This window comes from Levilinea saccharolytica (genome assembly GCF_001306035.1).
GTDB classification, from domain to species: Bacteria; Chloroflexota; Anaerolineae; order Anaerolineales; family Anaerolineaceae; genus Levilinea; species Levilinea saccharolytica.
In genome coordinates, this window is the sequence record NZ_LGCM01000046.1 from 1 (window position 1) to 56,735 (window position 56,735).

Sequence of the window (56,735 nt, forward strand, 5' to 3'; positions counted from 1 at the left end):
ACCGCCCCCCACAGCGCCCCCGCCCCCAGCCCGGCCAAAATTAGAAAAGCCGCGTTGGCGGGGATGAAATAGCGGTTGAAGAAGGTCGCGCGGGCCAGCACCAGCCGCAGCACCTCCAGCACGGCGAAAGCCGTTAAAATACCCACAGCCCGCCAGCGGCCGGTGCGCAGCGCCCCCCAGCCCGCCAAAACAAACAGCCCAGCCGAAAGCGCCAGGCTGATATAGAGCAAAGGGTGGGTGGTGCGAAACAGGAAAAACGCATCCAAAGCCGGCTTCCAGCCGGTATGAATGGGCACCGCACCGCTGTGCGCGTACGCCGCCCATTTGGCCGTCACCGTATGGGGAATGGGCGAGCCAAACACCGCGCTGGCGTACACCACCCAGGGCAGGTAGATCCCCGCAGCCGCCCCAGCAAAGCGCAGCCCCCCTGCCGCGCGCCGCTGCCAGATGGCCGCGGCCCCCAACAGCGCCAGCCACAACCCCGTATCCAGGCGCGTCCACAGCAGCAGTCCCCCCCACACCCCGGCCCAACCCCAACGCCCGCGCAGCCCTGCCCAGGCCGAAGCCGCCATAAACGCCAGCACCAGCGGCTGCTCCATGCCCGCCAGGTCCAAGGCCGCCAAACGCGGCGCGCAGGCCAACAGCCCCACCGCGCACACGCGCCCCACCCGCGGCACGCCCAAACGAACCAGCGCCGCCCAGGTCAGGCTCAGATAAGCCGCCGCCCCCGCCAGACCCAACAGGCGCGCGCCCAACACCGGCTCACCCCCCAGTGCCATCCACCCCGCCAGCAGCAGCGTCAGTAAGGGCGTGGTTGAGCCGTAAATGGCCTCCCCAGGGTTATACACAAAGCCCTGTCCCGCGGCCAGATTGCGCGCAAACTGAAAGGTGATGTAGGCATCCTCCTCCACATAACCGCTGTAGAGCGCAAAGAACACGCGCAGCGCCAACCCAAAAGCCGTCAGGCTGATGAGTTCAACGCGCTGCGCCTTTGAAAGCGAATTGGAAGCAAAATTCAACGCGGCCGACCTTTCAACATTTCCAGAGGGGGATCCAGGCATAAAAATTGTACCATGAGGAGAGAAACTCAACCCTATGCGATGGTATTCGGCAATATTCGTATTATGATATAGTATGATGAGCGCGGCGCGCACCCGCTGTTTAGATTGACCTGCGGCCCTAAACGGAGCGTCATGACCACCCCCATGTCTCAAGCCACAATCATTTTGCTGGTTGAAGACAATCTGATTGACTTTCACCTGATTTACGAAATGCTGACCCAATTGGGCGACAGCCGTGTTGAGATTCTGCACGCCGACACCCTGGCGGACGGAACACAGCAGGTCAATACGCACCGCGTGGATCTGGTGCTGCTGGATCTGAATCTGCCGGACAGCGACGGGCTGGACACCTTTATCAAAATGCGCCAGGCGGCTCCCCACGCACCGGTGGTTGTGCTCAGCGGGGTAGACAGCAGTGAACTGGCCCTCCAGGCGGTTCAAAACGGCGCACAGGATTACCTGATCAAAGGTAAGCTCAACGCCGATTTGCTCATGCGCTCCCTGCGCCACGCCATCGAGCGCCAGCGCTGGGAAAAGCGCGTGCGCGAAACCGAAGCACGCTACCAGAACATCTTCAACGGCATCCGCGATGCCATTTTAGTAGAAGATCTGAACGGCCACGTGCTGGACGCTAACGAAAGCGCCTGCCGCATGTACGGCTACACTCGCGAACAAATCCTGCAAATGACCGCGGGTCAATTGGCCCCGCCGGAAGCCTTTCAGGAGTTTGACCGGTTGATGCAGGAAATCGAAGCCACCGACCACACGATGGTCGAGGCCCCCAATCTGCGCGCGTCCGGTGAAATTTTCTATGCCGAAATCACCATCCAAAAAGATAGCCTGGGCGAACAGCCCGTGCTGCTGATTATGGTGCGGGATGTCAGTGAACGGCGGCGCACGGAACAGGCCTACCGCAATCTGGTGGAAAATTCGCTGCAAGAGCTGTACATTTTCCAGAACCGGCGGGTGGTGTATGCCAACCCGGCGGCGGTGCAAAACAGCGGCTACACGCTGGAAGAGCTGCGCGCCCTCTCCCCCGATGAGGTACGCGCCAACGTCCACCCCGAAGACCGCGCGCGGGTGGCCCACAACGCTGAAGCACGTATGGGCGGGCAAAATGTTCCCAAGTTAGATGAAATCCGCCTGCTAACCAAAGATGGGCGTACCCGCTGGGTGGCCTCCCTGGCGGTCTTGGGCGAATATGACGGCCAGCCCGCCATTCAAACCGCCCAGTTTGACATCACCGAGCGCAAACAGGTAGAAGAAAGCCTGCGCCACCGTCTGGCGGTTGAATCCCTCATCAGCCAGCTCTCCACCCAATTTATCAACGCCAGTCACGACCAGATGGACGCCCAAATTGATACCGCTCTCCAGGCTCTGGGCGAGTTTGCCGGCGTGGACCGCTGCTATCTGGATATCTTTAACGAAGACCGTACCGAAATCGTAAAGGTGTATGAGTGGTGCGCCCCGGGCATCCAACCCATGCAGGATACCTTTGTGGGTCAATCGTTGAAAGACCTGAAATGGAGCATGGACACCCTGCACCGCTTCGAGCCGGTCTATGTCCCCAATCTCAGCGATCTGCCGCCCGAAGCGGATGGGGAACGCCAGTACTGGGATACCGACCAATTGACCTCCATCCTGCTGCTGCCGGTGGCCTTCAAAAACACCCTCAGCGGTTATGTGGGTTTCTCCAACGTCAGCAAACCCAAGGAATGGGACGACGCCGATATCAGCATGCTGCGCATGTTAGGCGACATGCTCATGAATGCCCTCCAACGCCAGCGGGCCGATACGGACCTGCGGCGCGCCCAGGAACACAACCGCCTGCTGCTGGAAAGTATCCAGACTCCCGTTCTGGCCGTAGACGACCATTTCCACGTGCAGTACTGCAACGAAGCCTTCACCCGCCTTTTCGGCCTTAACCCGGCTGAGCTGACCGATAGGAGCCTGCTCGTTTACGCGCAGGAAATCCAACATTCGATCTTCTTCAAAGCCATTGATGAAGCCATCCACACCGGCGCCGCCCAAACCACCGAAGGCTGGCTCAACCAACGTTATTACCAGGTGTGGGTGTATCCCAACCCCACCGGCGCCCTTTCCATCGCCGAAGACCTGACAGAACGGAAGCAGGCCCAGGAAGAATTGGAGCAGGCGCGCTATGACCTGCATCAGATGATGGCCTCGGTGAATGACGCCCTTTGGTCGGGCACGGTGGATAAAGACGGGCGGCTGATCTACCGCTACCTATCTCCGGTGATTGAAACCATCACAGGGGTAGCGTATGAAGCCCTGCGCGCCGATTCGCGCATCATCCGCCCGCGCATCCATCCGGATGACCGCGATTGGGTTTTCCAACGCTTTGCCGAATTAAACGCCGGCCAGCGCAAAAAATCTACAATGGAATTCCGTCTGCTGAACGATGACGGCAGCATCACCTGGGTGCGCGACAGTCAGACCGCTCAGGTGATGCCTGACGGCCGTCTGCGCCTGGATGCGGTGGTCAGCGATATCACCGAACAGGTGGAAGCCCGCCAACAGCTGCAAAAACGGCTGGAACTGGAAGCCCTCATCAGCCACATCACCACCCGCTTCATCAACGTCACCACACACAGCCTCAAAGACCAGGCCCAGTTTGCCCTGGAAGCCACCGGCCGCTTTGCAGATGTGGAGCGCTGTTATTGGGTCACCTTTAACCCCGGCGGCGACACGATTCAAGATGTTCAAGAATGGCTGGCGGCCGGAATCCAGCCCCGCCGCGACAGGCTGATAGGCTTGAGTTTAGACACCTTCTCCTGGGCGATGAAAGAACTTCGCAGCGAAGGGATCTTATCGGTGGATCGTCTGGAGAATCTGCCCCCCGGAAGCCAGCACCGAAAAAGCCCTGTGGCAGGCGCAGGGCGTGCAGTCCATTTTGGCCATTGCCCTGGGATCCTCCGATCAAATGGTGGGGTTCTTGGGCCTCAATCTAGAACAAACCTCCCGCCCCTGGGATGATCAGACCATGCACATGCTGCGCCTGATCGCCAGCATCTTCACCAACCTGCACATTCGCATGCAGGCTGAAGAATCCCTGCGGCGCTCTGAGGCGCAGTACCGCGCCCTGGTGCAGACCCTGCCCGATTCCATCAGCACGATGGATATGAACGGCTGCTACAATTATGTGTCCGAACAGACCCTGCGCCTGTATGGATACGACTCTCCCGAAGAGATGCTGGGCACCTTTGCCGCCCTGGGCGTGGCCGAAACAGACCGGGAGCGCATGCAGCAAGATCTGCAAAACCTACGGGAAGAGCACCCCGTGGTCACCTTCACCGGCACAATGCAGCGCAAGGACGGCAGCCTGTTCTCAGGTCAGGCGCATATTGCCCGGCTGACCGATTCGGAAGGCAAGCCCACCGGTTACATCGTCTCCGTGCGCGATATCTCCGAAAGTTACCGCGCGCAAATGGAGCTGAGCGGTTTAAACGAAGAGCTGCGCCGCACCGTGTTGGAACTGGAAAGCCGCAACAACGACGCTAATTTGCTGAACGAGCTGGGCGACCTGCTGCAAGGCTGTCTGAATGTATCTGAGGTCTACGACGTGGTCAGCTCCACCGTGCCGCGCATTTTCCCCGGAATGGCGGGTGGTCTGTATATGTCCAACGCCTCGCGCCGCTATGTTGAATCCACCTTACAATGGAACACCCCCCTGCACAGCGAACTGGTCTTTGAACCCGACCGCTGCTGGGCGCTGCGCCGCGGACGTGCCCACCTGAGCGAGCCGGAACACAACAGCCTTTCCTGCCGCCATATCGTCGAAGACAGCCGCATCATCGCTCTGTGCACCCCACTGGTAGCCCAGGGCGAGACTCAGGGTCTGTTTTACCTGGAGGGCAGCCCCGACATGGAAGGCTTGCAGCGCACCCAGCAGCTGGCCACCATGGTTTCCGAACGCGTGGCCCTGGCCCTGGCCAACCTGCGCCTGAGTGAATCCCTGCAGGCTCAATCCATCCGCGACCCGCTCACCGGTCTCTATAACCGCTACTATATCGAAGCCACCCTCCAGCGCGACCTGCACCGCGCCGTCCGCAAAAAATCGCCCATCGGGTTGGTCATGCTGCATTTGGATTTGCAGGCCCTGCCCGCCGCCAAGAAAGACCATTGGATACAGACTTTGGCGGGGTATCTGCAAAGCAATGTGCGCACCAGCGACATCATCTGCCGGTACTCCGCGGATGAATTTCTCATCATCCTGCCGGACGCCCCGCTGACCGACTGCGTCCGCCGCGCCGAATCGCTGCATAAGGGCTTCAGCAGTCTGCGCAGGCATTACAAAGACATGGATTTCAACAGCATCCAGGTGGGTTTTGGCCTGGCGGCTTACCCCGAACACGGCGACCGCATCAATGACCTCATCGAGAAAGTGCGCATCGCCGCCAATCAGGCGGTTCAGGAGCCTGAGGATCCCTATCATATCGCGCCGCAAACAGCCGCCAGCTAGCAGCCTGTCGCACCGCCAGGGGCAGCGGGCTTTGGCGGTATAATTGCGCCCATGAAACGACCGATCCTCTGGGTTCTAGTCGCAGGCATCCTTCTGGGATTCGCCGCCGCGGCGTATGCATATTACAACCACCGCGAAAACCGCGGCCGCACCGCCCAGGTCATCGCCTGGATCCGCAGCCCCCAGGATCACCCCGACTGGCGCACGCCCGCCGGCGAAACCTGCCCAGGGGCGCCCTTTCAAATGCCCACCGAAGGGTTCATCGGCTTTTTATGGGATGATTCCTTCCGCCCCGGCCACCGCCATTCCGGCATTGATATCTTCGGCGGCGGAGACCCCGGGGATACACCCGTGTACGCCGCGTACGCGGGCTACCTCACCCGCCTGCCCGAATGGAAATCGAGCCTGATTCTGCGCATCCCCTCCGACCCCTTGCAGCCTGGGCGGCAGATCTGGCTGTATTACACCCACCTGGCCGACCCTGCCGGTCTCTCGCTGATTGACCCGGCCTTCCCCCCCGGCACGCGTGAGACCTATGTGCAAGCCGGCGCGCTCCTCGGCCGCCAGGGCAATTATTCCGGCACGCCCAATGCCCCCACCGGCGTTCACCTGCATTTTTCCATCGTGCGCGACGACGGACAGGGACAGTTCCTCAACGAGCTGGACATCCACAACACCCTGGACCCCTCGCCCTATTTCGGCCGCCCGCTCAACGGCCCCCAAAACGATGGCGACATTCCCCACTGCACCCCAACCCAGGGCGGCGGCGCTTGAACCCCCTGCCCCCGCGCAGCGAGCAGATGGTGCTGGTCAACGGCACGGTCAGCCGGGTACGTTCGGCAGCCTCGGAGTTTTTGACGTATAATAATCCTGTGCATGCCGTCTGTCCGGGGGAGAGCGATTCTTCGGGCAGCCCAACCCTAGAGATGCGTGCGGCGCTGGATCAGGCTTTGGTTTGAGCCAGCCCTGCCGCCCAACCCTCACCGGTCTGGTATGCCCGCCGCTATCCATCCACGCCTCCTGCAAGGAACGAGATGATCACCTTTCGCGATATCTTCTCCACCCTCAAATCGCTGCCCATCCCCGCCCAACGGCCCGTATTGGTACATGCAGATCTTTCCGCCCTCGGTGAGATTCGCGGCGGCGCAGAAACGGTGCTCGGCGCGCTGACCGGAGCTTTTTCGGGGGTCATGACCCCCGCCTTCACCCTGCGCACCCAGGTCATCCCCGAAGACGGCCCGGCTCATAACGGTCTGATCTACGGCAGCGGCCGCGAACAAAACGCCGCCGCCGAATATTTCAATGCGGATATGCCCGCGGATGAGAACCTGGGGGCGCTGGCCGAAACTCTGCGCCGCCACCCCGTCAGCCGCCGCTCCGATCACCCCCTGCTGTCCTTCGCCGGTCTGCAGGTGGATTCAGCCCTCAACGCCCAAACCCTGCGCGACCCATTAGCTCCCGTGCAGGTGCTGGCCGATCAAGAGGGCTGGGTGCTGCTGCTGGGTGTGGATCACACCGCCAATTTCAGCATCCACCTGGCCGAGCGCATGGCTGGGCGGCGGCACTTTGTGCGCTGGGCGCTCACCCGTTTCGGCGTGCGCGAATGTGCGGATGTGCCCGTGTGTTCCGCCGGATTTGAGGCCGCCGCCGAACCCTTGCAAGACCTGGTGCGCGGCCTGCCCCTGGGCAGCGCGCAGATCCTGGCCGTGCCCATGCAGCCCATGCTCACCCGCCTGGCGGAATGGATGCGCCAGGAGCCGAACGCGCTGCTGTGCGGCCGGGCGGAATGCTTGGCCTGCGCAGATGCGCCCCCCGAATCATAAGGTCCCCGTGGAGAGACCCATGAACGACCCCTCACGCTCTTCTCTGGAACTGCTCTATCATGTGAGCCGCGAACTATCCAGCATGTTGGATCTGCCCACCTTGCTGCAGCGCGTCTTAACCCTGAGCGTTGACAGCGTGGGGGCCGAACGCGCCACCCTGATCATCCTCGATGCACAGCTCAACCCCCTGGATGCGGCCATTATCTACAACCAGCAGTACATCCCCGATACCACCCGCCAACTGCAGGCCACCCTCGACCAGGGCCTGGCGGGCTGGGTGCTGCGCCACCGCCAACCCGCGCTGATCACCAACACCGCCCAGGACGAACGCTGGCTGCGCCGCCCCGATGACACCCAGCCGCGAGGCGGCGAAAAATCCGCCGTCTGCGTGCTGCTGCCGGTGCGCGACCAGCCCGTGGGCGTGCTTACCATGGTCCATTCCGTTCCCGGCTTCTTCAACGAAGAGCATTTAGCCCTGCTCCAATCCATCGCCGATCTGGCCGGCGTGGCCGTGCATAACGCCCGCCTGTACACCTCGGTGGAAATTGCCACTCGCCGCTACCATGAATTGTTTGAAGATTCCATTGACTCCATTCTCATCAGCGACCTGAGCGGCGTGATCATGGAAGCCAACCGTCAGGCCCTGCACACCCTGGGCTACCCCTCGGTGGGCCTGCTGGGGCGCAACATCGGCGAGGTGCATCCCGTGCAGTGGGATCTCTTCGGCAGCCATTTGGAGCTGCTGGATGCCGCCCGCACCATTTCCTATGAATCCGCCCTGCGCTGCTGGAGCGGCGAAACCCTGCCGGTGCAGGTGTACGTGCGCAAGGTCACCCTGGAAGAGGAGACCATGCTGCAGTGGACCCTGCGAGATATTTCTGAGCGCAAGCGCATGGCCGCCATGCAGGAAGATCTGACCTCGATGGTGTATCACGACCTGCGCTCGCCGCTGGCCAACATCATCAGCTCCATTGACATGCTGGAAACTTTGCTGCCCAGCGCGGGCGAAGCCGCCCCAACTCGCTCGGTGTTTGCCATCCTCAAGCGCTCCACCGAACGCATGCAGCGCCTGGTCAATTCGCTCCTGGATATCCACCGCCTGGAAGACGGCCAGCCCATCTCAAACCAGCAAACGGTGCCCCTGGCCGACCTGCTGCGCGACTGCGTGGAGATTGTGACTCCGGGGTCCGAGAGCAAAAGTCAAGAAATTCAAACTGTCGTTCCGCCCGATTTCCCCCATTTGTGGATTGATCCGGATATGATCCGGCGCGTTTTGATCAATCTGCTCGAAAACGCGGTAAAATTCACCCCGCTGCACGGCAAGATTCAGGTTGGCGGCAAATTGGAAGGCGATTGGGCGGTGCTGTGGGTGCAGGATTCTGGCCCCGGCATCCCTGCGGAAGCTCGCGAACGGATTTTTGAAAAATTCGTCCGGCTGCAATCCGGCCCCGGCATCCCCAAAGGGGTGGGGTTGGGGCTTTCTTTTTGCCGTTTGGCGGTGGAAGCCCACGGCGGGAATATTTGGGTCGAAAATAAACCCAGCGGGGGCAGCTCCTTTCAATTCCGGCTGCCGCTGGCTCACAACCTGGATGAATTATCGCTGTAGACGATCTTATTGTTTTGAGGAGCAGGAATGCAAGAAATTGCGTCTCGTGTGTACATAGAAAACTCATATCCCGGCGTCACCCTGGGCGCAATCAATTGGCCGCACGGTCTGATTCTTATTGACGCACCCTTCCGCGCAGAGGATGCGCGTTCCTGGCGTTCGGCGCTGCTCAACCTGGGCGGCGGGGTGGAACGCCTGTTGATCAACCTCGATTCCCACCTGGACCGCACCCTGGGCGCGCGCGCCATGGACTGCACCGTGGTGGGTCACGAAAAAACCGCCAGCATCTTTTCTGAACGCCCCCTGACCTTTAAGGCGCAGCCGGGCGAAGGCGGGGCCGAATGGGAACTGGTCAACGGCCTGGGCAGCGTGCGCTGGGCGCCCCCGGAAATCACCTTCTCGCACCACCTGCGAATTGAATGGGACAGCAGCCCCATCCTGCTGCAGCACCGCCCCGGCCCCACCGCGGGTTCCATTTGGGTGGAGCTGCGCGAACAGCAGGTGATCTTCCTGGGCGACGCGGTCATGCCCAACCAGCCGCCTTTCCTGGCCAGCGCCGACCTACCCGCCTGGATCGAAACCCTGCGCGTGCTGGAACAGCCCTCATACGCCAACGCCACGCTGATCAGCGGGCGGGGTGGGGTGGTGTTGATGGAAGAGGTTCGCAATCAAATCGAATTTCTCAGCCGCGTGCAAAACGCGCTGGAAGGGCTGCACCGCGCAGATGCCGCGCCGGAGCAAACCCTCAGCCTGGTGGATGAATTGCTCTCAGGCTTCCGCTTCCCCGGCGAGTACCGCAACCTGTACCGCCAGCGTCTGGTGGGCGGGCTGATCCAATATTACCGCGCAAAATTCTGCCCGACCCCCGAAACACACGCGTCCCCGTAGGGACGCGTTTTTTTTGGGTCGCCGGTCTTCCCCAAAATCCAATCCACGTTGGGGCACGCCGGTCTTCTACCAGGCTCCAATCCCTGTTGGGGCACGCCGGTCTTCTACCCGGCCCCGATGGTCATCTAGGTAGGCGTGCCCATGTGCCGGTCTTCTACCAAATCCAATCCACGTTGGGGCACCCCGGTCTTCCACCAAAGTCCGATCCCTGTTGGGGCACGCCGGTCTTCTACCCGGCTCTAAGGGTCATCTACGTAGGCGTGCCCTTGTGCCGGTCTTCCCCAGAATCCAATCCACGTTGGAGCACGCCGGTCTTCTACCCGGCTCTGATTCACGTTGGGGCACGCCGGTCTTCTACCCGGCTCCGATGGTCATCTACGTAGGCGTACCCGAATTTCGGCGTGCCCGCATTTCGGCGCGCCCAAATTTCTCCTCACCCAGATTTCCTCGCGCCTAACCCGCCTTTTGCCCGCACTCCGCGCAGAACTTAGCCCCCGGCACCAGCTTGGCCCCGCAGCCCGTACAGAATTCCGATGATTTCAGCTTCGCCCCGCACTCCGGGCAGAATTTGGCATTGGTCGCCTGGGGCGCGCCGCACTGCGGGCAGCTGGCGCGGATGGTTTCCCGCCAGTTTTCCTCGCCCAGCTTCTTATCCTCTTCGGCCATGGCCGCGTGCGCCCACACCTCTTCCACCGAGCGCGAAGACTGCGCAGCCGACATCTCTACGCCTAAATCCGGCGCACAGCCCTTGCACAGCCCCTTTTTGGTGTTCCAACATTTCTCCCGGCACACCCAGGCCGAACAGCGCGGGCACTGCATGAACTGCGGGCGCAGCTCTTTGGCCGCTTCCACAAAGGCCTCGTCATGCGCGCGTTCCCAGTTGGCCGAGCGCACCGATTCGCTGGCGTTGGCCGCCGTGCTGAACACGCCCCCAAACAGGCTGCTGGCCGTGCCCAGCGCGCTGCTGATCTTGCCGATGGCATACGGGCGAAAGCTGGTGCGAAAGCCGTTGCTGCACCGGTCGCAGAAGAATTCAAACTGGAAGCCTTGTTCGGTGCTCTTATCGCTGTAGTTCCGGCTGAATTGGATCGAATCACTCATCGCAAAGACTCCTGTTATCTGATGATGGCGGTTGAACGCCCCGGGCCGCGGTCCGAGACGGGTTAAGTATAGCCCCAAACCCCGCCCTTGCAAACTGAAACAGCCCCCGCCAAAACCTGCGGGATTTTCCTTTGGGCGCAGCGCGCATTTGGAATAAAATAATGGAGGGTCTCAACAGCCCAACCCTAAACAATCAGTCCTGGAGGACAGCATGAAACGGCCTTTGCTCATGATCCCCGGTCCGGTGGAATTTGAAAGCGATGTCCTGGCGGCCATGGCCACCCCCGCCCACAGCCACGTGAGCGCAGAGTTTATCGAGGTCTTCGGTCAGGCCCTGGAAGACCTGCGCACCGTTTTTGCCGCGCCGGACGGCACGCCCTTCGTCATCCCCGGCAGCGGCACCTGCGCCATGGAGCTGGCGGTTGCCAACCTGGTGGAACCCGGCGACCGCGCCGTGCTGACCGAGACCGGCTACTTCTCCTGGCGCATGCGCGACCTGCTGGAACGCCACGGGGCGGTGGTGGACATGGTCCACGCCCCAGCGGGCAGCGCCCCCAGCGTGGAGGCGGTGGAAGCCGCCCTGCGCAAAGGCGCCAAGCTGCTGGCCGTCACCCATGTGGATACCTCCACCGGTGTGTTGGCCCCCCTGGCCGAGTACGCCGCCGCCGCCCACCGCCACGGTGCCCTGGTGCTGGCGGATGGGGTCTGCTCGGTGGGCGGGCAGGAATTGCGCATGCAGGATTGGGGCGTGGATGTGGTGCTGACCGGCTCGCAAAAGGCCCTGGCTGTGCCCGCGGGGCTGGCCCTGGTGATGGCTCGCCCGGCCGCCCTGCAGGCCTTCCATGCGCGGCGCGCCCCCGTGGGCAGTTATTACGCCGATTGGGGTCTGTGGCTGCCGGTCATGGAAGCCTATTTGGAGCGCAAGGCCGCTTATTTCGGCACCCCCGCGGTGAACAACGTCTTCGCCCTGGGAACCAGCCTGCGCCAGATTCTGGCCGAGGGCATGGAAGCCCGTTGGCAGCGCCATGCGCGCCTGTCGCGCGCCTTTAAAGCCGGGGCCGCCGCCCTGGGGCTGGAACAGATCCCCGCCGAAGCCTATCAGGCCGTCACCCTCACCACCCTCTATTACCCGCAGGGCAAAGACGCCTCTGGCCTGAAAGCCGTCACCGAAGCCGGCGTCACCCTGGCGGGCGGCCTGTACCCCGACCTGAAAGCCCGCTACTTCCGCGTGGGTCACATGGGCACTGCCCGCATCGGCGACCTGCTCACCACCCTGGCCGCCATCGAAGCCGCCTACGACCTGCCGCGCGGGGCGGGTGTGGCCGCCGCCCAGCAGGCCTGGTAAGGCAGAGCCCCCCTCATGGATCTTTCCGGCATCTACCCCCCCATCGCCATCCCCTTCACCCAGGAGGAGGCGATTGACTTCGAAAGCCTGCATTTTAACTTGCAGCGCTGGCTGAGCGAACCCATTGACGGCCTGGTCGTGCCTGGCTCCAACAGCGAGGCCGCTTACATGAGCCTGGAAGAACGCCTGGCGGTGATGCGTGTGTGCGCCCAGGCCGCGCGCGCCGCGGGCAAACGCCTCATCGCCGGAACGGGCATGGAGACCACCGCCGACACCATCCGCCTGACCCAGGCCGCCGCCGAGCTGGGGGCGGATGCGGCCCTGCTGCTGCCGCCCTATTTTTACAAGCCTGCCATGAACCGCGCTGTGCTCACCGCCCACTACCGGGCCGTGGCCGACGCTTCGCCCATCCCTCTGCTGGTCTACAACGTGCCCCAGTTCACCGGCGTGGCCTTCGATAACCCCACCCTGGTGGAGCTGGCCCAGCATGAAAAGATTGCGGGCATCAAAGACAGCTCCAGCAACATCGTGCAGATGGCTTCGCTGAAAGCCCTGTGCCCCTCCTTCCAGATCTTCGCCGGAACGGGCAGCGCCCTGCTGCCCTTCCTCAGCATCGGCGGGGCTGGCTGCATCGCCGCCCTGGCCAACTTTGCCGCCGCCGCGCTGCGCGAGGTGTGGCAGGCTTACGCCGCCGGGCGCAACGCCGAAGCCGCCGCCTTGCAGGTACGCCTGGCGCAGATCAACGCCGCCGTCACCAGCACCTACGGCGTTCCCGGCCTCAAATACGCCATGCAGCGCTGCGGCTACCGCGGCGGTTGGCCGCGGCGGCCTTTGCTGCCGCTGGATGCCTCCGGGCAGGCCGCTGTGGACGCTCTGCTGGACGCGCTGGGCCTGGCCGCCCCCAATTCCTAAAATCCTCGCCCCTCGCCGCGCCCTGCGGTGGGGGGCTTTCCGGCGGTGATATAATCCAAACGAAAGGACCCCCTATCCATGACCCACCAACCCTACCAACCTGTGCTCGAAGTCACCCGCGGTTCAACGGTTGAATCCGTTCACTACGGCGCCGTCGCCATCGTCGATTCCCACGGCAAGCTGCTGGCCAGTTACGGCGACCCGGATGCCGTCACCTTCCTGCGTTCCACCGCCAAGCCCTTTCAGGCCCTGCATTTCATGGAACTGGGCGGCGCGGATCGGTACGGCTTCACCGATGAAGAAGTGGCGCTGATGTGCGCTTCTCATTCGGGGACGGATGAGCACGTGCGCGTGGTGAAATCCATGCAGAGCAAGATCGGGGTCACCGAAGATCACCTCATGTGCGGGGTGCATTACCCCCTGTATGATAAGCTTAAATACGAGATGATCGCCCGCGGCGAAACCCCCACCCCCTACCGCCACAACTGCTCCGGCAAGCACACCGGCATGTTGGCCCAGGCCCAGCTGCGCGGCGTGCCCCTGGAAGATTACTTGAATTTTGATCACCCAGTGCAAAAGATGAACCTGCAAACCTTTGCGGAGATGTGCGGCATCCCGGAAAAGGATGTGGAACTGGGCATTGACGGCTGCTCGGCCCCCGTGTTTGCCGTGCCGCTGCGCAAAGCCGCCTACGGCTACGCGCGCCTGTGCGACCCGTTTGAACTGGAAGAAAAACGCGCCGCCGCCTGCCGCCGCCTCACCCGCGCCATGAGCAGCTTCCCCTTCATGGTGGCCGGGCCGGAGCGCTTTGACACCCTGTTCATGGAACAGGGCGGCGGACGGATGATCTCGAAGGCCGGCGCCGAGGGCTATCAGGGCATCGGCCTGCTGCCGGGGGTGCTTTCGCCCGACAGCCCCGGCGTGGGCATCATGTTCAAGATCGCCGACGGCGATCAGGGCGGCCGCGCCCGTCCCGCCCTGGCCGCAGCCCTGGTGCGCATGTTGGGCTTGCTCAACGACGAACAGATGCAGGCCCTGGCCGAATTTGACCACCCCGTGGTGCGCAACTGGCGCAAACTGGCCGTGGGCGAAATCCGCACCTGCTTCCAACTGACCTGGCACTAGCCAACCCCCACAGCGCATGAGCGACCTGCCCGCCAAAGCCGAAACCATCTACCAACGCCTGTTGGATCACCTGGGGCTGCCCGCCTGGAGCGAACCCCAGCCCCCGCTGGATGAACTGGTCTCCACCATCCTGTCGCAGAACACCAACGACCGCAACCGCGACCAGGCCTTCCACAGTCTGCGCGCACGCTTTCCCACCTGGGAGGCCGTGCGCGACGCTGACCCCGCGGCGGTGATCGAAGCCGTGCGCATCGCCGGTCTGGCCAACCAGAAAGGCCCGCGCATTCAGGCCGTGCTGCGCCAGATCACCGCGGAGCGCGGAGAGCTGGATCTGGCCTTCCTGAAAGACTGGCCGCCCGAAGAAGCCCACGCCTGGCTGACGCGCTTTAAGGGCGTGGGCCCCAAAACCGCCGCCATCGTGCTGGTCTTTTCGCTGGGCATGCCCGCTTTTCCGGTGGACACGCACGTGCACCGCGTCAGCGGCCGGTTGGGTCTGCGCCCGCCCGCCATGAACGCCGAGCAAAGCCACCCCCATCTGGCCGGACTGTTCCGCCCTGAAACCTACGGACCCGCCCACCTCAACCTCATCCGCCTGGGGCGGGAAATTTGCCACGCGCGCAAGCCGGACTGCCCCCACTGCCCGCTGACCGACCTGTGCGACGATTACCAGCAGCGCCAGCAAGGCTAGCCCCGGCGCACAGCCCTTAAATCATACGGAGCGGCCAAAAACTGGCCGCTCCGTTTGTGTATTTGTGCTGCCCAGGAATTACAGGCCGGCCGCCGCGCGCAGCGCCGCCGCCTTGTTGGTGCGTTCCCAGCTCAAATCCAGGTCGTCGCGCCCAAAGTGGCCGTAGGCCGCCGTCTGGCGGTAAATGGGCTTGCGCAGATCCAGATCGTGGATGATGGCGCCGGGGCGCAGGTCAAAGTGCTGACCGACCAGCTCGGCGATCTTCTCATCCGGGATCAGGCCCGTGCCGAAAGTTTCCACGTTGATGCTCAGGGGGCGCGCCACACCGATGGCGTAAGCCACCTGGATCTCGCAGCGTTCCGCCAGGCCCGCCGCCACGATGTTCTTGGCCGCCCACCGCGCCGCATACGCGCCGGAGCGGTCCACCTTCGTCGGGTCCTTGCCCGAGAAAGCCCCGCCGCCGTGACGGCCCATGCCGCCGTAGGTGTCCACGATGATCTTGCGGCCGGTCACGCCCGCATCGCCCATCGGGCCGCCAATCACAAAGCGGCCGGTGGGGTTGACGAAGATCTTCATGCCGCCGTCCACCATCTCAGCGGGGATCACGGGGTTAATCACATGCTCAATCACGCCCGCGCGGATCTCTTCCTGGCTGACTTCCGGAGCGTGCTGAGTGCTGATCAGCACCGTATCCACGCGCACGGGTTTGCCGTACTGGTATTCCACCGTCACCTGCGATTTGCCGTCCGGGCGCAGCCACGGCAGGGTGCCGTTCTTGCGCACTTCGGTCAGGCGGCGGGTGAGGTTGTGGGCCAGATAAATGGGCATGGGCATCAGGGTGGGGGTTTCGTTGCAGGCATAGCCAAACATCATGCCCTGATCCCCCGCGCCGACCGCTTCGATCTCGGCTTCGGTCATCTGCCCGGCTTTGGCTTCCATGGCCTTATCCACGCCCATGGCGATGTCGCCGGACTGGTTGGCAATGGCCACCTGCACGGCGCAGGTGTTGGCGTCAAAGCCCTTGATGGAGTTGTCGTAACCGATCTCGCGCACCACATCGCGCACCAGGCGGTCAAAATCCACAAAGCCGCGGGTGGTGATCTCGCCCAAAACCATCACAAAGCCGGTCTTAGTGGCGGTTTCGCAGGCCACGCGCGAATAGGGGTCCTGCGCCAGGCAGGCGTCCAGCACCGCATCCGAAACCTGGTCGCAGAGCTTGTCCGGGTGCCCTTCGGTGACCGATTCAGAAGTGAACAGGTACTTGGGGGAGTTCATAAAGGTGTTGTTCATTCAAATGTCTCCTTTTAAAAAATGTGTCGCCCCGCCGGTTTCCGTGAGGGGGCGATACACAACTGGCCGCCCTCCTATCTCCCAGATTGTTCCTGTCGGAATTGGCACCTTGGCGATTGCCAGGTTGCCGAGGCTTCATAGGGCCGGTCCCTCCGCCTCTCTGGATAAGAGTGCCATATGGGGCATTTGAACTTCAGCGCGATCTTATCATAGATTACAAGGGATGTCAAACCAAGCAGCGGATTATTCGTTGGGCGCAGATCTATTGAAAGAATACGCTTCGCGTCCTTCGCGGTTCATACACAAGTTTTCTCACCGCCAAGGCGCAAAGAACGCCAAGAAAGCGAATCAACGAACCCACCCATCTTTGCGCCCTTCGCGCCTCCGCGGTTCATACACACATTTTTTACTGCCAAGACGCGAAGAACGCCAAGAAAACAAATAAACGAACCCCGTCCATCTTCGCATCCCGCGCCTTCGCGGTTCACACACAAGTTTTTACCGCCAAGAAACAAAGAACGCCAAGAAAGCGAATCAACAAACCCCGCCCATCTTCGCGTCCTTCGCGTCTTCGCGGTTCAAAATCATAATATTGGCGGTAGGGCGCGTTCCTAACACACCAATACCATCGGGCGTTTTGGTGCGTTCGATAAAGCTGAGCGCACACTACCTACTGAGGCATTTGAATTGCTTGGTGCAATCATGCGCAGGCGGCTGCTGAGCCAAGCAGCGCATACCAAAAAATCGAAGTGATGTTGGCTGTGCTTTTCGTCTATTCCCAAACAGGCGGATTATTTACCGCCATCATGATTTTCCTGATGACCATAACAAAGATGATATGTTTGCCCGCCTGGGTTTTGATATGGATGCAATTGGCTTGAGATACACCCAATCGCTGCTGTCTATTCTGATCCAGGCCAAGACCGAAAGGGTCACGCCAGCGAGGCGTGTCCCGCTGGCGCTGACGATGATGTTCTTTGATATGTTCAACGACTGGAACCTGATTTAGGGAAAGGAGTGGCTAACCCTGCACACTGAAATAATGATGAAAGCCGGTATGCTGCGCTTGAGGGAATCCAATGGTGAAGTTGGCAATTTCATCGCAGACTTCAAGCAAGTTACCTGCGTTGCCATTACGTTGTTACAGATTGGTGCAAAGCCACCCGGATCATCACTGTCGTCTGCGCGCCCGCTTCCACTTCTTCAGGGCGGGGGGTTTTATTTTCGTCTAGGGTCACGCCATAAAATGGGGCGTCGTAGGGCGAGCGCTTCAAATGGGCCAAGAGACCAGCAGTCACAGCTTTTTTGTCATCGGCAATTGCTTCGGGTAGACCCAGCACATCCTTGCCGCGCAATCGCAGGGTGATTGGGACCTCGGGACAGAGGTTCTTCCACCATGTGGCGTGCGTAAAAATGTACAAGGTGCCGCCCTCTTGCGAGTAGCTGACCGGAGTGGTAAACGACTTGCCACTTTTACGCCCAGTGAAGGTTATCAACAGGAAGTTTTTGCTCAAGATGGCGTGCAAGGGCGAGCGCAAGATGAACTTGAGAATGTGATTGACCGCGGGAGGTATACCACCGCTCGATTTTTGCTTTTTCATTTAGGGTTACTCCTTCTTTTTGGGGTTTAAAACCAGCCAAACCAAGCCCCATAGTGCGCCAGACAGAGAAACATACCAGGCCAGTAACAGCAATTCAGGGATACCCTGTGGCATGAAGATAAAAAGCACATTACCGGTCAAGCTCAGGTGCATCAGGATGGCGACGAACAGACTGTGGGTATGGTCGTAGGCCCAGGTCATCAAAACACGGTAGGCTGGAAGCACTGCCGCGTAGAAGAAAAACTGCGGCAGGAACAGGAGAACGGAAAAATCTCCTGAAGGTGTGCCGCTGCCCCACACGGCAACAATCAAGTGCCAAATTCCCCACATCAGGCCAAGTATCAAACCAGCGGCAAAGACCCCATGACGCTGCCGCAGCCTAGGGGTGACAAAGCCTGTCCAGCCAGGTTCTTCAAACAGACCAGCTACCAAACCCGCTGCCAGCGCCGGGATAATCAGCCCGGTTTTGTCTTTTGTAACCAAGATGCCCGGCGTAAACACCGAAGAGAACAGCGATAACCCCAACAGCGTCAGCGCAGCCAGCAAAGGGGTAAGGAATAGTGAGAGGGCATACCAGCGCAATCTCACCCGCCAGCGTAGCAGGCGCGCAGCGAAATCGGCCAACCCGGTGCGACCATCCAACAGGCCGGTAAGTAAAATACCCGAAAATACAGGGCCAACTGCCAACAGTGGGGCTACAATCGGAAGCAGGGTTTTTATTTCTTGGGCATTGGCTGGGAATCCATCCACCCCGCCAGCGGCAAGGAACACGCCCCCCCAAGAGATGCCAATAGTCATAACAAAATAGGTTAAGACCGGGTGACGCTTAATCGAGGCAAAGACATTTTGATACATCACAAACTCACTTCCCGCCCAGCAGGCGTAACAACGCTTCACGAATGACATCGTCGGGAATATCGCGCCATTCGTGCGGGTACATCAACATCAGCCCGTTAATGAAAGAGAAGTAAAAGGTGGTCAGCAGATTAGGTTCCAGATCGGAGCGGAAACTGCCGTCTGCCTGACCCTGGGCGAAGATAGCATTCATTGTTTGGTGATACCCGGCGCCAATCTGCTCACTGGAGATGCCAAACTCAGCGAATTTCGCCACCCCGCCCTGCGCAAGGAAGGTAATCATAATGCTGATGAATTCATCCGCGCCCTTCTCACGGGAAAGTGCCAAGAAATCCCCGAGGAACCGGTTGAATTTTTCCAACCCGTTGCCAGCGCTTTTGACTGCCTCGCTCATCGTTCCGCCAATTGCCTGGAAGCCCTCCATCAGCACCGCCTGAAAAATTGCTTCTTTCGATGGAAAGTGCCAATAGATGTTGCCCTGGCTCATCCCGGCTTGTTTGGCAATCTCTGAAACAGTGCAGCCATCGTAACCGCGCTCGGCAAACAGGCGTCGGGCGGTGGCGATGATCTTGGCCTGGCTTTCAGCGCGGATTTGTTCTGTTTGGGTTTTGGTACGAGGCATATGTTTTTCCTTTTTACTGACTATATACTCAGTCATAGATAAGCACATTCTACTATCGACTGACTTTTTAGTCAATAGTAATTGACCAGTCTTGTTATCCCAAAGTTAAAATGTCCCCTAAGGAAGAGGGCAAATCAATGAACCCCATCCATCTTTGCGTCCTTGGCGCCTTCGCGGTTCAAACACAAGTTTTTTTCACCGCCAAGGAACAAAGCACGCCAAGAAAACAAATACACGAACCCCTGGCCTTCCGGTGCGTTCGATGAAACGGGGCATTACTTCGGCTCTGCTTTGCGTCCTTGGCGTCTTTGCGGTTAAATCCCACGATCTGGCTATTTCGGCGTGTAGATCGCTTCACCGCTGCGCGGTTCGCGATGACATCCAATTTACATGTCACTGCGAGCCCTCGGTTTTTGAGGGCGAAGCAGTCTACACCTCGAAAGGCCAAATCGCTTTGCGCCTCCGCGGTTCAAACACATAGGCTCATCCGCACATCCATCGCAGGATGGAGCCAGAATCCATCTACAGGCGCAGGCGAAATTCCTCCAATTGGAGTATATTGAATAGGATGGAAAAGTGCTGTAAATAAAGGTCAGGGAGGACCATTTTATGAAGAAGATCAACGCCCACCCCCTTGGAAGACAGCTTTGGGCCGTCCTTTTGGCCGCGGCCCTGCTGCTCAGCCCTACCGCGCCGGTGACCGCCGCCGAACCCACCAACGGCCCCACACCCGCCCTGGCTGCGGATGTGAACGAAGGCGCGCCCAGCTCCGCCCCCAATCAGCTCGCTGCAATTGGCTCCACCTTGTTTTTCACCGCCGATGACGATGAATACGGCCAGGAACTGTGGCGCATCAGCCCGCCCTACACCCAGGCCTTCCGCGTCAGCGACATCAACCCCGCGGAAGGCAGCGCCCGGCCGGAATACATCACAGCGGTGGGGGATACCCTCTTCTTCCGCGCCGATGACGGCACCCACGGGTACGAGCTGTGGCGCAGCCAGCCGCCCTACACCAGCGCCGAGATGGTCACCGACCTGAACCCCGGCGCCGAAGGCTCCCTCCCCCATGAACTGACCCCCGTGGGCAGCGCCCTGTTCTTCGCGGCCAACGACGGCAGCAGCGGCACCGAGCTGTGGAAAACCGAATCGCCCTTCACCAGCGCCGTGCGCGTGGCCGATATCGCCGTCGGCCCTCCGGGGTCCAACCCCGATGAACTCACCCGCAACGGCTGGATCCTGCTCTTCAGCGCGGATGACACCCAGGGGCGCGAGCTGTGGAAATGCACCCCGCCCTACATCAACACCTGCGAAATGGTCTCGGATGTGAACGCAGCGGGCAACGCCAACGTCAAAGAACTGACCTTCGTCAAAGACATCCTCTTCTTCACCGCCAACGACGGGGAATACGGTCAGGAATTGTGGATGAGCGAATCGCCCTACAACGTGCTGACCACGCGGGCGGTCAACGATTTCAGCACACGCTCCTACAACACCTATCCTTCTGACCTGCATGCCATCGGCGACACCCTCTTCTATACTGCCTCTATCGGTTTCATCGGCATGGAGCCCTGGAAAGTCGTCCCTCCCTACGGCAAAACCCAGATGACGCGCGTGGCCGATATCAACAGCACCATGTTTTTCATGGGCTCCTTCCCCTACGGCAAAATTTCCATCGGCGAGACCCTCTTCTTCATCGCCAATGACGCCAAGTACGGCTTTGAGTTGTGGAAAAGCGTGCCCCCCTATGACGACGACAGCACCAAGCGCATCAGCGGCATCCGCGCCGGCATGGGCACGGGCGACATTCAGGAATTAACCGCAGCAGGCTCGGTGCTGTTCTTCACCGCCGATGACGGCAAGCATGGGCGCGAGCTGTGGAGAAGCGTCCCGCCCTATACCGATGTCGAATTGGTGAAAGACTTGAACGGCGGTGCGGCCTCTTCCAACCCCGAAGCGCTCACCGCCCTGGGCGACAGCCTGTTCTTTGCCGCCAACGACGGCAGGAAAGGCATCGAGCTGTGGAAAGTGAGCAACAGCTTCAGCCTGCCGGCCAGCGGCTTTGCCCCCGCGCGCTTCACCCCCCGCGCCGGCCAGCCCGCCGCCTTGCAGCAGGTGGACGACTTGGTGCTGGAAATCCCCAAACTCGGCCAGACTCTCCCCATCGTGGGTGTGCCCTACGCTCAGGATCAATGGGACCTCACCTGGTTGGGCAGCCAGGCCGGGTATCTGGAAGGCAGCGCCTACCCCACCTGGAACGGCAACACCGTCCTCACCGCCCACGCGGCCCTTTCCAATGGGCAGGATGGGCCGTTTGCGCGCCTGAGTGAGCTGCGCTGGGGCGATTCCATCGTCATCCACGCCAACGGCCAGCGCTTCCTCTACGAAGTGCGCACCGTTGAGCAGGTGGATCCTCAGGACGCTTCCGTTTTCGAGCACGAAGAGCTGGACTGGCTGACCCTGCTGACCTGCGCCCAATATGACCCGGCCTCCGACCGTTATCTCACCCGGCTGGCGGTGCGCGCCGTGCGCGTGGGTTTGCAGTAACCCCCCTCCCCCCTGAGCCGCTTTTCTCTGCGCGGGCCGGTCTTTTGCTAAGATCGCCCGCGCAGTTCATTGTATAATCAAATCAACCCACCCCTCCCGGAGAAACCCGCATGCCCAAAAATTATCTGATCGACATGGACGGCGTTCTGGTCAGCGGCAGCCGCCCCATCCCAGGCGCAGACGGCTTCATCCACAGGCTTCAGGAAGCCCAGGCGCAGTATCTGGTGCTCACCAACAATTCGCGCTACACCCCGCGCGACCTGGCCCACAAGCTGCAATCCGCGGGGTTAGATATCCCCGCCGAGCGCATTTTCACCTCAGCCATGGCCACCGCCCGCTTTCTCAGCCTGCAGCGCCCCAACGGAACCGCCTTTGTCATCGGTGAAAGCGGCATGACCCTGGCTGTGCATGAGGTGGGGTACATCATCACCGAACGAAACCCCGATTACGTGGTCATCGGCGAAACCGACACTTACAACATGGATCAGCTCACCCGCGCCGCCCGCCTGGTGCATGAGGGCGCGCGCTTCATCGCCACCAACCCCGACGCCAACGGCCCCTCAGAGCATGGCCTGGTGCCCGGCTGCGGGGCTTTGGCGGCCCTGGTGGAACGCGCCAGCGGCAAGGCGGCCTTTTACGTGGGCAAACCCAACCCGCTGATGATGCGCATGGCGTTGAAATATCTGGGGGTGCATTCCGACAACACGGTCATGGTCGGCGACCGCATGGATACCGACGTGGTGGCGGGGGTGCAAACCGGCCTGGATACCATCCTGGTGCTCAGCGGCATCACCCGCGCCGAAGAGGTGGAGCGTTATCCCTACCGCCCCACCCAGGTGCTTGATTCAGTGGCTTCCATTCAAGTTTAGGGGGTCAGTCCTCGGAGGAACCTTCTTCGCGTTTGACGGTGTACACGTCAAAATCGCGCGCTACCAGCGTGTCGGCAAACACACTCTGGGCCTCCTGGAGCACGTCTTTTTCACGGTAGCGGCGCGAGATGTGCGTCAAAAACAACTGGCGCACCCCCGCCCGCTGGGCCAGCTCCGCCGAACGGCGCGCGGTCATGTGTGAAAACTGGCGGGCCATCTCGGCTTCTTCGTCCAGATAGGTGGCTTCCATCACCAGCGCATCGGCCCCACGGCACACCGGCAGCAGGCTGTCAATTTCACCCGTGTCACCCACCACCACCAGGCGCGTGCCGGGGCGGAAAGGCCCCAAAACGTCCTCAGGCCCCACCGTGCGCCCATCCGGCAGCTGCACTTTCTGCCCCGCCACCAGATTGCGCCGCCAGGGGCCGGGGGGAATGCCCAGGGCCTCGGCTTTTTCGGGCAGGAAGGGACGGTGCCCTTTTTGCTCAAAGGCGTAGCCCAGCGAATCGGAGCCGCGGTGATACACCGGGAAGGCCGAAACCGTCAGCCCGCCCTCATCAAAAAACACCCCCGGCGTCAGCGTGCGCAGGTGAATGGGGACGGGCGGCGAGTTCTTGCGCAGCACCACGCCGTAGAGCAGGTCGTGAATGCGTTCCAGCGCCCCAGCGCTGCCGAAAATTTCCAATTCTTCCATGCTCTCCCAACGCATCAGCGTGGAAAGCAGCCCGGCCAGCCCCAAAATGTGATCCAGGTGTGCATGGGTGATCAAAATGCGGTTGAGGCGCTTAAAACCCACCCCCGACTGCAAAATCTGGCGCTGCGTGCCTTCGCCGCAGTCCACCAGAAAACGAAATTCATCGTGCTTCACCAACAAAGCCGGCAGGTTGCGCCGCGCCGATGGCGCCGATGCGGAAGTTCCCAAAAAGATCAATTCAAACAAGCGTAGTGCGCATCCTTTCCAGCAGAATGGCTCTATTGTACCAAATCCCGCGGGCGGATGCCAAAAAACGTCCCAGGCCGTGCTGCCGGGCCTGGGACGTGAGGCTGCCTTGATTTGTCAGCGTTTATTTGATGATGCGCGGGTTAATCCAAACCGCCCAATCCTGCCCAGAGCTGCCGTTGGCCGACACCTGGAAAAGGAACTTGACGTTCTTGCCCGCCAGCGAAGACAGGTCAATATCCAGGGTGCGCACGCTGTTGTCATAGGTCTCCAGCCAGCCGTCCGCAGGCCCCAGATCGGTCCAGGCGCCGCCGTCCGCGCTGTACTTGAGCAGGAACTTAACGTTGCAGGCGCTCCCGCCTTCCTTATGCAAACAGCCCACCCGCGCGCGGAAGCGGAAACCGTTCTCAATGGCGATCGCAGGATATTCGCCCTGAATGTAGCCGTCGTCCACCCATTCGGGATGGGTCTCAATGGCCATCGCCCCGGCTTCCAGGCCGGTTTCCAGCTTGGGGTTATCCAGCTTGCGCACAAACCCATCCGCATCACCGTCGCTGCCCGGGCAGTCCAAATCACCCGCTCCGCTGCGCCAATCGGCGTCACAGTATTTTTCCACAAAGCTGTACTTCACGCTGGTACCGCTGGGGGTGCCTTCCTGCACCTTCACTTCCACCCAAAAGGCGGCGTTGGCCCCATCGCCCAGGCCAAAGGTAGCGCCGGAAGCGTTGCGCAGCTTCCAGTTACCGCGGTAGGTTCCCGCGCTGCCGGGGGTCTTCAGGTTGACCGAAAGGTCAATCGTCTGGCCAGGTGAAACGCTGCCGGGCAGGTTCTGGCTGGCCGGCCCGCTCATGGCATTCCCGCTGTCAAACACCAGGGCGTACGAGGTAGTCCAGGTGCAGGAACCCACGTTCTTCAAACGCCAGGTCTTGGTGAACGACTGGTTCAGGTTCAGGATGGTGCCGTCTGGAATCGAGACGTCGCTGACGAACTGCGCCTTATCACAAGGCACCGCAGTGGGCGGCACAGGTGTGGCCGGCGGGCGGGTGGGCTGGGGGGTGTTGGTGGGCGGGGCCGTGGGGGCCACCGCCGTCGAGGTGGGCGGCAGGGTCGGGTTGCCCGCGGTAATGGCCGTCTGCGTCAGCCCAGCTTCAATGGTCTGCGCCAGGGCGGTGATGGTGGCCTGGGGGCCTTCGGAGGTGGGCGTCACCTGCCCAGTGTTCGCCCCCGGAAAGTTGCAGGCAAGGGCGGTGAATACCAGCAAGGCCAATAAACGAAAAAACGGATGAATCGTACGCATGTCGTCTGCTCCTTGAGCGGATACAAAAATGGATCCTGTCTGGCGCGCTTTCATTGACCGGATGGGTCAATGTATTTTTACCATCTTCTGTTGGCCTTTACAAGGATTGAAAAGCGTCAGGGCATCTCCAACCCGTGGGCTTCCAGAAGGGCAGCGTCACGCAGAATCTGGGCGGTGGGGCCGTCGGCCACAACCCGCCCCTGATCCATGACGACCGTGCGCGTAAAAAGTTCCCGAACCATGGGTAAATCGTGAGTCGCCACCAGCATGGTCTGGGGCATTTCGGACAGCAAGTGAATCAGCGTGCGGCGCGCGCGCGGATCCAGCCCGGCCGAAGGTTCGTCCAGGGCCAAAACCTCCGGCTGCATAGCCAGCACCGTGGCCAGGGCGATGCGCTTCTTTTCCCCCACGCTCAGGTGGTGCGACACGCGCCGGGCATACTCTTCCATGTGCACCTGCGACAGGGCGGCATGAACGCGCTCGTCCACCTGGGCGGGCTTCAGCCCCTGGTAAATCGGTCCAAAGGCCACGTCGTCAAACACCGTGGGCGAAAACAACTGGTCATCCGGGGATTGGAACACCAGCCCCACCAGCGCCCGCACCCGCCCCAAATTCTTGGCGTTCACATCCAGGCCGCAAATGCGCAGCTCACCCGTCTGGTGGCTGAGGATGCCGTTGAGATGCAGCAGCAAGGTGGACTTGCCCGCCCCGTTGGGCCCCACCAGGGCCACTTTTTCACCAGGGTGCAGGTGCAGATGCACTGCACTGAGGGCGGAATGGCCGTCCGGGTAGGCGTAATGTAAATCCACAATTTCAACCGAGGGTTGGCTCATGTCCGACCTTCCTTAGGATGCTCGCAGTAATAAAGACAGCGCCAAGAGGGCGCCCAAGAGGAATAAGAACAGCGTCAAAATCAGCCATTCGCGGCCCGGAACGCGCGGGGTGCTGCTGCTGCGCACCTCGCCGTCATAGCCGCGGGCCAGCATGGCCATATAAATGCGGTCGCTGCGTTCGATGGAGCGCAGGAACAGGCTGCCCGCCATGCCGCCGGCAACGCGCGCCCGCCACAAAACCGAGCCGCCCGGCCGCAGACCCGCCTGGGCGCTTTCACCGCTGCGCGCCGTGCGCGCCCGCATCAGACGCAGAGCTTCGTCGACCATCACGAACAGATAGCGCCACATGAGTCCGATGATGGCCACCAGCAGGCGCGGCAGACGCAGCGCACGCAGAGCCATCAGCAGGTCAGGGAAGGCGGTGGTGCTCACCAGCACCACCGCTGCCTGCAGCGAGATCCACGACTTGAAAGCGATGCTGAGCAAACGCACCACCCCCTCCTGGCTGGCCGTCAGGCTCCACGCGCCCAGCGAAACCGTCCACAGCGGGGTTCCGCTGACGGTGAAGGGCAGCGGCAAGGCCGCCAGGATGAAAGGCAGGGCCAGCAGCGCCCGCTTTTGATAGTAGCCCAGAGGGATATCCGAGAGCAGTTCCGCCGCCACAACCCCTGCCAGGAGCAGCAGGTACACCGCCCAGATCCCCGGCGGGGTCAGGGAGGTGGTCAAGATGAAGGCCAAGGCCGCCAGCAGCTTCACGCGCGCGTCCAGGCGGTGCAGCAGGCTGGGACGATCCTGGTAGGGGTCTAAGAAGTGAACGTGCATGGGTTCCTTAGGCTTTCGCTTGTTTACGGCGGCTTGCGGTCAAAGCCACAGCCGCGCCCAGAACAATCAACGCTCCGACGATGCCCGCCAGGATGGTGGCCGCGGCTTCGTTGGAAATGCCGGGAAAGACGTAATCCGGGATCACGTTATACAGCGAGCCTTGTGCAGTATCAATGAAGCCCTTCTGCTCCGCCACCCATTCCAACCCATCGGGGTGTGCCGAAGCCAGCGGGGAAAGGATCACCAGAGCCAGCGCCAGCAACCCGCCGCCCACCCATACCGGGGTGTTCGAGCGCGTGCTGGGGGCTGCATCCCGCTGCAGCAGGTCGCGCCGCGCGGCAAAGATCAGCGCCAGGGCGCCAGTGGTGATCAGTCCCTCGCCAATGCCGATCAGGGCGTGGATGCCGGCCATCGCGGGCACAGCCACATTGGCCGGTGAAGTGCCCGAAGCCGCCAACTGCAAAGCCGTGGCCAGCGAAGCCACAAACACCGAGGCCCAGGCCGCCGCAAAACCGCCCACGAACAGCGTCCAGCTGCGCCCATTAGCCACCCGCTGGATCAGGCGGTACACCGCGTAGGCCACAAAGGGAGCGATAATCGCCATGTTAAACAGATTCGCACCCAGGGCCAACAGCCCGCCGTCCTGAAAGATGAGCGCCTGCACCGCCACCACGCAGGTCATCACCAGCACCGCCGCCCAGGGGCCCAGCACAATGGTGGCCAAAGCCCCGCCGATGAGGTGGCCGGAGGTCCCGCCAGTCACGGTGAAGTTCAGCATCTGGCCCGCGAAGATGGCCGCTGCCAGAACGCCCATCACGGGCACTTCGCGCTCGCCCAAATCGCGGTTCACCCGCCGCAGCGACACGGCGATCACTGGCACGGCCAACACCCACAAAATGACCGCCACCAGGGTGGACAAAAAACCATCCGGAATATGCATGGGGGTAGGGGCAAATAACATCACGGCTCTCCTTTTAGCTTGATTCTGGGTCCTGCCCTTTTTGGCGGCAGGTGGGACAAAGACCAAATAAGACCAGGTGGTTGGTGATAATCTCAAAGTGGTGGGTCTGTTCTAACTCCGCGAACAGAGCGCGAACGGGCCCATCGGACAACTCAATTTCATGACCGCAGCCTTCGCAGATCAGATGATGGTGCGGGGCGGCGTGCAGAGCTTCGTACACCGGGGTGCCCAGGCCCATATCCGACACCGAAATGCTGCCCTGTTCCACCAAAAAACGCAGATTGCGGTACACCGTGGACGGGTTCAGCGAAGGCAGCTGCGGCTGCACGCGTTCATAGACCTCCTGAACGGTGAGATGGCAGCCGCAAGTCTGCAAGAGTTCCAAAATGGCCCGGCGGGCAGAGGTGTTCCGGCTTTGCAAGGCGGCTCCTTTTTGCAAATATTTGCAATAAGGATTATAAGCTGTATTCCAGCAAAAATCTATGGGGTTAGAAAGTTTGTATAAGGTTAAATCCCCCGTAAATCTGGTTAAAAAGTGCTCGCCGCCTGGGTGAGGGGGGCACCCAGCCAGCGAGCAATTTCTATTATAGGCCGTACCGTGGTTCCGTCAAGGACGACGCCCAGCAAAATGCAGTTTTGGAATGAAATTGCAACAATTCCCCTGGATCAATCAGCTCTGCGCTCCACCCCCGGCATCTGCTCCAGGGTGGCCTCGGCCCAGCGCCGCACTTCGGCACAGTAACTTTCGGCGCTGCCGGCCTGCGCAGCCACATCCGCCAGGGTCACGCGCCACTTCACGCGCGGCACGGGCGGGTCATCCGCCGAGCGCAGCACCGCGGCCGTGCGCGCACAGGGGCGGTGTTCGGCGGCGGCCTGCGTGCGCAGCTGGTCAATCTTCAGCCCCTCCTGTAAAACCGCGCGCAGCTTCTGCTGCACCCAGGCCTGCGCCTGGGGTGAATAACGCCCGTGCTGGATCATGAAACAGGCCACGGTGAAAAAATGCACCTGGCCGTAAGCTGGGTCCGCAAATTCCAACGCCAGCAGGGCCTCAAACTGGCTCTGGCAATCCTGCCCGTCCTCCCAGCGCGCCCCGCACGCCGGGCAGGCAGGCTCGCCGCTCATGCGCTCTCCGGTTGGGCCGCTTTCTGGCGGCGCACAGCTTCCATCGCCTGGCTTTCGTCCTGTTGGGCCGTGCAGCGCCCGTCCAAAAATTTCAGCGAGCGCACCTGGGTATATTTCCAGGCGGGGGCAAAGCCCATGTGCACGTACAGCTCAGGAATGAAACCGCGCGCAATCCACAAGCTGCCGCTGAAGGGCACGGGCAGCCCCAGGTTCTCGTACACGGTGCTGAACAGGCGCGGTACGGCGCGGTCGAATGGCTCAGGCACGATCCCGCCGATCGGCGGCCGGGCCGCATCTTCGGGCAGGTTGAGGGACAATTTTTCCAGCACCAGCCGCTCCTCCCGCAAACCGTATTGACACACATAACCGCGCCAACAGGCGGTGATGCGCGGCATAGGGAACAGGCCGTACTCCGCCGGAGAAAACAGCGGCGCACCGTGAATGGTCACCAGGTCAAACCCCTGGCCGTCCAGGCAGAAAGTATCCGGAAATTGAGCAGTCATGGGGACAAGGCTCCAGGAAGATCGGGCGAAAACCCGCGCCGAAATTCACTATGGGGATGAAGGCGTTGTGTTAAAATCAGAACGTTTCCATTTTATACCGTAGATTGTACAAAAATAAAAGCCCCTCCGCTGCGGATGCAGTGAAAAAGCACGCCGCCAGCGTTGGATTTTCCCATCACTCTTTCTGTTCATTTTAAGTTGAAGGATCAACTTATGTCAGCCACGACAGGCGTATCCGAAAAAATCCGTTGCCCTAAGTGCGGCGCGATTCAATCCAAAAAGCTGCACGACTGCGAAAACTGCGGCATCCACCTGAAGTTTGTGGAAGATGCGGCCCACCCCACCCAGGGCCATCCGGCCAAGCTGGCGGTGGCGGACGCCTTGCTGCGAACGGTGCCCTTCGAAACCAAAGGGAAAATCTCCGGTCTGGTGTACCTCACCCCGCCCGGGGTCTTTTTCTTCCCGTCCCTGGGGAATTCTCGCACCATCACCTATGAGCACGTTTTGTCCTACAACCAGGTCGCCGGGCAAAAGTTCCTGTATTCCTTTTATTGGGATCGGGGATCGAGCCGCCAGGGGCAGATCCGTTCGATTTTTTATTTTCCCATCCTGCCTCTGGACAAGTGCTGCGCGTGCCAGGCGCCTGCCGCCCGATACGCCGTTGCCCAATGCAGTGTCGTCAAAGGGGCGCCGCCTTTTTCCATGACCGGCGTCAGCCAGGATGTCGTTGACCGCATTTCCACAGCCTGGGGGGCAGACCGCTACTGGATTCCGGTTCCGTTCTGCGCCAAACACAGCATGGAAAAAGACGCCCAGGTGGAAGTCGTTTTGGATGAAAACCGCTGCCTGATTCGAACCACGTCGCCCACCTACAGCCAGTTCATCGCCAGCCGGTGTCAGGCCCCCGCCGTCGCCAAGACCCCCTTGCAGCGCGCCCGCCCCTGGGGAACGGCGCTTTTGGGGTTCAGCGCGGCCATGTTTCTGATCATCAACGCAGGCATCCTGTATGAAACCCTGCGCGATTCCGCCTCGAACCTGGGCAGCCTCCGCTTTTCGAACCTCTTGGGATTGGCTGTGGGCATAATTCTGGCGGTGCTGGCCGTTCGCTGGCTGCGCATGAAACCGGCAATTCCAGCCGCGCCCCCCGCCGCACTCGCCCCTCAGGCCGCACCCCAGCCCCGGCCGGTGGAAGCCCTTGCCCCGCCTAAGCCAGCCCCCGACCCCATCGAAACCGCCGTGCAGGGCCTGAAGAATTTCTCCACCCCCCAGGCCGAGCACCTGCAAATGATTCAAGTACTGAAAGACAGCGGCGACCCCCGCACGGTTGAGGTACTCACCCAGGCCCTGCGCCGCGCGAACGCCGAAGCTGCGTCGGTGTATGGAGACAGCAACCCCCACGCTCGCCGGGTGGAACTGGCCGCCTTCAGAGCCTTGATGCAGCGGGAGGACGTGAACCTGCAGGAGACGTTTAAACCCATATTCTCAAACCAAAAAACCGATCTGCAGGATGCTGAGCTGATCTGTGCGGCGGCCGAGGGGCAAAATGCCCGTTCGCTCCAGTGCATTTTTGAATTTTTCAGTTCTCGCACCTTGCGCGAGGGTTCAGTGATCACCCTGGCGTTTTATCATACCCTGGCGCAAATTGCCCAGAAAGAACCGGGGCTGTTTCAACCTTACCAACGCCACGAACACAAAGGCATCCAAAGGCTCGCCAATGAAGTCGCGGAAGTGGCGGAGGTGGACCAGGCCTTCCAGCCCGTCTATGCGGCTCTGGGCGCCGTTCAGCCGGCGGAGCTGCGCCAGGCGCTGAACCTGCCGGAGTTTCTGCCCCTCACGCCCAGCCTGGTGCTGACCTTAATCGCCAGGAACAGCGCTGGGGTCAACCAGGACTGTATCGAAGCACTGAAGTCCCCCGAAACAGCCGCCCTGCTGTACGCGCGGCTGCATTCAGACCGTCCGAAAATTCAGGCGCTGGCTAGAAATGTTCTGGCGGCGTGCGCGGATGAGGCGCTGACGGCGCAGATGTTGACACGGTTTAAGGATCAGCCCACCCCACAGGCGGCCAACCTGCTGGCGGTGATGACGGAAAAACTGCCCGCCCCGCAGGCAGTGAAAATCCTGGCAGCGGTGGTCACCCTTTTGCCCAACGCTGCCACCGCGAATGCCCTGGCCCAAAGAGCCGCCGACCCTCAGGCGCTTGAAGGGGTTCGCACCCAACTGGAAACGGTCTTTCAGGAATCGCCCGGGCTGGACACCGCCCTGCTGTTGGTCCGCATGCGCAGCCCCTTGCCAGCGGCTTATCTGATCTCAGAAATTCGTCAGGAAACGCGGGAGAAGCATTTTTACAAACCTGAGGAACAAAAACGCGCCCAGGCCGATTTTGAGACCCGCCTGAAGGCCATGACAGATGGGTTGGTGCGTTTGCTTCAGGAAAATGGGGCTGCGCTGCCTATGTCGCAGGTGAAAGAACTCGCGCAAATCGAAGATGCGGTCTTTACCACGCATTCCCTCACTATGATCGATTCTGAAGAGGCGGATTTCGTGGAGAAAAAGACCTTTGCGCTCACCGCCCTGCGCGAGGCCGCGGTTCGGGAATTGGTGCTGCGGGTGTAGCCCGCCCCCGCCCGGCAGGATGCGTTCGGTTTCATCGAACGCACCGGAATGCCAGGGGTTCGTATAATTGTTTTCTTGGCGGTAAAAAAACATGTCTTAGAACCGCGAAGGCGCAAAGGGCGCAAAGTAGTTTTTGTCTTTCGGGGTGTAGACTGCTTCGCCCTCAAAAACCGAGGGCTCGCGGTGACATGTCTATATGATGTCATTGCGAGACGCGCAGCGGCGAAGCAATCTCTATGCCGAAATAGCCCGGACATAGGGTTTGAACCGCCAAGGCGCCAGGGACGCGAAGATGGGTGGGGTTCCTTGATCCGCTTTCTTGGCGTCCTTTGTTTCTTGGCGGTAAAGAAAACATGTATTTGAACCGCGGAGACGCCAAGGACGCGAAGGGGTCAAGCAATATACACGCCATCCGGTAGGGGCACGTCCTCTTACTACGAGGGCCCCCAACCTAAGGTTCTTTTATCCGAGAGGGAATTTGTGCCCCAGGAGGGAATTGAACCCCCAACCTAGGCGTTAGGAGTGCCTTGCTCTGTCCTTTTGAGCTACTGGGGCCTAAGCGCATTATAGCATAATTTCCCCTCGATCCGCGGCTTAAGCCGCGGCGCTCAGCTCTCCCAACCAGGCCAGCACGCGCGCCTCAATCTCATCCCGCACCCGCCGAAAACGCTGCAATTGGGCCTGCGCATCCCCCACATCCACAGCGGGATCGTCAAACGGCCAATGCAGGCGCGTGCCCACACCCGGGAAGATCGGGCATTGTTCCTCAGCGCGGCTGCACACCGTGATCAGGTATCCAAAATGCATCTGGCCCAAATAGGTTTGCAGCGTTTTGGACGTATGGCCGCTCATGTCCAAACCGGCCTCCTCCATCACCTGCACCGTCAACGGGTGCAGCCCCTTGGGTTCCAGGCCCGCCGAATGCACCTCAAACCGGTCGCCCGCGTAATGGCGCAGCCAGGCCTCAGCCATTTGACTGCGGGCCGAATTGCCCGTACACAAAAACAGCACCCGAATTTTCGTCATATCCCTCTCGCTCCCGTAGACCTAAAAGTGCCGCCAAACCGGCAGCCCGTACCTTGTTAATATACCCCGCCGCTGTTAACAGCTCGCAGCAAATAAGTTATCGTTGGGTTAACAAAGCACATCCCACCCCAGTGCCAACCAAAAACCGCCCATACGGGCGGTTTTAGATTTAATTTTTGCTTTCCAGCCCCCCTACGAACCGTAAGCGTCTTCGTAATCCTGCATGGCGGCTTCCACCACCTGCATGGCGCGCTTGGCGTCGTATACCTCTTCAATAAAGGTTTGGGCTTCCTTGCCCGGCACCAGTTTATACGTGCTGAAATAGTGGCGCAGACGCTCCACCAGCACTTTGGGCAGGTCGTCAATATCCTGGGCACTCTCCCAGAACAAATCATTGGCCAGCACGGCGATGATCTTATCATCCGCCTCGCCGTTATCCACCATCAGCATACCGCCCACCACGCGCACATTCAGGATCACTTCTGATTTGGTGATGGGCCGCTCGCTGATCACGCAGATGTCCAACGGGTCGCCGTCGCCGCGTCCCGCCGCCATGGTCAACTGGCTGACGCGGTCGCCGCAGAAAGTGCGCGGGATAAAGCCGTACAGCGTGGGCGGCTGCGAAGAGCTGCGCTGCGGACGATCCACGCGCAGATAGCCGGTGGTTTTTTCCACCTCATATTTCACCAGATCAAAGGGGGTAATTTCGATATAAGCGTGGACAATATGGGGCGGCTGGGGGCCAACCTGCAGACCGTGCCACGGGTGCGGACGCCAACGAAAGAAGGGGTTAGGAAAAGACATGATCATTCCTCCTGTTCCATTTTACTATGAACCCGGTAAAATAAGAGCAGGTTTCACCATTTTTTGCAAACGGAGGGTTCATTGAGCGACATCAGCATTTTATTAGACCTGGTCCTGGCCGCCATGGCCATCGCCATCATCTGGCGCGGCGATTTTAACATCAGCGCCAACCGGCGCCTCACCGCCGTGCGCGCGCGCATCCTGGCCAGCCTGCTGCTCATCGGCATCGCCGTCGGTTACCTGGGCGGCGCCTTCCGCACCGTCAGCACCCTCACCATGGTGGCCATTTTGATTTTGGCCTACGTCCTCTCTGAAAAAATCGAGCCGCAGGACCCGAAAAAGTAAACCACCGCACCCAGGGGGCAAAAACCTGCTCTGCATCCTTCTCCCCAACCGCGTCTGAAAAAGCCCGCGGGCTTTTGGTATAATGGAGCTTCAGTCCGGGGTCAAAGAAAAGGCTCTTGAAATCCATCGGCTGATGAGGTAAAATAAATAAAACATAAGTTCTAAATTCTCGCCCCACCGGTCCCCGCGGGTCGCAGCCTGGCCTGAGTGTTCTGCCGGTGGGATTTTTATGAACCTGGGAGCCGCGCATGGTGAAATACAGCGCCGATCAAATTATCGAACTCGAATTCCTGGAAGCCGTCCGGCGGCGCCCAGGCATGTACATTGGCAACAACAACACTCACGGTCTGCACCACATCCTGCTGGAAGTGGTGGATAACGCCGTGGATGAATGCATGGCGGGCTATGCTGACCTGATCCGCGTCACCATTTTCCGCGACGGAACCGTCACCGTGGAAGATAACGGCCGCGGCATCCCCATTGATTTCAAAGCCGAATCGGGCATGAGCGCCATGACCCAGGTGCTGCTCAAGCCCCATGCGGGCGGCAAATTTGGCGGGGACGAATCGGCTTACAGCAGTTCCGGCGGCCTGCACGGCATCGGCCTGAAATGCACCAACGCCTTTTCCTCCCTGCTCCAGGTGGAATCGCGCCGCCACGGGCTGGCCTTTCGTCAGGTGTTCTCCGAAGGCGGCCTTCCGAAAACCGAAGTGGAAATTTTCGATGCCTCCGGCAAAGTCGGCGAAATTAACGCCGAAACCGCCCTGCGCCTGGACCGCAAAGAGATGGCCACCGCCCTGGAAGTCAAGGGCAAAAAAGTGCCGGTGCAGACCATCACCGGCCAGCGCAGCGGTTTCAGCCTGACCTTCCGCCCTAACCGCGCCTGGTTTGCCCGCGAAATGGATTGGCCCAATCCGGAGCAGAGCGTCCCCTGGGACGCAGAGCGCCTGGATACGCGCTTCCGCCAGATCGCTCACCTCTATCCCGGCGTGCGCATCGAATTCCACGACCAGCGCGACGTGCGCAGCGAACCGCGCGTGTACTTCTCCAAAAACGGCCTGGTAGATTACATCGCCTATCTGAACGAAGGCCTCGACCCGCTGCACAAGCCCATCCTCTTCCGCGACAAGAGCGAAATTGACACCGAAAGCGGCAAACAAACCGTGGAAATTGAGGTGGCCATCCAGTACGCCGGTGAAGAGACCCAGATTTATTCCTTCGTCAACGCCATCCCCACCCCCCTGGGCGGCACGCACGTCACCGCTTTTAAAGCCGGCCTCACCAAAGCCGTCAAACAGTTCGCCGTCTCCAAAAAACTCTTCAAGGGTGAAGAGGATGTGCGCGGGGATGACGCCCTGCTGGGCCTGACCGCCATCGTCAAAGTGACCATGACCGGCACGCCGCAGTTCCTCTCACAGACCAAAGAAAGCCTCACCAGCCCCGAAGTGCACGGTCCGGTGCTTTCGGGCACGTATAACTACATGAGCGACTATCTGGAGAAGAACATCCCCATCGGCAAGGTCATCGTCAATCAGGCCGTAGCCGCTGCCCGCGGGCGCGAAGCCGCCACCCAGGCCCGCCGGCTGGTGATCAAAAAATCGGCCATGGACGCCGGGGAATACGTGCTGGGCAAGCTGGCCGATATCCAGCGGCGCGGCGGCAACCCCGTGGTGCCCCTGGAACACACCGCCCTCTACCTGGTGGAAGGCGACAGCGCCGGAGGCTCTTGCAAACAGGGGCGCGATTCGCGCTACCATGCCATCCTGCCCCTGCGCGGCAAGATCCCCAACGTTGAGAAGATGAACATCAACGAAATCCTCAAGAACCGCGAAATCGCCGCCATCATCGCCGCGGTGGGTTCGGGGGTGGGCGCCGACTGCGACATTTCCAGCATGCGCTACGGGCGCATCAGCGTGCTGGTGGACGCAGACGTGGACGGCAGCCACATCGCCACCCTGCTGGCCACCCTCTTCTGGCGCACCATGCGCCCGGTGATCGAGCAGGGGCGCTTCTTCGTGGCACGCCCCCCGCTGTACCTGCTGCGCAACAGCAAGACCAAAGAAGAACGCTACGCCTATACCGAAACCGAACGGGCTGACTGCGAACAGGAATGGAAGAGCCAAAACTACACCATTCAGCGCTATAAAGGCCTGGGCGAAATGAACCCCGAACAGCTGCGTGAGACGGTATTTTTCATGCCGGGCAGCAGCGCCGAAAAAGGCCGCCGCAGCCGCGCGGCCCAGGCCGCCGAGCGGCAGCTCACCGCCGCCGATTTTTCGCAGCGCGATCTGCGCATGGTGATTGAAGACGTGCACCGCACCCGCTCACTGATTGAGCGTTTGATGGGCAGCGAAGTCGGCCCGCGCAAAGACTGGCTGATGAACGTGGATTGGAGCGAGGAAGACTAATGGCAACCCCTGCAACTGAAATCAACGGCGAAACCACGATCCAGGAACAGCCGCTGGATCATTTTATCGAAGAGGCTTACCGGCGCTATGCCGTGCTGACCATCTTAGACCGCGCCCTGCCGGATGTGCGCGACGGCCTCAAGCCCGTGCAGCGCCGCATCCTGTATGCCATGGGCGACATGAACCTGAAAAGCTCCACCCCCCACAAGAAATCGGCGCGTGTGGTGGGTGAAGTGCTGGGCAAATACCACCCCCACGGCGACCAATCGGTCTACGATGCGATGGTGCGCATGGCCCAGGATTTCTCCATGCGCCAGCCGCTGATTGACGGCCAGGGCAACTACGGCTCGATTGACGGCGACAGCGCCGCTGCCATGCGCTACACCGAGGCCCGCCTGGCGGCACTGGGTGAATCCATGCTCGAAGACCTGGAAAAAGACACGGTCAACTGGCGCGCCAACTTTGACGGCTCGCTGAAAGAGCCCATCGTGCTGCCCGCGCGCTTCCCCAACCTGCTGGTCAACGGCGCCTCCGGCATCGCCGTGGGCATGTCCACCAACATCCTGCCCCACAATTTAGGCGAGGTGTGCGACGCCGTCCTGCACGTGGCCAAAAACTGGAAAAAACGCGACAAAATCAGCGTGGAAGAGCTGATGAAGCTCATCCCCGGCCCCGACCTGCCCACCGGCGGCCTGCTCTACCGCTACCGCGTCAACGGCGACGAGAAAAAAGTGGATATGATCGCCCGCGCCTACGAAACCGGCAACGCCACCCTGGTGTGCCAGGCCAAGGCCGATATCCAGGATATCGGCGGCGGGAAATCCGAAATCCTCATCACCGAGCTGCCCTATCAGGTGCAGAAATCCACCATTCTGGAGCGCATCGCCGCCAGCCGCGATAAATTTGGCGGCATCACCGATGTGCGCGACGAATCGGATTACAACGGCATGCGCGTGGTCTTTGAAGTGGCCCGCGGCGCCGACCCCCACGACGTGCTGGAAAAGCTGCTCACCCACACCCAGATGCGCAGCAGCCTGTCCTACAACGCCCTGGCCCTGGTGATGGACCCCGAAGGCAAAGCCAGCCCCCACAACCTGACCCTGCGCGATATGCTGGTGGAGTTCATCAAGCATCGTCTGGAGGTCATCACCCGCCGCTCACAATATGAGCTGGATCGGGCCGAAGCCCGCCTGCACATCCTCACCGGCCTGCTCAAGGCCCTTTCGATGATTGACGAAGTTATTGATATCATCCGCCGTTCGCAAACCACCGAATCGGCCAAGGCCAACCTGATGAAAAAGCTGGCCCTCAGCGAGATTCAGGCCCAGGCCATTTTGGATATGCCCCTGCGGCGGTTGGCCTCGCTGGAACGCAAGAAGCTGGAAGATGAACACAAAGAACTCAAGGCGCGCGTCAAGGAATTAAAGGCCATCCTGGGTTCCGAAGAGCGCCGCCTGGAAGTGGTGGGGCAGGAAACCAGCGATGTGCAGGCGCGCTTTGCCACCCCGCGCCGCACCGTGATCGTGGAAGCCGAAGAAGGTCACCAGGCGCGCGTCACCGTCTCCGATCTGGTGACGCCCACCGAAACCCAGCGGGTAATGGTGACCGCCAACGGTGTGCAGCGCGCCAACGCCAAAGGCTACCGCGAATCCGTCACCAAAAACAAACCTTCCTCCCGCGCGGTGGAAGCCGCCCTGCTGAAGGTCGAGGTTGCGCCGGATGAACGTCTGGTGATGATCTCCAGCTTTGGCCGCCTGTGGCAGGCCAACACCGGCCGATTGCCCCTGCAAGCCTCCTTCAGCGAGATTGGCCTGGAGCGCGGCGAACGCATTGTGGGCATGGGCGCGGCCCGCGCCGGGCACAAGCTGGTTCTGCTGACCCTTTCGGGCAGCATCAAGCGCGTGGCCGTGGAAGACCTGCCCAACGGGCGCACCGAGGGCAGTTGGACCGCCATCATCGGGCTGGCCAAGGATGACGAAGTCCTCTTCGCCGGAATCGCCAGCGACTCGGCTCACATCGTGGTGCTCACCGGCGGCAGCGACAAGACTCCCCCGCGCGCGCTGCGCTTTGAAACCGGCTCCGTGAACCCCCAGGCCACCCCCACCGCCCGCGGTGTGGCCGCCATCAAAGTGTTGGATGATCCCCTGGTGGGCGCGGTGCTCATCGAACCCAACCAGTTCAAGCAGTTTGTCTATCTGCTCAGCGAACGCGGCCACCTCAAACGCGTCAGCCTGGAAGAATTCCCCGTGCAGGGGCGCGGCGGCCAGGGCGTTCAGGTGTGGAAGACCAACCCCACCACCGGCATGTTGACCGCCCTGGCGGTGGGTAAGGCCGATGTCGATTTGGATATCCTTTCGGAAAAGGGCAAGCGTCTGCGCATCAGTGCCAAGGATGTGCCCCAGGCCACGCGCGTGACCAAAGGCTCAGATCTGGGTGCCAAATACGCGGGCGGTGAGCTCTTCCCCGGCGAAGCAGCCGAATTCCTCAGCGCCTCCTAGCGCCCCCTTTCCCCATCAAAAAACGCCCCCGAAAGGGGGCGTTTGGGATTAACAGTTGAACGCCTCAGCACGCCCTTCCCCAAGGGGGCCTGCCGCAACGCGGTCTAGATAAAAGGCAGCACCACCCTGCCCGTCAGCAGCAGGGCAAAAGAACTGAGCACACAGCACAGGATCAGCAGCATCAGCACCAGCAAAAAGCGCTGCGGAGCCGTCATCCCCAAAAAGGTACCGCCCCCTTGGGCAGACGCGCGGCGCCGGCGCGGGCCTTCTTCCGGCGGAAGCTCCTCAGGGACTCCTTCCTCATATGAAGAAGCGGCAGAATTTCGCAAATCATCTAGCATGGTTGGCCTCCCAGCATCAGGATCCTTCGTCCAGCGGGCGCAAATGCACGTCGCCAGCGATTACATTATAAACTTGCCCGGCCTCAGTCCGCAAGCGTAAACTGCCTTCAGCTTCCACACCCAAAAGCACACCTTCCACCGGCGGTTGATGGGGCGGGTCTACGCGCACGCGCTGGCCGCGAAAAGCCAGCCGCACCTGCCAGGCTTCCAGAAACGCTGGGCTGCCCAGGCGCGCGCGCCAGGCCGCCATGCCGCCCAGCGCCCCCCGCAGCAGTTGCCAACGCTCCACTGGCCGGCCCAAGGCCGTCTCCACACAGGTGGCCGGGAACATCACCGCCTCGGCGGGCGGCACGGCAGAGGGTGCAACATTCACGCCAACCCCCACCACCAACGCCCCCAGCCGGTCGCCGTCCCAGGCCGCCTCCACCAGGATTCCAGCGGTTTTGCGGCCGTCCAGGAGCACATCGTTGGGCCATTTGATCTGCGGGTGCAGCCCCAGCGCCTCCAGCGCTTCGGCCAGCCCCAGCGCCGCCAGGGCCGTGAACTGCCCCAGATACGCCGTCTCGGCCGGGGTGGGGCGCAAAATCAGGCTGAAGGCCAGCGCCGCGCCGGACTGGGTCACCCAGCGGCGGTTCAGCCGCCCGCGCCCCGCGCTTTGAAAATCCGCCGCCACCAAAGCCCCATCGGGGGCGCCCTCCGCCGCCCAATCCAGGGCCAGCGTGTTGGTGGAACCCACCGCGGCATAGGCGCGCACCGCCGCAGCGGGCATATCAGGGGGAAAGCCGATCAGGGGCAGCAGGGGTTCGTCCACGCTATGATTGTACCCGAAAAAAGCGCGGCCTCCGTCTGCCGGAAAAAACAAGGGCCAGAAGGGGGTGAATGACCCTTCTGGCCGATGGCAAAGCTTAAGAATGGAGACTGCGCTCCTGAATACGATTGTTAGCGGGCGTTGACCTTAATCACCTTGGGGCGGGCCTGTTCCGCCTTGGGGATGCGCAGAGTCAGCACCCCATTTTCCAAATTCGCCTCGGCCTTGGCGGCATCCAGCGGTTCGGGCAGGCTCAGCGTGCGGTAAAAGCGGCCGCTGGGGATCTCGGAGAGCAGATAGTTGGCGTTCTCTTCACGGGCCAGCTTCAGTTCACCTTGCAGGGTGACGGCCTCGTTGACGATTTGCACGCTCAAATCCTCCGGCCCCACACCCGGCAGCAGCGCGGTGAGCACATAGGCGTCTTCTTCGGCTTGCACACGCACGGGGAAAATCACTTCCGGGCGTTCGTTTTCGGCTTCCGCTTCCCACATACGCTGGGCCATGCGGCGCTGCGCCATGCGGCGAGTCCAAGGGTTCGTAACATACAGAGTCATGATTCACCTCCAAATTTTTACTGGTTGCCATCGCCCGCAGGCGATTTGTTGGTTAAGTTCTTTACGATCCTGATGATATCCCCCGCGTATTGGAAAATTGCTAACAAAAGATTGGCGTTTTATAAGAGCCCGCAGGAAAGCAAAAGATGGGCAGCAAAAACTGTGGTATGATTCGCGCGTACGGATAAACGAGGAATGAATGGACAATAAGATCACAATTATCGAAGGCCCCACCCCCACCTTTGACGATATTCAGGACGGTTGGGCGCTGGGTTTAAACGAAGGCCCCTCCCTATATGACCTGGCTCTCACCCGCCTGCGCACCTTTAACGGCCCGGCGTTGGTGCAGCGCTGCTACCGCAGTTGGAACCAACAGGAACCCATTTACCTGCACTTCCGCAACGACATCGGCCTGGAGGAACGCGTGCCCATCGTGGCCGCCCGCGCTGTAGACAGCGACGAAGGCCAGGTGCTGCTGCTGTGGGTTCGCCGCCGCCCGCAAGAAACCGAGTTTGAAATTGATATTGATATGGATGATGACGAAGAGGACGACCTGAGCTAATTCAGGGTTTCCCCCCACCGGATAGAACGCCGCAGTGAACACCTTAATCTGGAGCTCTGCGGCGTATTTTTTCAAATCAGCCGACCCGACCCCCTAGACCCCCAAAAAAGGTGAAGCCATGGCCCTCGATCTGAATCCCATCCGTGCTCAGTTTCCGGCCCTCAGCCGGCCCTACATCTTCCTGGACAATCCCGGCGGCACGCAGATTGCCAAAGCCAGCCTGGAGCGCATCCGCGGCTATTTGGAGAATCACAACGCCAACCACGGCGGTGTTTTTCGCACCAGCCAGGAATCGGATGCTGTGGTGGATGCTTCGCGCCAGGCCGCGGCGGAGTTCCTGAACGCCTCACGCCCCGAAGAGATCGTATTTGGGCCCAACATGACCTCGCTCACCTTCAACATCAGCCGCTCCCTGGGGCGCGTGTTGAAACCCGGCGACACCCTGGTGGTCACCCGCCTGGATCACGACGCCAACATCAGCCCCTGGCTGCTGATGGCTGAAGACCGCGGCCTTAAGGTGCGCTGGGTGAACTTCCACAAAGATACCGGCCTGCTGGATATGGACGACATGGCCGCCGCCCTGAACGAAAAGCCCGCCCTGGTGGCAGTGGGGTATTCCTCCAACGCCCTGGGAACCATCAACCCCATCCGCGAGATCACCGCCCTGGCTCACGCCGCCGGAGCGCTCATCTATGTGGACGCGGTGCAGTATGCCCCCCACGGCCCCATTGACGTGCAGGATCTGGGGGTGGATTTCTTGGTGTGTTCCCCCTACAAATTCTTCGGCCCTCACATGGGCGTGCTCTACGGCCGTTACGACCTGTTAGAAAGCCTGCCCGCCTACCGCGTGCGTCCTGCCCCGGCGCATGCCCCCGGCAAATTTGAGACCGGCACGGGCAATTTTGAGCACATGGCTGGGCTGCTGGGCACCTTGGAATACCTGGAATGGTTGGGCAACGCCTACGGCGAAGAACACGCCGAGCTGTACGCCAGCCGCTTCAAAGGCCGCGCCCTGGCCCTCAAACAGGCCATGAGCGCCAGCCGCGCTTATGAATATGAGCTGAGCGCCGCCCTGCTGGATATCCTCACCCACACCCCCGGCGTGCATCTCTACGGCCCCGCCGACCCCCAGCGCCTGGAACAGCGCGTGCCGACCTTCTCCTTCACCGTGGACGGCTGGAGCCCCGAAGCCGTGGCCGCTGCCTTCGCGCAGCGTTCCATCAACCTGTGGAACGGCAATTTCTACGCCCTGGCCGTCACCACCCATTTGGGTCTGGAAGACCGCGGCGGCCTGGTGCGGGTGGGGGCAGCGCATTACAATACCCTGGATGAAATCGGGCGCTTTGGCGAGGTGTTAGCCGAACTGGCCGCCCAGCGCCCGCAGTAAACTGACTGCCAAGAAAGGAAATTCGTATGAAAACCTATCCGATCCCCATGGTCCCTGGGCCGGTCAAAGTGCCGCAGCGCGTGCTGCAGGCCTACCTCACCGATTACGGCGCGGCGGATTTGGAACCGGAGTATCTCAGCCTGTACAACCAGACCGAAGCCGACCTCAAGCAGATCATGGGAACCCAGCACTCGGTGGTCATCATGACCGGCGAAGGCATGTTGGCCCTGTGGGCAGCCCTGAAGAACTTCATGAAGCCCGGTGAACGGCTGCTGTGCCTGGGGACGGGGGTATTTGGCTACGGCATCGGCGATATGGCCCGCTCGCTGGGCATCCAGGTGAAAACCGTCGGCTTGCCTTACAATCAGACCCTGCACAATTGGGATGAAATCGAAAGCGCCATCGCCGACTTCCGCCCCAAGATGATCACCGCCGTGCACTGTGAAACGCCCTCCGGCACACTCAACCCCATCGCCCCATTGGGCAAGCTCAAAGAGCGCTACGAAGTGCCCCTGCTGTATGTGGACGCAGTGGCCAGCCTGGGCGGCGCACCCGTGGAAACCGACGCCTGGCATGTGGACCTGATGTTGGGCGGCTCGCAGAAAGCCCTCTCGGTTCCCCCCGCCATGTCCTTCTTCACCGTCAGCCCGGCCGCCTGGGAGATTGCCAAGCAGGTGAACTACGCCGGTTACGACGCGCTGCTGCCCTTCGAAACCGCCCCGCAGACAGGCTATTTCCCCTACACCCCCTACTGGCAGGGTCTGGCGGCGCTGCACGAAGGTGCGCAGATGCTCCTGGAAGAGGGTCTGCCGGCCAGCTTTGCCCGCCATCAGCGCCTGGCTGAAATGACCCGCCAGCGGCTGGTGGAAATGGGCTACAGCCTCTTCCCCGCCCCCGAAGCCGTCCCCTCCCCCACCGTCACCGCGGTGCAGGTTCCTGAAGGGATCGAATGGACCGACTTTGACCGCAAACTGCGCGAACGCGGTTTGGTGGTCGGCGGCAGCTACGGCCCCCTGGCCGGAAAAGTTTTCCGTCTGGGGCACATGGGTTCGCAGGCTGACCCCGACCTGCTGGAGCAGGCTCTGGCCGTGCTCAAAGCCGTGCGCTGACCGCATACCGGCTGCATACATAACCACCGGCGGAGGATTGAATCCTCCGCCGGTTTTTGGATGATCTTACAGGGTGATCACCCGCTCGGCGCGCATCTGCGCTTCCAGGATGTCGTTCATGCCGCCCACAATGCCCACCTGCACCTGATCGGCCAGCCCGTAATAGTTCAGGCAGGTGGAGCACAGGATCAACCGCACGCCGCGCTCTTCCAGGGCTTTGAGCTGTTCCAGCACCGGCGAACCGCTCACCGCCAGCTTGACCCCGTCGGTGTACAGGCAGATGGCGTTGGGCAGCCAGGCGTTTTCCAGCAGCAGCTTTAAATAGGTGCCTATCAATTTCAACTGCAATTCTCGCTCTCCCTGCCCCATGCCTTCGGCGCGGATGAGCACCACGGTGGATTGCGCTTTTTCCTGCAAATTCATGTCAGTCCCTCCCAAACGCTGGATGATGCCGCCCTGCTGCCATAAAAAAACGCCGCCGGTCTCACCGGCGGCGCGCGCAATTCACATGCATTCCGTCCCAGGCGGATCGTCTCCGTCGAGCGTGCCTTGCGGTGAGGGGCAAACTGCTCCGGCGAACGCGGATCAAGTGGCGGGGCGGTGGATATTCATAAAATAAGTATACTGCATTTTTGGATGCGCGTGTATAAGATCGCGGGGCTGCCGGTTGACAAGCACCGCAAATTTGGGTATCGTCAGGGTAGGAATAAACTACCGGTAATCTTATCTGTGAGGATGTGTGCCATGCCCAAAACCTATCAGCCCTCTGAAAAAATCCCCTCTTCAGAGATCACCCCCGAAAAGCACTATTACACCCGCCGCCAATTCATCCAGCTGGCGGCCGCTGCCGCGACAACCGCGGCCCTGGCGGCTTGCGGTGTGCGCCCGCCCGAAGGCGAACCCCTGCCCAATCCCTCGGCAGCACCTTCGACCTCCCCCTCCCCCGCCGGGGGCTCTGAGGAGAAGCTGACCAGTTACGAAGACGTGACCACCTTCAACAATTTCTATGAATTTGGCATGGACAAAGGCGACCCGGCCAAGTTCGCTGGGAAGCTGCAAACCAGCCCCTGGACGGTGGAGGTGTACGGATTGGTAAACCAGCCGCGCACCTTCGCCATCGAAGATTTGCTCAGCGGCTACACCCAGGAGGAGCGTATTTACCGTATGCGCTGCGTGGAAGGCTGGTCCATGGTCATCCCCTGGCAGGGCTTCACCCTCAGCCAGCTGCTGAAGGCGGTTGAACCCACCGCCGAAGCCAAATACGTGCGCTTTGAAACCCTCTACCGCCCCGAGGAAATGCCCTTCCAGAGCTACAAGGGCTTTCCCTGGCCCTATCAAGAGGGGCTGCGCCTGGATGAGGCCATGCACGACCTCACCATCCTTTCCACCGGCCTGTACGGCCAAACCCTGCTGCCCCAAAACGGCGCACCCCTGCGCCTGGTGGTGCCCTGGAAATACGGCTTCAAGAGCATCAAGTCCATCGTCAAAATTGAACTGGTGGCCGAGCGCCCCGCTACCCTGTGGAACACCACCGCCCCGCGCGAATACGGCTTTTATTCCAACGTCAACCCGGATGTGCCCCACCCGCGCTGGTCGCAAGCCAGCGAACGGCGCATCGGCGAAGGCGGGCGGCGGCCAACGCTGATGTTTAACGGCTATGAGAAAGAGGTGGCCGGTCTGTATGCGGGCATGGATCTGAGGGCCAATTACTGATGAAAGCCTGGCCGTACCTGCGCGCGGCCGCCCATGTGGGCGCGCTGCTGCCTTTGCTGCTGCTGATCTTTGACGCCCTGCGCGACAACCTGACGGCCAACCCCATTCAGGCCGCCACCCAGCGCAGCGGCACGGCTGCCCTGGTGCTGCTGCTCATTTCGCTGGCCTGCACCCCTTTGTATACGATCACAGGCTATGCGGACTTCTCACGCCTGCGCCGGCCCCTGGGGCTGTATGCCTTTCTTTACGCCCTGGTGCACCTGAGCATCTTTGTGGTGTTAGATTACGCCTTCGCCTGGGATTTGATTTTGCCTGAGCTGGCCCAAAAGCGCTATCTGATCGCCGGTTTGGGGGCCTTTGCCATTCTGTTGGCCCTGGCGGCCACCTCATTCACGCTGACGATGAAAGCCCTGGGAAAGCATTGGAAGCGCCTGCACCGGCTGGTATACGCCGCCGCGGGGCTGGTGGTGCTGCATGTGGCCTGGGCAGAGAAGGGCAATTTGAGCACACTGAGTGGGGACATCCTCAAGCCCGCCCTGGCGCTGGCGGTGCTGCTGGTGCTGCTGGGTCTGCGCCTGCCGCCCATCCGCCGCCGCCTGACGGCCCTGCGCCGCACCCCTCCGCGCCGGGTGATCCGCACCTAGCGGGGGTGAGGGCCGTCCTTCGTATTCGATGGAGCGGTACGTCCGCTACCGACCAAGTGTCATCGCGAGCCGCCGTTCTTTGGCGGCGTGCCCTCGCACTTCGAGGGCGTGGCGATCTCTACCCCGAAAGGTAAAAATCACTTTGCGTCCTTGACGTCTTCGCGGTTCAAAGACAGGTTCTTTTCACCGCTAAGAAGCAAAGAACGCCAAGAAAGCAAATCAACGAACACCTGGCACTCCGGTGCGTTCGATGAAACAAACCGTCCCCCCTTCGCGTCCTTGGCGCCTTCGCGGTTAACACCCCGCCCCCAACAAAAAAGGCGCGCTCCCTGCGGAACGCGCCTTTGGCTTTCATCCTCCAACCTTATTCCATCAGCCAGCAGGCCACCCAATGATCCGGGCTGACCTCTTTGAACTCCGGCTCCTGCTGCGCACACACATCCATCGCCATCGGGCAGCGCGGGTGGAAACGGCAGCCCTTGGGCGGGTTCACCGGGCTAGGTACATCCCCGCGCAGGATGATGCGCTTGCGTTTGAAGCGCGGATCCGCCACCGGGATGGCGGACATGAGCGCCTGGGTGTAGGGGTGCTGCGGATTGCGGAACAGCTCATCCCGTCCGGTCAATTCCACCATCTTGCCCAAATACATCACCGCCACGCGGTCGGAAATATGTTCCACCACGCTCAGATTGTGGGCGATGAACAGATACGTCAGGTTAAATTCCTTCTGCAAGTCCTTGAGCAGATTCAGCACCTGGGATTGAATGGACACATCCAGGGCCGACACCGGCTCATCGCACACAATGAACTGCGGGCGCAAGATCAGCGCGCGGGCAATGCCCACCCGCTGTCGCTGGCCGCCCGAAAATTCATGCGGATAGCGGCGGGCGTGGTAGGATTCCAGCCCCACCGTCTTGAGAATTTCCATCACCCGATCCCAGCGGTCCGACGGCGTGCCGATGTTGTGGATCTTCAGCCCTTCCAGCACCTGCTCGCCGATCTGCGTGCGCGGGTCCAGCGAAGAATAAGGGTCTTGAAAAACGATCTGAATATTGCGGCGCATGGCCTTCAGTTCGGCATCTTTGAGCTTAAAGATATCCGCACCGTTAAACAGAGCCTGGCCGCTGGTCGGCTCAATCAGGCGCAGCATCGTGCGGCCGACCGTGGTTTTGCCGCAGCCGGATTCCCCCACCATGCCCAGCGTCTCGCCCTGGCGGATGTTAAAGCTGACGTTATCCACAGCCTGCACCCATGCCACCACGCGCTGGAGCACACCCCCGCGGACGGGATAAAACTTCTTCAAATTGGATACCTGGATGAATGGGTCGCCCTTCTGAACGGCGGTCTCGGCTACTGTCATGCGATCCTCACAGCGGTTCTAGGATAAGGTGGGAATGAAAAGGGGCGCACAGCCGGGCAGCGTTTGCCTGACCCGACCAGAAAAATTATACATGATTTTTTCCTGTCAACCCACATTTTCAGGGCAATTTTTGCACGAATTCAGAAATTTGTGCGCTTTCACCCGTAAAAATCCTGCCAGTGGAAGATCCACAGCGCGGTCAGCAGCTGCACCCCCACCAGCCAGGCCGCCGCGCGCGAAGGATGCTTGCACAGGGCGCAGATTTCACGCGCGGCGTACAGGCACACCAGCGGCACCAGGAACAGCCACAGACGCTGCACCTCACCGTCCGTCTGCCCGCCCACATTCAGGGCCGCATAGGTCACCCAGGCCGCCGCCAGCAGGGAATCCGCCGCGCCCGCCCGGCGGCGCACAAAAGTCCACACCGTGCGCGCCGTGTTCGCCAGGAACAGGATCACCAGGGGGTAACCGCTCCAGGTGAGCATCTCGGTGTTGTTCAGCCGCAGCGAGCGCAGGGTCTGCTCCAGCCCGGGCACGTAGTCCTTGGCGCGGCGGTGATTGAGCATGGCCGTCTGGTAGCGCTGCCAGATGTCATAATCCAACAGCCAACGAAAGGCCATATCCGCCACCAACATCCCCGCCCCCAACCACAAGAGCATGCGCAGCGTCACCGTCAGCGGGCGGGTGCGGCGGTTGAGCCAGCCGTCCAACACCACCCAGCCCCCCGCCAGCGCCGCCAGCGGCAGCAGCGAAAAGCTGAGGTACAGGCACACATAGATATAGGCCCCCAGCAGGAACATGATTTCCACCGAGGCCCGCCGCATCCCCCACCCCGCCAGCAGCAGCCCCCCCAAAAACAGCAAGGGGTACAGGGCGTTGTCTAAAAAGGTGGGGATGAGCAAAAAGCTGGGGCAGGAAAACAACAGCAGCGCCGCCAACGCCTCGCCCTTCAGCGCCCCCAACCGCCGCGCCAACAGGGTCAACAGCACCAGGCTGAGGCCCGCTAAAAACGGGAAGGCATAGGCCTTCAGGCGCGTCAGGCGCAAGAAGCGCGTCTCGCGGTCGGCCTGCGGCTGGCCGGCGTTGGCCAGGCGCTCCAGTCCGATGTAGGTCAGCAGCACCCCAGGGGGCTTGGTGCCCAAATACCAGTCGTCGCCATAGCGCGCCTCATATTCCCTCAGCGCCTGGGGCAGGGACGGTTGGGCCGCCGCTGCCTGGGCGTAGCGGCTGAAAACCCCGTCGGCGTATTTCACCCGCAGGGATTCAAACCCGCCCCCCTCGATGAAGCCAAAGCTGATCTGCGCCGCCGCGGCCCAGCCCGCCAAGAGCAGCAGTCCCGCCCAACCCAGGCGCGGGCGAGAGCCCGCCCACAGCGCCAGGGCGAAGCTGCCCAGCAGAAGCACCCCAAAGATGATCCAGGCGCGGGAGTCCAGCGGCTTTTCATAGAAATACCACTTCCAGCCCGGCACGCGTAAAAAAGTCTCCAACCGAAAAACCAGCACGATCCAATGAAAGCCCACACTGCCCAGCAGCGCCGCTGCCAGCAGCCCGCGGAGCAGGCCGCCCGCCCGCGCCTGGGCGGTGATTTGGGCCGGAAAACGCAGCCCCAAAAACAGCAGAGTCTGCACCATCACCGCCAGGCCCCACACCCACAGCGGCAGAAAGCGCCCAAAAGCCGATGCCCCCAGTTGGTACAGGCGCGGCGCCCAATCCCCCGGGCGCGCCAGAATTTGGGTTGTCTCAAAAGACAGCGGACGGCTGAGCGCCCAGCCCAAAGCCGCCCAAAGCGCCGCCGCGGCCAGCAGCGCCAGCCCCCAGCCCCAAACGCGCGGCCCCAGGCGGCCTTCCAGCTCCTCCGCCAGTTGCGGACTGCGCGCCGCCCGCCAGGCCAGCGCGGCCAGCCCCCCCACCGCCGCCAGCACCGCCGCCGCCGCCCCCAGGCGCACAGCCGAATAGCCCAAAATCAGCCCGCCGCCCTCCGAAGGCTCGCGCAGCAGCCACACCACGGCCGCCAACCCCTCCAGCGCGCTCAGGCCCAACAGCAGGCTCAGTCCGCCCCCTTTACGCATGCGCCCCCCGCGCTGCCGCAGTTTTCAGCGCCTGTTTTTCTTCCTCCGTCAGGAAGGCGGCTTCCAGGGCGTTGTACTGCGCCTGGCGGATCATCTCAGGCGTCAACCCCGCCGCGGGGGCGGCCACATTGTATTCGTGCGGCAGGTCAATGCCGCTGATGCCGGGGTCATCCGTGTTGATGGTGGCGCACAGCCCCGCCTCCAAAAAACGCCGCAGCGGATGGCTGGGGTAATCCGGCACGGTCGAGGTCTGCACGTTGCTGGTCAGCGAAGATTCGATGCCCACGCGCAGCCGCGCCAGGGTCTCCATCAAAACCGGGTCTTCCAACGCGCGCACGCCGTGGCCGATGCGCTCCGCGCCCAGCTCGCTCAGCGCGTTCCAAATGCTGTCCGGGCCGTCCGATTCACCCGCATGTGCGGTGATGCGCCATCCGGCGCTGCGCGCGCGGCGAAAATGTTCGCGGAACCAGGGCGCCGGAAAATGCGCCTCATCCCCGGCCAGGTCGAGGGCGGTGATGTGTTCGCGCTGCGTCAGCAGCGCCTCCAACTCGCGCTCGGCCGCCTCCACGCCGTAGGTGCGGCTGAGGATGCCGATCAAATTGGCGCGCACGCCAAAATCGCGCTGCCCGGCCTGCACCCCATCCACAATTGCCTCGGTCACCCCTTCGGCTTGCAGACCGTGGGCCAGGGCCATGAAGCCGGGGCTGAAGCGCAGTTCGATGTACGCCAGCCCCTCGCGCTTGGCGTCCTCCACGTTTTCGTAAGCAATCCGGCGGCAGGCGTCGTAATCCACCAACACCCCCACCATCCATTCAAATTTGGTCAAAAAGGCCATCACCCCCGGCTGTGGGTCGGTGACCTGCACATACGGGCGCAGCGTTTCCACCTCCCAGGCGGGCAGGGGTAAATTGTGCTGGCGGCCCAGATCCAAAATCGTCTCCAGGCGCACCGCGCCGTCCAGATGGCGGTGCAGTTCCACCAGGGGAAAAGTTGGGTCAATCATCGCTGACATGACAGCCCTCCTAAGTTGGTTTAGAAGAAAAACAATACGTATAACAGGCTGGAGACCGCACAGGCCACCAGCATCACCGGCAAGCCTCGTTTTGACCACAGCACCGGCGTGATGGGGTGGCGGGTGCGCTCGGAAAGCGAGGCAACGATCACATTGGCGGTGGAGCCGATGATCGTGCCGTTCCCGCCAAAACCCGCCCCAAAGGCCAACGCCCACCACAGCGGCCCCACATCCAGGCCGCTTTGCCCCAGCCCCTGAATCACCGGAATCAGGGCGATGGTGATGGGCACATTATCCACCACCGCCGAAAGACCCGCCACAACCCACAGCAGCACCAGCCCCAACACCGCCGGGGAGAGATGGCCCCAGCTCAAAATGGCCTGCGAGAGCATCGCCAACACCCCCGCGGCTTCCATGCCGCCCACCAAAATGAACAGCGAGGCAAAGAACAGCAGAATATCCCACTCCACCCGGTTCAGCACCGCGCGCACATCTGGCCGGGTCCAAACCAGGGCCAAAGCTGCCGCCGCCAGGGCCACAAAAGAAGGGCGCACGTGCAGCTGCTCTTCCAGCATAAATCCAATCAGGGCCAGCCCCAAAGCGATTAAAATCCGCCGCACCATCTTGCGGTCCTTAATCGCCTCCTGGGGGTCCAACTCCAAAACCGCCGCGGCCGCCTCGGGGCCGGGCGCGTGCAGTTCACGCCGGAACAGCCAGCGTAAAAATCCCAAAGTCACCACCCAGGTGACCAGCACAATGGGCAGCGAATATACCAAAAAATCGGTAAAAGTGAAGCCCGCCGCCGAGGCAATCAGGATGTTGGGCGGGTCGCCCACCAGGGTGGCCACACCGCCGGTGTTAGAAAGCAGCGCCTCCGAAAGCAGGAAGGGCTGCGGGTTATACCCCAAAATCTCACAGATCAAGATCGTCACCGGCGCAATCAGCACCACAGTGGTCACATTATCTAAAAACATAGACACCAGGGTGGTCACGGCCCCCAGCAGCACCAGCAGCCGCACCGGCCGCCCGCCCGAAACCCGCCCCACCCACACCGCCAGAAACTGAAAAAATCCGGTTGGCTCCAACAGCGCCACCAGCATCATCATGCCCAGCAGCAGCCCCAGGGTGTTAAAGTCAATCGTGGCCACGGCCTGCTCTTCGGTGTAAAAGCCAAAGATCATGCCCGCCGCCACCATCACCACCGCCCCCACCAGCGCGATGATCGTCCGGTGCACTTTTTCAGAAAAAATGACGCCCAGGCACACCACAAAGATCAATGAGGAAATCCAAACAGCCGTCATGGTGTCCCCAGCCCTTTCTCCCCCCTCAGCCCAGCTTCCAGGCGCGCATCACCGCGCACCCAATGTCCACATGCGAAGCCAGACCGATTAAAACGCCGTGTTCATTCACCACCGGCAGGTCGCGGATGGCGTGATGGTGCAGCAGCGCCGCGGCGTACATGGGCGATGAATTTTCTTCCACAAAAATGGGTTCGTGCATCACCTCACGCACCGGACGCGCCAAATCTGCCGGGTCAGGCTGCTGCAATTCGCCTGCGCCAAAATGGGATACAAAGGCGAAATCCTCCACCAGACTCACGAAATCGGGCATGCCCAGTTCCAACAGATCGCGCAGCTTTACCACCCCCACCAACTTTCCCTCCGCATCCACCACGGGAAGCATGCCAACGTGATAGCGCAGCACGAAATCCACCGCGTCGCGCACACAAGCCGTATCAGGAAGGGTGTACACCTGGCGTTTCATACAATCACGGATTTTCATCAGAATCCTCTTGTGGGAAAAGCCGTATCTGGGTGAATAATCCGATTATACCTGTTTCAGCGCCTCAGGATTTGGGATTCAGGCGGGTTTCTGCCCCAACAAAACGCCGCCGGAGAGGTTTCTCCAGCGGCGGTCAAGATGCAAGATCGGGCGGCTCAGGCCTGCCCGTCGGTCAAGATCATCTCCGCGGCGCGGCGGCCAATCTCCACCGCAAAGTTGGTGCCGCGATCCCAGGGGTACACCTGGCTCATGCTGGCAAAATACAGCCCGGCCAATGGGGTGCGCACGGCGGGGATATGGCGCGAGTGGTTCAGCAGCGGAACCGGCTGGGCATAGGGCGTGCGGAACAGCCAGCTCTGCCGCACCCAATCCGGCTGAAAATCGGGGTTGATGCGTGCCAGCGAGGGTAAAAAGCGCTCCAGCAGCTCTTCCTGGCTCATCTGGAAATAGGCGTGATCCGTCTCCAGGTAGTCACCCATATACAAGATATGATCGCCGCCAAAATGCTCCGGCGAGACGAAATTGGTGTGCTCCACCAGGGCCAGATAGGGGAACCCGGCGGATTTGGGCAGGTTGTACCAGTAGTAGCCCTGCGGCGAAAGCTGGCGGCGCAGCGCCAAAACCATCACCACCGCGCCCAGATGTTTCAATTCCAGCAGTCCCTTTAGATAATCTTCGGGGAGCTGCGGCGCCAGGCGCGCCATCCAGCCCGGTGAGGTGGTGGAAAGCACGCGGTCAAAGCGCTGATCCCCCGCGGCCGAGCGCACCGTCCAGCTTCCGTCCGCTTCGGACTGCAGGGCCGTCACCGGCGTGGAGAACAAGATCTTGCCGCCCAGCCCGCGCAAGTGCGCGGCGAAATCATCTGAGAAGGCCTGAAAGCCGCCCTGATAAGTGCCCAGCCGCGTGGTGCGTGCGTGCAGGCGCGCCCACATCCAGGCCATGTTCACCTGCTGGGCGTAGCGTTCGCCAAATTTGCCCACCAACATCGGCTCCCACATCTCGCGGTACACCGAATCGCCCGCCCATTTGCGCATCCAGGCTTCCACCGTGGTTTGCTCCAGCGGCTGCCAGTTGTTGGTCAGGCGCAGATACAGCCCCACCAGGCCAAAGCGAATCTTGTTCACGCCCCAGCCCAGCCCCGGATACAGCAGGGCTGCCGGGATGGAGTCAAAGGGGTAAAACTTGCCGCGGTGATACATGACCGTTTTGGGGCGCGGGAAGAGCATCTTGTGGCGCAAGCCCAGATCGTCCATCAGCTTCAGCATGTGCGCGTCGCTTTGGAACCAGTGGTGGTAAAAGCGCTCCACGCTCCAATCCCAACCGGGGGCCTTAAACCCCGCGGCCAGGCCGCCCGCCGCCTCGGCGGATTCAAACACGGTCACATCCTGCCCGGCGCGCAGCAGATCAAACGCTGCCGCCATGCCCCCATACCCAGCGCCAAGGATTGCAATTTTCATCTCGTAGTGTCCTTTCGTGCTCCCATGCTGCCCCCCATGCTGCCGCGCTCCGAGGGCCGGCCTTACTCCGCCGCTTCCTGCGGCGACCGTACCACATCCTTGCCCCAGCGCAGCGGCTGACGCAGGTAGTAGTAGGCCCCCAGCAGGGTGATGGGGAACCACAGGGCGCCGTGCAGCACCAGCGTGTAGCCCGCCGCCATCTCGCCCGGAACGCCGTAGGCGCTCAGGAGGGCGATGCCCGGCGCGTCAAAGGTGCCCACATAGCCAGGCGCTGAGGGGATGGTGGTGGCCAGGTTGACAATGCCGTTCATCAGCATCAGCGCGAAGAAGCTGACCTCGAAATCAAAGGCGTGCATCACAAACCAGTATTTACCCGTCTCCAACAGCCAGATCAGCACCGTGGTGAAGAAGATCATCAGCGCCTCCCAGGGAGAGCGCAGCGATTCCAGGCCGGTCAAAAAGCGCAGGGCCACGGCGCGGGTCTTCTCGCGCAATTTCACAGGCAAAAAGCGGTCTACCGCCCAGTTCACCATGCGTTCGGTGACTTTGGGGAACATGGCCGCCAGCAGAAAGGCCACCAACGCGCCGAAGAACAGCAGCGAGCCGCCCAGGGTGATGGCGCGGATGGACAGGCCGCCGATCACGCCCGATTCGCCCGTCAGGCGGCCCAGTTCGGATAAATTCAAAAAGACAAAGGCCAGCATGACCACGCCGTCAAAAATGCGTTCCACGATCACCGTGGCCAGCGAGGCCGAAATGGGCACCCCTTCGCGGTCTTTGAGGATGGCGGCGCGCAGCACCTCACCCGCCCGCGCGGGGTAAATGTTGTTGCCCATATAGCCAATGGCCACCACCGGGAACATGGTGCGCGTGGGGATCTTCTTCAGCGGGCGCAGCATGTAATGCCAGCGCCAGGCGCGCACATACACCCCCAAAAAGTACACCCCCACCCCCGGCAGCAGCCAACCGTAGCGCGCGGATTTGACCGCCGCCCAAATCTCCGCCGGATGCAGGCGGTTAAGAACCAGATACAAAAAAACGGCGCTGATGAGCAGCCCCAGCCAGAATTGCCATCGTTTCATGGGCCGAATTATAACACGCACCCCCTGAAAAACAGACCGGAGGCGTTCCGCCTCCGGTCTGCACAGTCCGCAGAAACAACAGGTTTTACTTGGCTTTGGCCTGGTTCTTCACCGCTTCCGCGGCGGCCTTGGCCGCTTCGGGGTCGCCCAAATACCCGCGGGAGACCACTTTCAGGTCCTCATCCAGCTCGTACAGCAGGGGGATACCGGTGGGGATGTTCAATTCCACAATTTCATCATCCGAAATGCCGTCCAGGTATTTCACCAGCGCGCGCAGGCTGTTGCCGTGAGCGGCGATCAGCACGGTTTCGTGCTTCTTCAGGTGCGGCACAATGCACTCGTGCCAGAAGGGCATCACCCGTTCCAGGGTGATCTTGAGCGATTCGGTGGAGGGCAGTTTGGCCGGGTCTACCTTGCGGTAGCGCGGATCAAAGCGCGGGTGGGTGGGGTCGTTGGCGTCCAGCACCGGTGGGGGCACGTCGTAGCTGCGCCGCCAAACCAGCACCTGCTCATTGCCGTATTTTTCGGCGGTTTCAGCTTTGTTCAGGCCCTGCAGCCCGCCGTAATGGCGTTCGTTCAGGCGCCAGTCGCGCACCACCGGGATCCACATCTGATCCATCTCATCCAGCGCCAGCCACAGGGTGCGGATGGCGCGCTTGAGCACGGAGGTGTAGGCGATGTCAAACAGCAGCCCTTCGGCCTTCAGCAGCTGCCCCGCCTGGCGGGCTTCCCGAATGCCCTGCTCGGTCAGGTCCACATCCGTCCAGCCGGTGAAACGGTTGGACAGATTCCATTCGCTTTGCCCGTGGCGCAGCAGCACCAGCTTAATCGTGCCTTTTTTCTCGTCGGCCATGTTTACTCTCCTTGACCATGGGTAATTTTCTAACCCCAAACGGGGAAGGTTCCATTCCGTTACGGCCTTATTGTATCCTAGCCGTCAAAGTCCGGCAACCCTGCCGCGCTCATCTTCCCCTAGCGCAGCGCCCCCAGCAGGGCAAAGGCTCCCCCGCTGACCAGGAGCGTCAGGTACGGGATCAGCGCATGCGCGCGCGCGGCCCACAGCGGCGCGGGGCGGTCGCTGCTCACCAGCCCGCCGGTCGCCATCGCCAGCACAAAGCAGACCGCTGCCAGCCCCACCCCCGCCCATTGCAATGCGCTCAGCGGGGCCGCGCGCTGGGTGACGACCGCCTGCCGGATCAGCCAGACCAGGATCCCCAGCGCCGCCAGCTTGTGGACGGTGAAAGCCGCCAGAGGGTAGGGCTTGCCTGCGCGGCTGAGGCCGTAACCCAGAACGAAAACCAGGCCAAACAAACCGCCCAAAGCGGCGATTTTCCAAATCGTAGGGGTCATGCTTGCTCCTCTTGGGTAGGTGCAGCGGACGGCGAGGCCGCGGCAGCCCCACCCCAAAACATCTCAAAGCCCTGGCGGATGAGGGCGGCCTGCTGGTCAGGGTCCGGCGTTTGGCGCAGCAGCAGCATCACCGCCACTATGGCCTGATACAGCATTCCGCCGATCAGCTCGGGGGGGTACGGCCCCAACACGCCCTCCGCCTGGCCTTTTTGGATGGCGGCGTAGTAGTAGGCAAAGGCGCGCTGCGATTCAGCCAGGGTTTCGGGTGTGATCCACACCGGATCGCGCAGCTGCTGGGTGGCTTCGAAGGTATAGGGGCGTTCTAAAAACCAGCCCAAGGTGGCGCTCCACACGGCCCAAAAGGTCTCACGCGCCGAAAGCTGGGGGGAGAGCTGCGCGGTCACCCGCTGGGCCTGTTCATAGGCCAGCTGCAGGGCCAGTTCGTTCACCAGGGCTTGTTTGGTGGGGAAGTACAGAAACAGGGTGCCGGACGCCACCCCGGCCTCGCGGGCGATGTCGG

52 protein-coding genes, 1 tRNA gene, 1 pseudogene and 1 riboswitch (1 of these 55 running past the window's edge) are annotated in these 56,735 nt (G+C 61.4%); of the genes and pseudogenes, 23 read left to right on the plus strand and 31 right to left on the minus strand.

Translation table 11 applies throughout. The features are described from left to right. Positions 1 to 1,019 (minus strand): annotated as a pseudogene (locus tag ADN01_RS13530) (hypothetical protein); the annotation flags it as partial. A gap of 186 nt (positions 1,020 to 1,205) precedes the next feature. On the opposite strand from ADN01_RS13530, the gene ADN01_RS13535 reads away from it, so the two are divergent. The 7 genes from ADN01_RS13535 (at position 1,206) to ADN01_RS13565 (ending at position 9,861) form a co-directional block, all read left to right on the plus strand. Continuing rightward, positions 1,206 to 4,058 (plus strand): PAS domain S-box protein, encoded by a 2,853-nt coding sequence (locus ADN01_RS13535; protein WP_160318429.1) that lies wholly within the window; start codon positions 1,206 to 1,208, stop codon positions 4,056 to 4,058. Beyond that, entirely contained in the window at positions 3,964 to 5,544 is a 1,581-nt protein-coding gene (locus ADN01_RS13540) for a sensor domain-containing diguanylate cyclase (RefSeq protein ID WP_147238995.1), read from the plus strand. Before ADN01_RS13535 ends, ADN01_RS13540 begins: the two co-directional genes overlap by 95 nt. A 51-nt stretch (positions 5,545 to 5,595) precedes the next feature. After that, on the plus strand, positions 5,596 to 6,318 hold the full coding sequence (locus ADN01_RS13545; protein ID WP_062417471.1) for a M23 family metallopeptidase: 723 nt from the start codon (positions 5,596 to 5,598) through the stop codon (positions 6,316 to 6,318). Further along, positions 6,315 to 6,503, plus strand: coding sequence for a hypothetical protein (locus ADN01_RS13550; protein ID WP_062417470.1), 189 nt, complete (start codon positions 6,315 to 6,317; stop codon positions 6,501 to 6,503). The genes ADN01_RS13545 and ADN01_RS13550 overlap by 4 nt, the downstream gene beginning before the upstream one ends. Before the next feature lie 75 nt (positions 6,504 to 6,578). Next, complete coding sequence (locus ADN01_RS13555; RefSeq protein ID WP_062417469.1) at positions 6,579 to 7,367, plus strand: AAC(3) family N-acetyltransferase; 789 nt, start codon at positions 6,579 to 6,581, stop codon at positions 7,365 to 7,367. 19 nt (positions 7,368 to 7,386) lie between these two features. Then, a complete protein-coding gene (locus ADN01_RS13560) occupies positions 7,387 to 8,973 on the plus strand; it encodes an ATP-binding protein (protein ID WP_062417468.1) in 1,587 nt (528 codons plus the stop codon). Positions 8,974 to 9,000: 27 nt separating this feature from the next. Next, on the plus strand, positions 9,001 to 9,861 hold the full coding sequence (locus tag ADN01_RS13565) for an MBL fold metallo-hydrolase (RefSeq protein WP_062417467.1): 861 nt from the start codon (positions 9,001 to 9,003) through the stop codon (positions 9,859 to 9,861). 453 nt (positions 9,862 to 10,314) lie between these two features. Here the strand turns inward: ADN01_RS13565 and ADN01_RS13570 are convergent, their stop codons facing one another. Beyond that, positions 10,315 to 10,962, minus strand: coding sequence for a zinc ribbon domain-containing protein (locus tag ADN01_RS13570; protein ID WP_062417466.1), 648 nt, complete (start codon positions 10,960 to 10,962; stop codon positions 10,315 to 10,317). Between the two features lie 211 nt (positions 10,963 to 11,173). Here ADN01_RS13570 and ADN01_RS13575 point away from each other — a divergent pair, with 211 nt between their 5' ends. The 4 genes from ADN01_RS13575 (at position 11,174) to ADN01_RS13590 (ending at position 15,032) form a co-directional block, all read left to right on the plus strand. Continuing rightward, positions 11,174 to 12,307 carry a pyridoxal-phosphate-dependent aminotransferase family protein gene (locus tag ADN01_RS13575; RefSeq protein ID WP_062417465.1) on the plus strand — a complete coding sequence of 378 codons (1,134 nt, stop codon included), beginning with the start codon at positions 11,174 to 11,176 and terminating at the stop codon, positions 12,305 to 12,307. A 15-nt stretch (positions 12,308 to 12,322) separates the two neighbouring features. Then, the gene (locus ADN01_RS13580; protein WP_062417464.1) at positions 12,323 to 13,219 is read left to right on the plus strand and encodes a dihydrodipicolinate synthase family protein; all 897 of its coding nucleotides are present in this window, start codon (positions 12,323 to 12,325) and stop codon (positions 13,217 to 13,219) included. A gap of 78 nt (positions 13,220 to 13,297) precedes the next feature. After that, positions 13,298 to 14,344, plus strand: coding sequence for an asparaginase (locus ADN01_RS13585; RefSeq protein WP_062417463.1), 1,047 nt, complete (start codon positions 13,298 to 13,300; stop codon positions 14,342 to 14,344). A gap of 16 nt (positions 14,345 to 14,360) precedes the next feature. Continuing rightward, a complete protein-coding gene (locus ADN01_RS13590; RefSeq protein ID WP_062417462.1) occupies positions 14,361 to 15,032 on the plus strand; it encodes an endonuclease III domain-containing protein in 672 nt (223 codons plus the stop codon). A gap of 78 nt (positions 15,033 to 15,110) precedes the next feature. On the opposite strand, the gene metK is transcribed toward ADN01_RS13590, so the two are convergent. After that, complete coding sequence (gene metK, locus ADN01_RS13595; RefSeq protein ID WP_062417461.1) at positions 15,111 to 16,322, minus strand: methionine adenosyltransferase; 1,212 nt, start codon at positions 16,320 to 16,322, stop codon at positions 15,111 to 15,113. 71 nt (positions 16,323 to 16,393) lie between these two features. Further along, positions 16,394 to 16,493: riboswitch (SAM riboswitch) on the minus strand. A gap of 667 nt (positions 16,494 to 17,160) precedes the next feature. Between metK and ADN01_RS19685 the strand changes: the two genes are divergently transcribed. Continuing rightward, positions 17,161 to 17,331, plus strand: a complete 171-nt coding sequence (locus ADN01_RS19685) for a hypothetical protein (RefSeq protein ID WP_160318430.1) — start codon at positions 17,161 to 17,163, stop codon at positions 17,329 to 17,331. A gap of 124 nt (positions 17,332 to 17,455) precedes the next feature. On the opposite strand, the gene ADN01_RS13600 is transcribed toward ADN01_RS19685, so the two are convergent. The 3 genes from ADN01_RS13600 to ADN01_RS13610 are packed head-to-tail and all read right to left on the minus strand — an operon-like array spanning position 17,456 to position 19,436. Then, on the minus strand, positions 17,456 to 17,923 hold the full coding sequence (locus tag ADN01_RS13600; protein ID WP_062417460.1) for a nitroreductase/quinone reductase family protein: 468 nt from the start codon (positions 17,921 to 17,923) through the stop codon (positions 17,456 to 17,458). Positions 17,924 to 17,929: 6 nt separating this feature from the next. Next, positions 17,930 to 18,829, minus strand: a complete 900-nt coding sequence (locus tag ADN01_RS13605; protein WP_082142662.1) for a CPBP family intramembrane glutamic endopeptidase — start codon at positions 18,827 to 18,829, stop codon at positions 17,930 to 17,932. Beyond that, the gene (locus ADN01_RS13610) at positions 18,786 to 19,436 is read right to left on the minus strand and encodes a TetR/AcrR family transcriptional regulator (RefSeq protein ID WP_160318431.1); all 651 of its coding nucleotides are present in this window, start codon (positions 19,434 to 19,436) and stop codon (positions 18,786 to 18,788) included. The genes ADN01_RS13605 and ADN01_RS13610 overlap by 44 nt, the downstream gene beginning before the upstream one ends. 573 nt (positions 19,437 to 20,009) lie before the next feature. Between ADN01_RS13610 and ADN01_RS13615 the strand changes: the two genes are divergently transcribed. Both ADN01_RS13615 and ADN01_RS13620 read left to right on the plus strand, forming a co-directional pair. Next, positions 20,010 to 21,944, plus strand: coding sequence for a sortase (locus ADN01_RS13615; protein WP_062417457.1), 1,935 nt, complete (start codon positions 20,010 to 20,012; stop codon positions 21,942 to 21,944). A gap of 110 nt (positions 21,945 to 22,054) precedes the next feature. Then, positions 22,055 to 22,813: an HAD-IIA family hydrolase gene (locus ADN01_RS13620; RefSeq protein WP_062417456.1), complete on the plus strand. Its 759-nt coding sequence runs from the start codon at positions 22,055 to 22,057 to the stop codon at positions 22,811 to 22,813. A gap of 4 nt (positions 22,814 to 22,817) precedes the next feature. Here ADN01_RS13620 and ADN01_RS13625 read toward each other — a convergent pair whose 3' ends face one another. From ADN01_RS13625 to ADN01_RS13660, 8 genes are all read right to left on the minus strand, one after another. Beyond that, a complete protein-coding gene (locus ADN01_RS13625; RefSeq protein WP_062417455.1) occupies positions 22,818 to 23,753 on the minus strand; it encodes a ribonuclease Z in 936 nt (311 codons plus the stop codon). Positions 23,754 to 23,877: 124 nt separating this feature from the next. Next, entirely contained in the window at positions 23,878 to 25,050 is a 1,173-nt protein-coding gene (locus ADN01_RS13630; RefSeq protein WP_075071205.1) for an NBR1-Ig-like domain-containing protein, read from the minus strand. 116 nt (positions 25,051 to 25,166) lie between these two features. After that, positions 25,167 to 25,883, minus strand: coding sequence for an energy-coupling factor ABC transporter ATP-binding protein (locus ADN01_RS13635; RefSeq protein ID WP_062417454.1), 717 nt, complete (start codon positions 25,881 to 25,883; stop codon positions 25,167 to 25,169). 12 nt (positions 25,884 to 25,895) lie between these two features. Next, positions 25,896 to 26,705 carry a cobalt ECF transporter T component CbiQ gene (gene cbiQ, locus ADN01_RS13640; RefSeq protein WP_062417453.1) on the minus strand — a complete coding sequence of 270 codons (810 nt, stop codon included), beginning with the start codon at positions 26,703 to 26,705 and terminating at the stop codon, positions 25,896 to 25,898. A 7-nt stretch (positions 26,706 to 26,712) separates the two neighbouring features. Next, complete coding sequence (locus ADN01_RS13645) at positions 26,713 to 27,666, minus strand: energy-coupling factor ABC transporter permease (protein WP_062417452.1); 954 nt, start codon at positions 27,664 to 27,666, stop codon at positions 26,713 to 26,715. A 13-nt stretch (positions 27,667 to 27,679) separates the two neighbouring features. Further along, positions 27,680 to 28,087 (minus strand): Fur family transcriptional regulator, encoded by a 408-nt coding sequence (locus tag ADN01_RS13650; RefSeq protein ID WP_062417451.1) that lies wholly within the window; start codon positions 28,085 to 28,087, stop codon positions 27,680 to 27,682. A gap of 245 nt (positions 28,088 to 28,332) precedes the next feature. Then, positions 28,333 to 28,788: a DUF5946 family protein gene (locus ADN01_RS13655; RefSeq protein ID WP_062417450.1), complete on the minus strand. Its 456-nt coding sequence runs from the start codon at positions 28,786 to 28,788 to the stop codon at positions 28,333 to 28,335. Continuing rightward, positions 28,785 to 29,291 (minus strand): hypothetical protein, encoded by a 507-nt coding sequence (locus ADN01_RS13660; RefSeq protein WP_062417449.1) that lies wholly within the window; start codon positions 29,289 to 29,291, stop codon positions 28,785 to 28,787. The genes ADN01_RS13655 and ADN01_RS13660 overlap by 4 nt, the downstream gene beginning before the upstream one ends. Positions 29,292 to 29,504: 213 nt before the next feature. Here ADN01_RS13660 and ADN01_RS13665 point away from each other — a divergent pair, with 213 nt between their 5' ends. Next, on the plus strand, positions 29,505 to 31,904 hold the full coding sequence (locus ADN01_RS13665; RefSeq protein ID WP_075071206.1) for a hypothetical protein: 2,400 nt from the start codon (positions 29,505 to 29,507) through the stop codon (positions 31,902 to 31,904). Positions 31,905 to 32,385: 481 nt separating this feature from the next. Here the strand turns inward: ADN01_RS13665 and ADN01_RS13670 are convergent. From ADN01_RS13670 to ADN01_RS13680, 3 genes are all read right to left on the minus strand, one after another. Beyond that, positions 32,386 to 32,459: transfer RNA gene (locus tag ADN01_RS13670), tRNA-Arg, on the minus strand. Between the two features lie 39 nt (positions 32,460 to 32,498). Beyond that, positions 32,499 to 32,930, minus strand: coding sequence for an arsenate reductase ArsC (locus ADN01_RS13675; protein ID WP_062417446.1), 432 nt, complete (start codon positions 32,928 to 32,930; stop codon positions 32,499 to 32,501). Positions 32,931 to 33,122: 192 nt separating this feature from the next. Then, positions 33,123 to 33,734: an inorganic pyrophosphatase gene (locus ADN01_RS13680; RefSeq protein WP_062417448.1), complete on the minus strand. Its 612-nt coding sequence runs from the start codon at positions 33,732 to 33,734 to the stop codon at positions 33,123 to 33,125. An 81-nt stretch (positions 33,735 to 33,815) separates the two neighbouring features. Here ADN01_RS13680 and ADN01_RS13685 point away from each other — a divergent pair, with 81 nt between their 5' ends. From ADN01_RS13685 to ADN01_RS13695, 3 genes are all read left to right on the plus strand, one after another. After that, positions 33,816 to 34,079, plus strand: coding sequence for a hypothetical protein (locus ADN01_RS13685; RefSeq protein WP_062417445.1), 264 nt, complete (start codon positions 33,816 to 33,818; stop codon positions 34,077 to 34,079). Positions 34,080 to 34,327: 248 nt separating this feature from the next. Further along, the gene (locus ADN01_RS13690) at positions 34,328 to 36,487 is read left to right on the plus strand and encodes an ATP-binding protein (RefSeq protein ID WP_062417444.1); all 2,160 of its coding nucleotides are present in this window, start codon (positions 34,328 to 34,330) and stop codon (positions 36,485 to 36,487) included. After that, complete coding sequence (locus ADN01_RS13695) at positions 36,487 to 38,985, plus strand: DNA gyrase/topoisomerase IV subunit A (protein WP_062417443.1); 2,499 nt, start codon at positions 36,487 to 36,489, stop codon at positions 38,983 to 38,985. The genes ADN01_RS13690 and ADN01_RS13695 overlap by 1 nt, the downstream gene beginning before the upstream one ends. Positions 38,986 to 39,089: 104 nt before the next feature. Here ADN01_RS13695 and ADN01_RS13700 read toward each other — a convergent pair whose 3' ends face one another. The 3 genes from ADN01_RS13700 to ADN01_RS13710 all read right to left on the minus strand — a co-directional run bounded on the left by ADN01_RS13700 (position 39,090) and on the right by ADN01_RS13710 (position 40,688). Further along, positions 39,090 to 39,326, minus strand: a complete 237-nt coding sequence (locus ADN01_RS13700; RefSeq protein ID WP_062417442.1) for a hypothetical protein — start codon at positions 39,324 to 39,326, stop codon at positions 39,090 to 39,092. A gap of 16 nt (positions 39,327 to 39,342) precedes the next feature. Beyond that, entirely contained in the window at positions 39,343 to 40,137 is a 795-nt protein-coding gene (locus ADN01_RS13705; RefSeq protein WP_147238993.1) for a biotin--[acetyl-CoA-carboxylase] ligase, read from the minus strand. A 128-nt stretch (positions 40,138 to 40,265) separates the two neighbouring features. After that, complete coding sequence (locus tag ADN01_RS13710) at positions 40,266 to 40,688, minus strand: Hsp20/alpha crystallin family protein (protein ID WP_062417440.1); 423 nt, start codon at positions 40,686 to 40,688, stop codon at positions 40,266 to 40,268. A 199-nt stretch (positions 40,689 to 40,887) separates the two neighbouring features. On the opposite strand from ADN01_RS13710, the gene ADN01_RS13715 reads away from it, so the two are divergent. From ADN01_RS13715 to ADN01_RS13725, 3 genes are all read left to right on the plus strand, one after another. Then, positions 40,888 to 41,250: a hypothetical protein gene (locus ADN01_RS13715; RefSeq protein WP_062417439.1), complete on the plus strand. Its 363-nt coding sequence runs from the start codon at positions 40,888 to 40,890 to the stop codon at positions 41,248 to 41,250. Positions 41,251 to 41,368: 118 nt separating this feature from the next. Further along, a complete protein-coding gene (locus tag ADN01_RS13720; protein ID WP_062417438.1) occupies positions 41,369 to 42,637 on the plus strand; it encodes a cysteine desulfurase-like protein in 1,269 nt (422 codons plus the stop codon). A gap of 26 nt (positions 42,638 to 42,663) precedes the next feature. Then, the gene (locus ADN01_RS13725) at positions 42,664 to 43,746 is read left to right on the plus strand and encodes a pyridoxal-phosphate-dependent aminotransferase family protein (protein ID WP_062417437.1); all 1,083 of its coding nucleotides are present in this window, start codon (positions 42,664 to 42,666) and stop codon (positions 43,744 to 43,746) included. 66 nt (positions 43,747 to 43,812) lie between these two features. Here ADN01_RS13725 and ADN01_RS13730 read toward each other — a convergent pair whose 3' ends face one another. Continuing rightward, positions 43,813 to 44,169, minus strand: coding sequence for a DsrE family protein (locus ADN01_RS13730; RefSeq protein ID WP_062417436.1), 357 nt, complete (start codon positions 44,167 to 44,169; stop codon positions 43,813 to 43,815). Between the two features lie 321 nt (positions 44,170 to 44,490). Between ADN01_RS13730 and msrP the strand changes: the two genes are divergently transcribed. Further along, positions 44,491 to 45,459 (plus strand): protein-methionine-sulfoxide reductase catalytic subunit MsrP, encoded by a 969-nt coding sequence (msrP, locus tag ADN01_RS13735; RefSeq protein ID WP_062417435.1) that lies wholly within the window; start codon positions 44,491 to 44,493, stop codon positions 45,457 to 45,459. Beyond that, positions 45,459 to 46,103: a protein-methionine-sulfoxide reductase heme-binding subunit MsrQ gene (locus tag ADN01_RS13740; RefSeq protein WP_062417434.1), complete on the plus strand. Its 645-nt coding sequence runs from the start codon at positions 45,459 to 45,461 to the stop codon at positions 46,101 to 46,103. Before msrP ends, ADN01_RS13740 begins: the two co-directional genes overlap by 1 nt. Before the next feature lie 364 nt (positions 46,104 to 46,467). Here the strand turns inward: ADN01_RS13740 and ADN01_RS13745 are convergent, their stop codons facing one another. The 10 genes from ADN01_RS13745 to ADN01_RS13790 form a co-directional block, all read right to left on the minus strand. Then, entirely contained in the window at positions 46,468 to 47,463 is a 996-nt protein-coding gene (locus ADN01_RS13745; RefSeq protein ID WP_062417433.1) for an ABC transporter ATP-binding protein, read from the minus strand. Between the two features lie 158 nt (positions 47,464 to 47,621). Further along, entirely contained in the window at positions 47,622 to 49,532 is a 1,911-nt protein-coding gene (locus ADN01_RS19330; RefSeq protein WP_075071207.1) for a hypothetical protein, read from the minus strand. Continuing rightward, complete coding sequence (gene add / locus ADN01_RS13755) at positions 49,525 to 50,535, minus strand: adenosine deaminase (RefSeq protein ID WP_062417432.1); 1,011 nt, start codon at positions 50,533 to 50,535, stop codon at positions 49,525 to 49,527. Before add ends, ADN01_RS19330 begins: the two co-directional genes overlap by 8 nt. 29 nt (positions 50,536 to 50,564) lie before the next feature. Continuing rightward, positions 50,565 to 51,845: an ArsB/NhaD family transporter gene (locus ADN01_RS13760; protein ID WP_075071208.1), complete on the minus strand. Its 1,281-nt coding sequence runs from the start codon at positions 51,843 to 51,845 to the stop codon at positions 50,565 to 50,567. Between the two features lie 25 nt (positions 51,846 to 51,870). Continuing rightward, a complete protein-coding gene (locus ADN01_RS13765) occupies positions 51,871 to 52,326 on the minus strand; it encodes a CBS domain-containing protein (protein WP_062417429.1) in 456 nt (151 codons plus the stop codon). A 155-nt stretch (positions 52,327 to 52,481) separates the two neighbouring features. Further along, a complete protein-coding gene (locus ADN01_RS13770; protein ID WP_062417428.1) occupies positions 52,482 to 53,783 on the minus strand; it encodes an NAD(P)/FAD-dependent oxidoreductase in 1,302 nt (433 codons plus the stop codon). A gap of 62 nt (positions 53,784 to 53,845) precedes the next feature. Continuing rightward, entirely contained in the window at positions 53,846 to 54,865 is a 1,020-nt protein-coding gene (locus ADN01_RS13775) for a lysylphosphatidylglycerol synthase transmembrane domain-containing protein (protein WP_062417427.1), read from the minus strand. 85 nt (positions 54,866 to 54,950) lie between these two features. Next, entirely contained in the window at positions 54,951 to 55,718 is a 768-nt protein-coding gene (gene gpmA / locus ADN01_RS13780) for a 2,3-diphosphoglycerate-dependent phosphoglycerate mutase (RefSeq protein WP_062417426.1), read from the minus strand. Positions 55,719 to 55,837: 119 nt separating this feature from the next. Further along, complete coding sequence (locus tag ADN01_RS13785; RefSeq protein ID WP_062417425.1) at positions 55,838 to 56,215, minus strand: hypothetical protein; 378 nt, start codon at positions 56,213 to 56,215, stop codon at positions 55,838 to 55,840. Next, positions 56,212 to 56,735 carry the 3' portion of a TetR/AcrR family transcriptional regulator gene (locus ADN01_RS13790; protein ID WP_062417424.1) on the minus strand. Its footprint extends 94 nt past the window's final position, so only the last 524 of its 618 coding nucleotides appear in the window; the start codon falls outside the window, past its right edge; the stop codon is at positions 56,212 to 56,214. Before ADN01_RS13790 ends, ADN01_RS13785 begins: the two co-directional genes overlap by 4 nt.

Coding starts and splice junctions, on each gene's coding strand:
- ADN01_RS13535 (WP_160318429.1), top strand. CDS start 1,206: ATGTCTCAAGCCACAATCATTTTGCTGGTTGAAGACAATCTGATTGAC.
- ADN01_RS13545 (WP_062417471.1), top strand. CDS start 5,596: ATGAAACGACCGATCCTCTGGGTTCTAGTCGCAGGCATCCTTCTGGGA.
- ADN01_RS13555 (WP_062417469.1), top strand. CDS start 6,579: ATGATCACCTTTCGCGATATCTTCTCCACCCTCAAATCGCTGCCCATC.
- ADN01_RS13560 (WP_062417468.1), top strand. CDS start 7,387: ATGAACGACCCCTCACGCTCTTCTCTGGAACTGCTCTATCATGTGAGC.
- ADN01_RS13565 (WP_062417467.1), top strand. CDS start 9,001: ATGCAAGAAATTGCGTCTCGTGTGTACATAGAAAACTCATATCCCGGC.
- ADN01_RS13570 (WP_062417466.1), bottom strand. CDS start 10,962: ATGAGTGATTCGATCCAATTCAGCCGGAACTACAGCGATAAGAGCACC.
- ADN01_RS13575 (WP_062417465.1), top strand. CDS start 11,174: ATGAAACGGCCTTTGCTCATGATCCCCGGTCCGGTGGAATTTGAAAGC.
- ADN01_RS13580 (WP_062417464.1), top strand. CDS start 12,323: ATGGATCTTTCCGGCATCTACCCCCCCATCGCCATCCCCTTCACCCAG.
- ADN01_RS13585 (WP_062417463.1), top strand. CDS start 13,298: ATGACCCACCAACCCTACCAACCTGTGCTCGAAGTCACCCGCGGTTCA.
- ADN01_RS13590 (WP_062417462.1), top strand. CDS start 14,361: ATGAGCGACCTGCCCGCCAAAGCCGAAACCATCTACCAACGCCTGTTG.
- metK (WP_062417461.1), bottom strand. CDS start 16,322: ATGAACAACACCTTTATGAACTCCCCCAAGTACCTGTTCACTTCTGAA.
- ADN01_RS19685 (WP_160318430.1), top strand. CDS start 17,161: ATGTTTGCCCGCCTGGGTTTTGATATGGATGCAATTGGCTTGAGATAC.
- ADN01_RS13600 (WP_062417460.1), bottom strand. CDS start 17,923: ATGAAAAAGCAAAAATCGAGCGGTGGTATACCTCCCGCGGTCAATCAC.
- ADN01_RS13605 (WP_082142662.1), bottom strand. CDS start 18,829: ATGTCATTCGTGAAGCGTTGTTACGCCTGCTGGGCGGGAAGTGAGTTT.
- ADN01_RS13610 (WP_160318431.1), bottom strand. CDS start 19,436: ATGACTGAGTATATAGTCAGTAAAAAGGAAAAACATATGCCTCGTACC.
- ADN01_RS13615 (WP_062417457.1), top strand. CDS start 20,010: ATGAAGAAGATCAACGCCCACCCCCTTGGAAGACAGCTTTGGGCCGTC.
- ADN01_RS13620 (WP_062417456.1), top strand. CDS start 22,055: ATGCCCAAAAATTATCTGATCGACATGGACGGCGTTCTGGTCAGCGGC.
- ADN01_RS13630 (WP_075071205.1), bottom strand. CDS start 25,050: ATGCGTACGATTCATCCGTTTTTTCGTTTATTGGCCTTGCTGGTATTC.
- ADN01_RS13635 (WP_062417454.1), bottom strand. CDS start 25,883: ATGAGCCAACCCTCGGTTGAAATTGTGGATTTACATTACGCCTACCCG.
- cbiQ (WP_062417453.1), bottom strand. CDS start 26,705: ATGCACGTTCACTTCTTAGACCCCTACCAGGATCGTCCCAGCCTGCTG.
- ADN01_RS13645 (WP_062417452.1), bottom strand. CDS start 27,666: ATGTTATTTGCCCCTACCCCCATGCATATTCCGGATGGTTTTTTGTCC.
- ADN01_RS13655 (WP_062417450.1), bottom strand. CDS start 28,788: ATGAGCGGCGAGCCTGCCTGCCCGGCGTGCGGGGCGCGCTGGGAGGAC.
- ADN01_RS13660 (WP_062417449.1), bottom strand. CDS start 29,291: ATGACTGCTCAATTTCCGGATACTTTCTGCCTGGACGGCCAGGGGTTT.
- ADN01_RS13665 (WP_075071206.1), top strand. CDS start 29,505: ATGTCAGCCACGACAGGCGTATCCGAAAAAATCCGTTGCCCTAAGTGC.
- ADN01_RS13675 (WP_062417446.1), bottom strand. CDS start 32,930: ATGACGAAAATTCGGGTGCTGTTTTTGTGTACGGGCAATTCGGCCCGC.
- ADN01_RS13680 (WP_062417448.1), bottom strand. CDS start 33,734: ATGTCTTTTCCTAACCCCTTCTTTCGTTGGCGTCCGCACCCGTGGCAC.
- ADN01_RS13690 (WP_062417444.1), top strand. CDS start 34,328: ATGGTGAAATACAGCGCCGATCAAATTATCGAACTCGAATTCCTGGAA.
- ADN01_RS13695 (WP_062417443.1), top strand. CDS start 36,487: ATGGCAACCCCTGCAACTGAAATCAACGGCGAAACCACGATCCAGGAA.
- ADN01_RS13700 (WP_062417442.1), bottom strand. CDS start 39,326: ATGCTAGATGATTTGCGAAATTCTGCCGCTTCTTCATATGAGGAAGGA.
- ADN01_RS13710 (WP_062417440.1), bottom strand. CDS start 40,688: ATGACTCTGTATGTTACGAACCCTTGGACTCGCCGCATGGCGCAGCGC.
- ADN01_RS13715 (WP_062417439.1), top strand. CDS start 40,888: ATGGACAATAAGATCACAATTATCGAAGGCCCCACCCCCACCTTTGAC.
- ADN01_RS13720 (WP_062417438.1), top strand. CDS start 41,369: ATGGCCCTCGATCTGAATCCCATCCGTGCTCAGTTTCCGGCCCTCAGC.
- ADN01_RS13725 (WP_062417437.1), top strand. CDS start 42,664: ATGAAAACCTATCCGATCCCCATGGTCCCTGGGCCGGTCAAAGTGCCG.
- ADN01_RS13730 (WP_062417436.1), bottom strand. CDS start 44,169: ATGAATTTGCAGGAAAAAGCGCAATCCACCGTGGTGCTCATCCGCGCC.
- msrP (WP_062417435.1), top strand. CDS start 44,491: ATGCCCAAAACCTATCAGCCCTCTGAAAAAATCCCCTCTTCAGAGATC.
- ADN01_RS13740 (WP_062417434.1), top strand. CDS start 45,459: ATGAAAGCCTGGCCGTACCTGCGCGCGGCCGCCCATGTGGGCGCGCTG.
- ADN01_RS13745 (WP_062417433.1), bottom strand. CDS start 47,463: ATGACAGTAGCCGAGACCGCCGTTCAGAAGGGCGACCCATTCATCCAG.
- ADN01_RS19330 (WP_075071207.1), bottom strand. CDS start 49,532: ATGCGTAAAGGGGGCGGACTGAGCCTGCTGTTGGGCCTGAGCGCGCTG.
- add (WP_062417432.1), bottom strand. CDS start 50,535: ATGATTGACCCAACTTTTCCCCTGGTGGAACTGCACCGCCATCTGGAC.
- ADN01_RS13760 (WP_075071208.1), bottom strand. CDS start 51,845: ATGACGGCTGTTTGGATTTCCTCATTGATCTTTGTGGTGTGCCTGGGC.
- ADN01_RS13765 (WP_062417429.1), bottom strand. CDS start 52,326: ATGAAAATCCGTGATTGTATGAAACGCCAGGTGTACACCCTTCCTGAT.
- ADN01_RS13770 (WP_062417428.1), bottom strand. CDS start 53,783: ATGAAAATTGCAATCCTTGGCGCTGGGTATGGGGGCATGGCGGCAGCG.
- ADN01_RS13775 (WP_062417427.1), bottom strand. CDS start 54,865: ATGAAACGATGGCAATTCTGGCTGGGGCTGCTCATCAGCGCCGTTTTT.
- gpmA (WP_062417426.1), bottom strand. CDS start 55,718: ATGGCCGACGAGAAAAAAGGCACGATTAAGCTGGTGCTGCTGCGCCAC.
- ADN01_RS13785 (WP_062417425.1), bottom strand. CDS start 56,215: ATGACCCCTACGATTTGGAAAATCGCCGCTTTGGGCGGTTTGTTTGGC.